Source organism: Mesorhizobium sp. M4B.F.Ca.ET.058.02.1.1, from assembly GCF_003952505.1.
Lineage (GTDB): Bacteria > Pseudomonadota > Alphaproteobacteria > Rhizobiales > Rhizobiaceae > Mesorhizobium.
In genome coordinates, this window is sequence record NZ_CP034450.1 from 5,358,051 (window position 1) to 5,402,500 (window position 44,450).

Below are 44,450 nucleotides of genomic sequence, written 5' to 3' on the forward strand. Positions count from 1 at the left end.
ACACCTGGCCGGAGCAGATCGCCAAGCCGATCGCGCGCGAGGTGCTGAACGTGCTCACCGTCAGGCGCACCGACCTGTTGACCTACGGCGTGCTGCTCGCCGCCTACTTCGCCTCGAACGGCATCGAGGCGCTGCGCACCTCGCTCAACCGCGCCTATCGGGTGTCGGAAACGCGCGGCATCATCTATCGCCGCGTCCAGAGCATCATCTTCGTGCTGATCGCCACGGCCTGTTTCCTGGCGATCAGCGTGCTCCTGGTGTTCGCTCCGCTCTTGGCGCGGTTGGCGGAGGCCCATCTCGAATGGATCAGGCCCTATATGGGCACGATCACCCTATGGCGCTACATCATCGCCTCGACGGTCATCGTCATCGGCCTGTTCGCGGTGCACTTCTGGCTGCCGGCAGGCAAGCGCCGCTTGCTGTCGATCGTGCCGGGCATCATCTTCACGCTGGCGGCCTGGCTGGCCGGCTCGACCATCTTTGCCACCTATCTCGACCATTTCTCGTCCTATGTGACGACCTATGCCGGCCTCGCCTCGATTATGATCGCGGTCGTCTTCCTCTACATCGTGTCGGCGATCTTTATCCTTGGCGGCGAGCTCAATGCCGCAATCAGCCGCTATCTCGAGGCGCGCGCCCGCATCGGTTGAGACCGTCCGGGGCTGGCCGGCCGCGCGGTCGCCAGCCCGACGCCGAGCGTGGCGATCGCCATGCCGACGATCTGCAGGAGGTTGAGATGCTCGCCGAACAGCGCCCACGCGATGACCGCGGTGACCGCCGGTACGAGGTAAAACAGCGAGGCGACCTTCGACATCTCGCCGTCGCGGATCATCACCATCAGCAGGAAGATGGCGCCGATCGACAGTACCAGCACCAGCCAGGCCAAGGCGAAGATCAACTCGCCATTGATGGTGACGGTGCGCGTCTCGAAGGCGAGCGAGGCGAGCACCATCAGCGCGGCGCCGCCGACATATTGCCACATCGTCGCGGTCACCAGGTCGCCGCCGGAGGCGAAGCGTTTCTGCCAGACGGTGCCGGCGCTCATGGCCAGCACCGAGACCAACGAAGCGGTCAGCGTCGCAGCGGTGACGCCGCCGCCAACGGCTCCAAGCTTCGGCCACAGCACGATGACGACGCCGACCAACCCGACGGCGAGGCCGATCCAATGGCGTGGCAGGATCGCCTCGCCGAGGAACTTGCCGGCAAGCACCGCCGTGATCAGTGGCTGCAGGCCGACGATCAGCGCCGAGAAGCCGGCGGGCATCCCCCTGTGGATCGCCCAGAACACGGCGCCGAGATAGACGCCATGCATCAGCAGGCCGGCAACCGCGGCGTGGCAGGCCTCCGCGCGGGAGGCTTTCCTGGAGCCGAGCACGGTCGTGAGAACGGCGAGCAGGATGGCGGCCAGGACGAAGCGCGCGGCCAGGAAGGTGAAAGGCTCTGCCCAGGGCATGGCATAGCGCGCGCCAATGAAGCCGGTCGCCCACAGGACGACGAAAGAGGCGGGGATGAACCGCTTGATGCTGTGCATGTCCGGGGGCCTGTCGCTTGGGTGAAGAGGTAACTAGCGCGATTGCTCTAATGCCGTTCAATCCGGCAATCAAAACGAAACGATTGATCCATAAGCTCACTCGAATTCAACACAGGGCGCCACGACAGCCGATAGCTGCCGTTGGATCAGGGGCATGGCGTTCAGCGCGCCATGGGCAGGCATGCTTTTGCATCTCGACACAAGCTGGCTGCTGATGACGGTTGCGACCGTCGCGGTCTTCGGCTTCTTCTTCGGCACCGCGCTCGACGCCATCATGCAGGAGGACGGTTTCGGCTCGACCGGCAACACGCTCCTGTTCACGCTTGGCTTCTTCGTCGCGATCATGGTCGCCAACGAGCACGGCATCAGCCTCAGGGACCTCAAGCTGGCGGTTGCCTGCGGCCTGGGCGGCGCCTTTACCTTCATCAGCGGCATGGCGCTGATCAAGGCAGGCCTGGCGCGCTGGTGATGGGTACGCCGATATTCAGGTGAGGCCGGCCTGCGAATGGCGGTTTCCTGCGCTTCCGGTGCTCACGTACTTGAAGTACGCTCCGCTCCGATTCTCGGAACCCGCCATTCTCGACTCGGCCTGACCTGAATCTCAGCATACCCAGTTCGAGGAATCCTAAAGGCCGACCAGCCGCCGGACATCGTCCGGCGAGGCGCCGGCCTGCCTGAGCGCGGCGAGGCCGGTATCGCCGAGGCTCTTCGACAGCTTGCGGCCGTCCGGGCCGAGGATCAACGGGTGGTGGAAATAGGCCGGCTGCGGCAGGCCGAGCAGGTCCTGCAGAAGGCGCTGAACGCCGGTCGCCAGGAACAGGTCCTGGCCGCGCACGACATGGCTGATGCCTTGCAGCGCGTCGTCGACGACCACGGCGAGGTGATAGCTCGTTGGGATGTCGCGCCTTGCCACGATCACGTCGCCCCAGTCCTGCGGCCGCGCCTCGATGCGCCGCGTGCCGCCGAGTGTGTCGTCACTGAATTCGGTCCATGACAGGTCGGCGGAAACGCACGCCATCGACTTTTCGATATCCAGCCGCCAGGCGAAGGGCAGGTTCTCGGCGATCCGTCGCTTCCGTTCCCTGATCGGCAAGGCCTTGTCCATGGCGGGATAGAGCGGCACGCCGTCGGGATCGCGCGGCCAGTCGCGGCCGCGCTTGTCGCTCCCGGCGATATGGGCCCTGATCTCGCCACGGCTCATAAAGGCGGGATAGACGAGCTCTTCCCCAATCAGCCGGTCGAGCACCGCCTGGTATTCGGCGAAGTGCTCGGACTGGCGGCGCACCGGTTGTTCCCACGCCAGCTCCAGCCATTCCAGGTCGCGATAGATGCCGGCTTCGAATTCCGGCGTGCAGCGCGTGGTGTCGATGTCCTCGATGCGCAGCAGCAGGCGGCCGCCCGCCGCCGATGCCAGTTTCTGGTTGAGCAGCGCCGAATAGGCATGGCCGAGATGCAGGTCGCCGTTCGGGCTCGGCGCGAAGCGGAATGTCAGCAGCGTCATCTCTTTGGCGGCAATCGGGTTGTGCGGCGCTTTCGCCGGTTGCTACTTTGCACGGCCATCAATTGCCACTTCGTGCGCGTCCTGGGAACAAGCAAACATGCAGCGCATCGCCAGTGTCGACGACATCGCGCGGGGCCTCGACGCGCTCTGCCGCATCGACCCGCGGCTGGAGACGGTGCGCGGCATGGCGGGCGATGTGCCGCTCAGGCTCTCCGAGCCGGGCTTCAGGAGCCTGGCCTCGATCATCGTCTCGCAGCAGGTGTCGCGCGCCAGCGCCGATGCGATCTTCGGCCGGCTGACCAGGCTGCTCGACCCGCTGACGCCGGAAGCGGTGTTGGCCGCTGGCGAGGACATTTTTCGCGAGGCCGGGCTGTCGCGGCCGAAGCAGCGCGGCCTGCTCGCCGTCGCCGGCGCCGTGGTCGAGGGGCTCGACCTGCACCGTCTCTGCCGGCTCGATGCCGATGAGGCGATCGCGGCGATGACGGCGGTGCCGGGCATCGGTCCGTGGACGGCGCAATGCTACCTGCTGTTCGCCGCCGGCCATCCCGACGTCTTCCCGGCGCGGGACGTCGCGCTGCAGAGCGCGGTCGGCCATGCGCTGGGCATCGACCCGCGTCCGCCTGAGAAAACGCTTATCCGCCTCGCCGAATCATGGAGCCCGTGGCGAGGTGTCGCGTCGCGGCTTTTCTGGGCCTATTATCGTGAAACGCGGGGGAGGGACGCCGCGCCACCGGCGTAAATCCGTAAAAAAGCCCTAAAATCATGCGTTTTTGACATTTCGGGCGCGCGACAATCCGCTTCACATCCCTGTCATGTCGGGCTTACAGTATCCGCGCCGATCGGTTACGGCGCCGTGCATCCGGTTGGATGCTCAAAAGACGCCGTAAGACTTTTGAAGTTGCGCATGATCCTTTCCGAAAATCGTTCGATTTTCGGGGTCATGCGCGGAGCCAAGGAGGTCAACGACGTGACGGTTGCCGTATCTCCGGATGGGCTTCCAGCACTGGTGCTGAACGCGGACTACCGTCCGCTCAGCTATTACCCGCTGTCGCTCTGGTCATGGCAGGATGCCATCAAGGCGGTGTTCCTCGAGAGGGTCAACATCGTCGCCGAGTACGAGCATGCCGTATCGTCGCCGACCTTCTCGATGAAGCTGCCCAGCGTCGTCAGCCTGAAGGCCTATGTGAAGCCGTCAAGGCATCCGGCCTTCACCCGCTTCAACGTCTTCCTGCGCGACCGCTTCCAATGCCAGTATTGCGGCACGCCTGACGACCTGACCTTCGACCATGTCATCCCGCGCCATCGCGGCGGCGCGACGACCTGGGAGAACGTGGTCGCCGCCTGCTCACCCTGCAACCTCAGGAAGGGCGGCATGATGCCGGCGCACGCCAAGATGTGGCCGCTGCAAAAGCCCTATCAGCCGACGGTGCACGACCTGCACAACAACGGCCGCCTGTTCCCGCCCAACCATCTGCATGAAAGCTGGATGGATTATCTGTACTGGGACGTCGAACTGGAACCGTAGAGTTCGGCAGAAATCCGCGAGCCCGGTCGTCTGCCGCAGCTTTCTGCGCTTCCGGTGCTCACGTACTTAGGTACGCTCAGTCCCGGTTCTCGAAAGCCGCGCCAGCCAATCCGGGCTGGCGAATTTCTGGACGAACTCTGCGTCGCCAGATCACGCGGTCAGTCGCGCGAAAGGGCGCTGCGGAAGGCGACGGCGGCGAGGATGAAGCTGGCGATGGCGTTCCAGCCGGCCAGCGACAGGCCGAGGATGCGCAGCGCCGCCTTGTCGCAGGAGGGCGGCACGAACTTGTCGAGCGCGTCGAGCACGCCCTTGCCGCCGGTGTCGACCGGGCCGGCGCCGGCGGTGCAGTCGGCCGGGCCCGGCCACCAAGCCCATTCGACGCCGGAGTGGTAGACGCCGAGATAGAGGCCGTAGAGCATCAAGAGGCCGCCGACGGCGAGCAGGCCTCGCGTTAGACAGGCCGGCGCCTTGAGCAGCGAGGCGATCGCCGCCAACAGCATCAGTGGCGCGCCGACGTAATAGGGCGTGCGCTGCTCCAGGCAGAGGTGACAGGGGATGTAGCCGCCAATGTACTGGAAGGCGAGCGCCGAGCCGACGGTGGCGGCCATGGCGACGGCGAGGAACAGGGCGGCGCGCGTCCGCTGGCGTCCGGTGTCGGCATTCATGGTCGCTGTCATCGAAGGTGGTCCGTTTGCGTGGTCGCTATGCGTGGGCGTATCTGACGAGGATATAGAGCAAAATAAGGGCAGCGGCGCCGGCGCCGACGATCATGCCGAGGCGCTTCTCGATGAACTCCTTGATCGATTCACCATAGCGGCGCAGCAGCCAGGCCAGCAGCAGGAAACGAGCGCCGCGCGCCACGATGGCAAGGCCGATGAAGAGCAGCAGATTGACGCCGATGACGCCCGACAGGATCGTCACCACCTTGATCGGCGGCAAATGAGCGGCGCCCGAGGTGATCAGCATCAGGATGATGAAGCCGATGCCGGACGACGTGCGCAGCGCTTCGAACTCGTCGTATTTGCCATAGAATTCGAGGATCGGCTTGGCCACCGCCTCATAGGCGTAGTGGCCGATGAACCAGCCGAAGACGCCGCCGAGCACCGAAGCGGCGGTGGCGATCAGCGCGTAGCGGTAGGCGCGCTCCGGCTTCGACAGCGCCATCGGCAGATAGAGCACGTCCGCCGGCACCAGGAACACGGAACTCTCGACGAAGGCGATGAAGGCCAGCCACCATTCGGCGGATTTGCGGGCTGCCAGCGAGAGCGTCCAGTCGTAAAGTCCGCGAAGCATCGGCTCTCCTGTGATTGCGCCGCCCTTCCTGCACTGTCCACGCATGTCGTTTTGCGCGACATGCAGCGACGCGCCGCTTGTCTAGAAAGATTTTCCGCGCCGCACAATGGCAGCACCTTCACGAAACCGAAAGGTGAAGATTGGTCGCGGGCGTGAAGCCGATCGGGAAACTCGCCAGTTGACGAACAGGCCCGCAACCGTATAGTCCGCGCCCATCCAGGCCGCCCGGCCTGAGCCCCTATGGCGGAATTGGTAGACGCGCTCGACTCAAAATCGAGTTCCGCAAGGAGTGCTGGTTCGATCCCGGCTAGGGGCACCACTTTCAATAATCAGGCAGCGGGCCTTCTGGAAACGTCCGCCGTACCGATCCGGTGATGGAGGCACGATGATGAATCGTGCGGTCAGCAAGGCCTATCGCTCCGTGAAAGCACGCGCGAAGGAATCGAGCATCGGCCGTGCGAGATACTCGAAGAAGGTGCGATTGCCGGTGTTGATGAACGCCTCGACCGGCGTTCCCGGGTAAAGCTGGTCGGCTTTCACGCCGGGCGGCAGGGCGTCGGCAATCTTAAGCCTGGCGCGGAAATAGGGTTCGCGCGTGGTCTGGTCGATCAGGCGGTCGGCGGAGATTTCGCTCACCGTCGCCGACACCTCCGGCGTCAGGCGCATGTTGAGCGCCGACAGCCTGAGCTTTGCCGGCTGGCCGACGCTCACCTGGTCGATGTCCTTCGGCCTGAGCTTGGCATCGACGTTGAGGCCCGATGCCGTCGGCAGGATCTCCATGATCTTTTCGCCCGGCGCGATCACGCTGCCCATGGAATTATAGGTCGACGACACCACGATGCCGGCGGCCGGCGCCTTGATCGTGGTGCGCCGAAGCACCGCTTCGGCCGCCCTGATGCGCTCCTTGATGTCGGCGAGGTTGGTGCGGACCTCGTCGAGCCTGGTCAGCGCTTCTTCCACGCGCTGCGTGGTCAGCCGCTCGACCTGCACCTGCGCCTCGACGATCTGGGAGTTGGCCGCGGCGAGGTTTGCCTCCAACGCGCCGGCCTGGCCGACGAGATCGGCCTCAGAGCGCAGAAGCTGCGAGTATTCGGTGCGGTTGGTGAGGCCCTTGTCCAGCAGGCTGGTCTTGATGCCGAGCTCCTTCTTCACGACATCGGCCTGCTGCTCGATGGCGAGTTTCTGGGCGTTCAGGCCCACGACCGACTCGCGGTGCATGGCGACCCGCTGCGCCATGATCGACTGTTCGGAGTGGAAGCGCGCGAGCCTGGCGTCGAATACCTTCTGCTGTTCCCGGACAAGATTTTCGAAATCCTGCTGGAACGGCGCCGGCGCTGCCTCGGTGATCGGCGCAAGCCTGTCCAGTCCGTCGCGCTCGGCTTCGAGGCGCGCCGCGCTTGCCTTGAGCGCGATCGACTGCCTGGTCAGCCGGTTGAGGTCGGCTTGCGCCGCCGTCCGGTCGAGGAGGATGAGGTCCTGGCCCTGCCGCACGCGGTCGCCCTCACGGACGAGCAGTTGCTGGATGATGCCGCCCTCGGGCTGCTGGATCAAGATGTTGCCGCCAGTGGCCGATATCGTGCCTTGCGTGATCACCGCGCCGGACAGCGGCGCGCTCATCGCCCAGTAGCCGAAGCAGCCCGCGAAGATTGCGATTGCCCCATACCCGGCCAGCGCCACACGCCGGAAGTCGGTGCGCGGATGGCCGTCGAAGGTGAGGCTCTCGGCTGTCATCGACTTACGATCCGAAGCGGGTGCCGTGTGCGCGCATCGTCTGCGCGAACGAGCCCGTCACCACGGTGCCCTGCTGTGCAGGCAGACCCTTGGCCACCGACGACTGGCGCAACACCTCGCCGCTCGGACCGAAGGCTTCGATCACGCCACCGCGCAAAAGCATCACGCGGTCGCAGGCCGCGGCGATCGATGGGCGATGCGTGATCACGATCGTCGTGACGCCGGCGGCTTTCGCAGCCGAAAGCACCGCTTCGAGCGCCATCTCGCCGCTGCCGTCGAGATGGGTGCTGGGCTCGTCCAGCACGAGGATCCGCGGATTGCCGTAGAAGGCGCGCGCCAGCCCGATCCGCTGTCGCTCGCCGCCCGACAGCGTCCTATCCGAGGGACCGACCATGGTCTGGTAGCCATCGCGCAGCGCCAGAATCAGATCATGCGCCTCGGCGCGCCTTGCCGCCTCGATGATCGCGGCGTCGTCCGCTTCAGGGTCGAAGCGGGCGACGTTGTCCGCGATCGGTCCAGGAAAGAGCTCCACCTCCTGCGCGAGATAGCCGATATGCCTGCCAAGCTGGTTTTCGTCCCAGGTCTTGACGTCGGCCCCGTCGATCCGCACCAGGCCGCCGGTCGGTCGAGCCGCGCCGACAAGCAATCGAGCGAGCGTCGATTTGCCGGCGCCGCTCGGGCCGACGATCGCCACCGCTTCGCCCGCGGCGATCGCGAAATTCAGCCGCTTGAGGATAGGCTCCGTGCCGAACGGAGCGTTCGGCGCGATGAAGAAAAGATCCTGCACGGAAATCGCGCCGGAAGGATCCGGCAGGGACAGCTTCCGCGCTTTCGCCGGATGTGCCGCAAGCGCGGTCTCCAGCCGCTTCCACGCCCGCCTGGCGTCGACGATCTGCCGCCAGGATCCGATCAGCTGGTCGAGCGGCTGCAGCGCACGCGACGAGACCAGCGAGGAGGCGAAGATCATGCCGGCCGTCATCTGCCCTTCGAGCACCAGCCATGCGCCGGCGCCGAGTATCGCGAGCTGCAGCATCATGCGCAGCGCCCGTGAGGCGCCGCTGAAGATCGCGTTGGCGCTCGCCGAGCGGTCATGCAGGACAAGCGCGTCAGCCACATGCCGTCCCCAGACCCGTGCGGCGTTCTCGACCATGCCCATGGCGCGCAGCGTGTCGGCATTGCGGGCGAAGGCTTGTTCCGCTTGGGCGGCGACGGCCGAACGCCCCGCCGACAAGGCATCGTTCCTGCCGATGGCAAGCTGGTTGGCCACCACCAGGAGAAGCAACAGCACGGCGCCGGCGAGTGTCAGCCAGAACAGGACGGGATGGATGAGATAGAGCAGAGCGAGGAAGACGGGAGCGAAGGGCAGGTCGAACAGCACTGCCACGCCGCGCGACCTGATGAAGGCGCAGGCCGAGGCAAGGTCGCGCAGCGGCGACAAGCCGCCAGCATATCTGGCGCCTAGCGCGGCGGCGAATGTCGTCGCCCCCAGCCTGCCATCGACCGTCGCCGCGACGCGCTGCGCGTAGATGGCCCGCACCGCGTCGAGGAAGCCGAGAAAGGCGAGCGCGATCACCGCGATCGCCGAAAGGTAGAGCAGCGTCTCGACGCTCGAGGACGGCAGGACGCGGTCATAGACCTGCAGCAGGTAGAGCGGGATCACTAGCAGCAGGATGTTGATCAGTAACGAGAAGATGCCGACATCGGCGATGGCGCGCCTGAACACCGGTCGCAGGCTTGACTGCCTGGTCGTGCCCGCATTCGCGCGAGGAGCATGGTCCTGAGACATGCGCACGGACGCCTAGACCGCGTGCTCGCCCGTGACGTTCAAATGGCTCTGCTGCAAATAGTCCAGCGTATAGGCGTGGATATAGTCGATCTTCATCTGAGCCGGCGTGGCGAGATGGTCCGGCGGCGCGCCGGCCTGACCGCCGATCGCGAGATCAACCAGCATGTACATGGGCTTGTTCATGTCGGATGGCGTTGCCGCCTCCGCGACCTGCACGCCGTCATAGGTCCAGACCAGCTTGTCCGGCGTCCACAGCAGGCCGTAGGTGTGAAAGCCGTCGGTGTCGGAGACATTCACCGTCGATCCGACCTTGGTGTGGGTTCCCGTCTCATTCGTGTGCGCGGTCATCAGAAGCGAGTTCGGACTTTGGCCATACATTTCCACGACGTCCAATTCCGGCGGCCACGAGCCGTCTTCCGGCAGCAGCCAGAAGGCCGGCCAGGCGCCGGTGTTTTCCGGCAGGTCGGCCCTCATTTCGAAATAGCCATAGGTCTGGGCGAAGGTGTCGTGCGTGGTCAGGATGCCGGAGGTGTATTCATAATTGTTGATAAGCGGCTTGATGTCGGCCGACGCCTGGGCCGCGGTGATGGTCAGCACGCCGTCGTCGACGCTGAATGGGTGGACCGAACTCGTCGGCGCGTAATTGGCGTCGATGTACCATTGTAGCTCGTTGTTCTGGGTGAGCGTGCTGCCGTTCGGCGCCCCCCACCAGAAGTTGGTGTCCCAGGTGCCGCCCTGGCTATTGTGAAGGCTGAGCGTGTTGAAATCGTCATTGAAGGACAGCGTCATTCCGGACTTGTCGATCGGCAGCTCGAACTGGCCGGCCGACAGCTTGTCGGCAGTGGTGTTGTTGAACACCAGCACCTCGTTCGATCCGAGATTCAGCAGAAGGTTCGCTCCGGCCTGGATCAGCTGCGCCTTGACGTCGTCGAACGACATGAAGTCGTAGCCGTTGAGACGGATGGTGTCGTCGGCGCCGAAATCGGTGATCAGGTCGCTTCCGTGGCCCTTGGTGATGATGAACGTGTCGGCGCCGCCACCGCCGATCAGTACGTCGTTGCCCAGGCCGCCGTCAAACGTCTGGCTGCCGGTACCGCCCTTGATTATGTTGTCGACCGAATTGCCGAACGCGTAACGATTGGCGCCGGTGACAACGAGGTTCTCGAAATTGTTGGGGAGCTTGTAGCTCATCCAGGTGTCGATCGTGTCGATGCCTTCGCCGGGCAGCTCGACGGCCCGGTTGATCGTCGAATAGAGATGGTAATAGTCGTCGCCCGCGCCGCCATACATGGTGACGTTGACGCTGGTGTTGCCCCAGAAAGAGTCGTTGCCGGATGTGCCGCGCAGTTCCGGCCCGGCCCCGGTTGCGGAGAACCAGTGGGTGGAAGCGCCGGTGTAGGGAAGGGGAATGCCTTTTGCGTTGACGACACTGGTCATCGGACGATCCTTCCTCGGAATGCCGGCCTGTTGGAGCCGCTCGATAGGAGTTCAAGCGACCGCTTGCGGACCAACGTTGTAGTGCAAATCATCGTTCCAACGAATCACCATATAGTACAGGGAAAAAGGTATTTTCCTCGATTATTTCTTATGAGTGAATAGAATGAGGAATCTCTAATACAATTAAAGCGCGAAGCCGGACCAATTTTACTCAATATTGCTGGAATTCTGCCAAATGTTTAGGCAAATCGCTGTGGCAGGATGCATTTTGATTTGAGGCGCTCGCCTCGTCCTGGCGAGGCAGGCCTAGCGCATGTTCCCGGTATGCCCCTGCGAGTATCGTCCGGGCAGCGGCCACACCGTCAGCCCATGAGGCTCCAGGCCGACGGGGATCCTGGTGACGGCGCCGGACGTGGTGTCGAACATGTAGACTTCGCTGTCGAAGCGGCCGGACAGCCAGAGCTGCTTCCCATCGGCGCTGATGTTGCCCATATCCGGGCTGCCGCCGCCCGGGACGGGCCACTGGGCGATGACCGAGCGGGTGGCGAAGTCGATCACCGTGACGCTGCCTGGCCCCTTGGCGCGACCCTGCTCCATCTTGTGCGAGCCGCGGTTCGAGACATAGAGCCGCCTGCCGTCGCGGCTGACGACGAAGCCATGCGCGCCGATGCCGGTGGGGACGAAGCCGATTTCGGCAAAACTGTCGCCGTCGATCAGGAAGACGCCGTCATTCATCATGTCGGCGACGTAAAAGACCTTGCCGTCGGGCGAGAGCCTTATGTCCTGCGGCATGCCCATCTTCGAGAGGTCGAGATGGCCAAGCACCTTCTGGTTCTTCAGGTCGACCTTAAGCAGCCCACCATCGCCGTATTCGCAGGTGAAGATCGCGTAGGAGCCGTCGACGGAGAAATCGGCGTGGTTGATGCCGGCGCAATCGGGCGTCAGGATGACCGACTTCAGCGCCATGGTCGCGGGGTCGCGCAGGTCGAGCTGGCGCAAAGCTTCGTCGACGATGATGGCCGAGCTGCCGTCGGGCATGAAGTACATGTTGTAGGGGTCGTCGACCGGGACCTGCCGGCTGGGCTTGCCGGTCTTCGGGTCGACCTCGGTCAGGCTGCCGTTCTTGCCCGTTCCGTTGTTGGCGACCCACAGCGTCTTGAGGTCCCAGGAGGGGACGACGTGCTGCGGCTTGCTGCCGACGCTGAACCTGTCGACCTCCTTCAGGGTCGTGGTGTCGATCACCGAGACGCTGTTCGACGACCGGTTGGGCACATAGACACGCGGCAGTGCGCCGGCCGTGGCCGGGCTGAGATGGCCGGCGGTCGTATGGCTGTAGACGTTGACGGACGGCGCGCCGCAATCCTCGAGACAAGAGCCGGCAAGGGTCCGGGCCGGCAGCAGGGCAAGCAGGAGAACCGGCGCGAGGCCGGCATGACGCAGGACGGTCCTGATCATCTGGATTGCCTTGCGATGAATGCCGACCGGATTCGGCTGCCGAAAGCCATGCGCTCGCCGTTCCTCTAGCGTCGTTTCAGCAGGCTGCGCATGCGGTTGCGCAGGATCCGGGCCATGTTGCGGGTCTCGCGGTAGAGATGCAGCTGCGAGGCCGCCTGGCGGGCGAGGCGGTCGGCGTCGGGCGACAGCCCAAGCACCAGCGTGCCCATCGGTTTGCGCTCCGTCCACAGCCGGCTCATCACCGGATGGTCGGGCACGGCGCAGGAATCGGTCACCACGATATTGGGGTCTTCGAGGTTCTGCCTGGTGACCTCGATCATCAGCAGCGTGCCCGGCGAGTAGGCCGACAGCGTCTCGTCATAGGCGGTCTTCCAGGTGTACGCGACGCCGGCCTCGACGAAGACGATCAGGCAAGCGATGGTGCGGCCGTCGAGCGTCAGCGAGTGGATGCGGCAGAGGTCGTGCTCGGCCAGCCGGTGCACGGCCTCGCGGGCGAAGGCGGCGCGGTAGCGGTCGATCGCCATGGCGGTGCGCTCGCGGCCCTTCCAGCCGGCCGCCTCAAGCGTCAGGAAGCTTTCGATAGCGTGGCGGATATCTTCCGGTCCGCGCGCCACGATGTGCTCGAGCTGGCCAAGATCGGCCAGGCGGCGCTTCAGGCGACGGAATTCGCGGTAGTGGTGCGAGCGCAGCGACGCCTTGAGGTAGTCCTCGCCGTCGGCCTCGCTTTCGAGCATCGGGCGATCCATCTTGCCGGTGGTGACCATCGTCAGGCCGCGCGTTTCGGCAAAGGCGGTCAAAAGGCTCGCCACCGGTCCGTCCAGCCTGATGTCGGGCAGCACGAAGACCCTCGGCATCTTGAGGTGCGGCCTGGACAGCATCGAGAAGAAATCCTCGATGACGCCGACCGGATCGTCGCGGTCGACCAGCGGCGTGCCGAGCGGGCCGAACGGGCTCGACCAAGTGCGCATGACGGGAACGCCAAGCGGGATGGCCGGTCGCTCGACCGAGAACGGCACCAGCAGGCGCAGCCGGTTGCGGTATTCGTCGCCGTCGCGGATCACGGCGAGCTTGACCTCGCGGTCCTCCAGCCTCGGCATGGCCGGCGCGAGGAAACGCGGATTGAAGAAGACGTTGGGCTCGACGGTGCGGGCGCAGAGATAGTCGAGTTCCTCGACCAGGTCGAAGCCGGCGGCGGCCGGATAGATGGCGAGCTTGCGCTCGGGCCTGTTGTTGGCGAGGATCTCGATATGGGCGGGGTCGGCGTCGCGCGCCAGGCCGGCCAGACCCTGCACCATGGCACCGGCCGGGCCGCCGCTGGTTTCCTCAAGCAACGGGATGGCGGCCATTAGGCGTTCCCCTTCCTGGCGGTCGCGAAGATCAACATGACGATGCCGAGCTTGCGCCAGACGGTGAAGGTGAGCGCGCTGGCCTCGAAGACCATGGCGAGGCTGGTGGCGATCGCCGCGCCCCAGAGGTGGAAGAAGGGGATCAGCACGACGTTGAGGCCGATGTTGAAGGCGAGCGTCATGGCGTAGACGGCGGCGCAGATGTTCTGGTTGCCGCTCATGGTGAGCAGGCTCTCGCACGGGCCGACGGCGGCGCGCGCCACGACGCCAAAGACGAGCAGGAACAGCAGCGGGTAGCCGGCGGTGAATTCGGGGCCGAACAGAACCAGCATCGGCTGTCCCAGCGCCAGCACCAGCAGCGCCATCAGCAGCGAGGGCCAGAAGGTCCACGACACCGTCTCACGGGCGAAGGCGGCAAGCCGATCCGGCTCGCCATGGGTGAACTGGGCATAGCGCTGGGCGACGCCGGCCTTGACGGCGAAATAGACGAAATGCACCAGCGCCAGCGTCTTCACGGTAGCGAAATAGACGGCGACGTCATCCGGATCGAGATAGGCGCCGACCATCAGCACGTCGGCGTTGGTCAGCAGGAAGAAGAAGCTCTCGACCAGGAAGATCGGCAGCGAGACCATGAACCATCGCGTGAAATGCACCTTCATCGGACCGGGCACGAGCTTGCGGTCGATGCGCGCGGTGACGCCCATGAACTGGCCGATCGTGGTGGCATAGCTGGCGGCGATCGAGGCGAAGATCGCGGTCCTGGCATCGGGCGCGTAGCCCGCCGCCAGCATCAGCGCCATGAACACCAGGATCAGCACCGGCCGCACCAGATAGGTCGGCGACAGCGCGAACAGCGCCCATGAATTCGCCCGCGCCAGCCCTTGCAGGAGATCGCCCAGCGCGATCATCGGCAGGCAGACGACGCCGAGGATGAAGGGCACGACATAGTAGTTCTCGATCCAGGGCGAGAACAGCCAGACGCCCAGCGCGCCGAGGCCGGCAATGGCCGTCGAGGCAACCAGCACGAACAGCCGGCTCGCCACGACGATGCCGCGCAGTTCGGCGAGCAGGCCGCGCTCGCGATATTCGGGGATGAAGCGGATGACGGAGGTGTGGAAGCCGAGGCAGGCGAGGTTGCCGACGATCACCATCGTCACCCAGACCAGCACGAAGATGCCGTATTCGAACGAGCCCATCCAGCGCGCCATCAGCACCTGGCTGACGAAAGCGATGACGGCGCTGATAATGCGGATGGCGAAGGCGATGAGCGACATGCGGCCGGCCTCGCCGCGCTCGTCGGCGGTGAACAGCACGGCATCGATGCGGCCAAGCAACGGGTTCACGCGCAGCGCCCAGCGCTGCGGCAATAACCGCCCGGCAGTCGTCGCCGCGGAAAAGCGCACCCCGATTATTCTCCGTTTTCCGCCTCTTTCCTGCGTTTCGATCTAGCGAAAACACATTAAGAAACGGTTGGGTGGGGAGCTTTCCTTCTCCCTGTCACTATACGGGGCGAAGGCGCCGGCAGGCGAATGAGGGGCGGCGCAGCCCTTCTAAGCATCGCGCTGCCGCGAAGCGGATTGGTTTGCAGGAGTGGGCTGAGGAGATGGCAGGCCTCAAACGCCGGCGCCGCCCCTCATCCGGCCGTTCGAGCCACCTTCTCGCCGTGAACGGCGAGAAGGAAGAGGTGTCGCTCAAGCAAACGCGCCGTGGCAGTGCTTGTATTTCTTGCCGGAGCCGCAGGGGCAGGCCTCGTTGCGGCCGATCTTGCCCCAGGTCGCCGGGTTCCGCGGATCGCGGTTCTCCGGCGCGACGATCGCATTGGATTCCTGGCGCACCAGGAGCGCCGTCTCGCCGCCCTGGAAGTCGTCCTCGCCGGTGGTGCCGTCGATGTGGCTGCCGAACATGTCGGGGGCCTCGGGCGGCGGCGCTTCAGCGGCCTGGCGGACCAGCTCAACGCGCATCAGCTGCGCGGTGACAGCCTGGCGCAGATTGCCGAGCATGCCCTGGAACAGCTCGAAGGCCTCGCCCTTGTATTCCTGCAGCGGATCGCGCTGGGCATAGCCGCGGAAGCCGACGACCGAGCGCAGATGGTCGAGATTGACGATGTGCTCGCGCCAGAGGTGGTCCAGGGTCTGCAGCACTACCGAGCGTTCGACATAGCTCATCACGTCGGGGCCGAAACGCTCGGCGCGTTCCTTGGCTGCGGCCTCCGCGGCTGCGGTGATGCGCTCGCGGATGTCGTCCTCGGCGATGCCTTCTTCCTTGGCCCACTCCTCGACCGGCAGGTCGAGGTTGAGGAATTCGGCCACCTCGGCCTTGAGCCCGGCGACATTCCACTGCTCGGCATAGGCATTTTCGGGAATGTTCTTGGCGACGATCTCTTCGATGACGCCGTCGCGCATCTCGGCGACCGTCTCCGACAGGCCTTCGCCGTCCATAAGCTCGATGCGCTGCTCGAACACCACCTTGCGCTGGTCATTGGAGACGTCGTCATACTTCAACAGGTTCTTGCGGATGTCGAAGTTGCGCGCCTCGACCTTCTTCTGCGCCTTTTCCAGCGCCTTGTTGATCCAGGGATGGATGATCGCCTCGTCTTCCTTGAGGCCGAGCTTCTGCAGCATGCCGTCCATGCGCTCGGATCCGAAGATGCGCATCAGGTCGTCCTGCAGCGACAGGAAGAACTTCGAGCGGCCGGGGTCGCCCTGGCGGCCGGAGCGGCCGCGCAGCTGATTGTCGATGCGGCGCGATTCATGGCGCTCGGTGGCGAGCACGTAGAGACCGCCGGCGGCGAGCGCCTTTTCCTTCAGGCGGGCGACGTCGTCGCGGATTGCCTTTTCCTTGGCTTCGCGCTCCGGACCTTCCGGCAGGTCACCGAGTTCTTCGGCGATGCGCATCTCGGCGTTGCCGCCGAGCTGGATGTCGGTGCCGCGGCCGGCCATGTTGGTAGCGATGGTGATGGCGCCCGGCTTGCCGGCCTGGGCGACAATGGCGGCCTCGCGCTCGTGGTGGCGGGCATTCAGCACTTCGAAATGCTTGAAGCCGTCCTTGCGCAGGCGCTCGGCCAGTTGCTCGGATTTCTCGATCGAAGTGGTGCCGACCAGGATCGGCTGGCCCTTGTCGCGCGCGTCCTTGATCTCCCTGACGATCGCCTTGTACTTCTCGTCGACGGTCCGGTAGACCTCGTCGTCCTCATCCTTGCGCACGACCGGCAGGTTGGTCGGGATCTCGGTGACCTCGAGATTGTAGATGTTGGCGAACTCCTCGGCCTCGGTCAGCGCCGTGCCGGTCATGCCGGCGAGCTTGTCGTAGAGGCGGAAATAATTCTGGAAGGTGACGGAGGCCAGCGTCTGGTTCTCAGGCTGGATCGCCACGTGCTCCTTGGCCTCGAGCGCCTGGTGCAGGCCTTCCGAATAGCGGCGGCCGGGCATCATGCGGCCGGTGAATTCGTCGATGATGACGATCTCGCCGTTGCGAACGATATAGTCCTTGTCGCGCTGGAACAGCCGATGCGCCTTGAGCGCATTGTTGACATGGTGGACGATGGCGACGTTCTCGACGTCGTAAAGCGACTCGCCCTTCAGAAGGCCTGCGTCGCGCAGCATGTTCTCGAGCTTCTCGGTGCCTTCCTCGGTGAAGATCGAGGTCTTCTGCTTCTCGTCGATCTCGTAGTCGGCCGGGTCGAGCTTGAGCATGAAGGCGTCGATGGTGTTGTACATCTCCGAACGGTCCTCGAGCGGACCGGAGATGATCAGCGGCGTGCGCGCCTCGTCGACCAGGATGGAATCGACTTCGTCGACAATGGCGTAGCTGTGACCGCGCTGCACCATCTGCGCGCGCTCATATTTCATGTTGTCGCGCAGATAGTCGAAGCCGAGCTCGTTGTTGGTGGCGTAGGTGACGTCGGCGGCGTAGGCGGTGCGACGCTCCTCGTCGGAGAGGCCGTGGACGATGACGCCGACGGTGAGGCCGAGGAACTTGTAGATGCGACCCATCCATTCGGAGTCGCGGGTGGCGAGGTAGTCGTTGACGGTGACGACGTGGACGCCCTTGCCGGCGAGCGCATTGAGATAGACGGGCAGCGTGCCGACCAGGGTCTTGCCTTCACCGGTGCGCATCTCGGCGATGCCGCCATTGTGCAGCACCATGCCGCCGATCAGCTGCACGTCGAAGGGACGCAGGCCGAGCACGCGGCGCGCGGCCTCGCGCACGGTGGCGAAGGCCGGGATCAGGAGATCATCGAGCGAGGCGCCGTTGGCGATATCCTGGCGGAACTTTTCCGTGCGGCCGCGCAGCTCGGCGTCGGAAAGCGCCCGCATCTCGTTTTCCATTGCGTTGATGGCCTCGACCCGCGGCCGGGTCGCCTTCACCCGGCGATCGTTGGAGGAGCCGAAAACCTTACGGGCGAGACCGCCGAGACTGACCATCCAATGGCCCTTTCGATAGCATTCTTATTCGTTGCGACAGGCACCGGGCGGCCCCATCAAATCCGCGTGAAACGCGGACAAACGCAAAAAGCGTCCGGAAAACGGTTCTGGACGCAAAGTCGTTGGACAGATAAGAGGGGGCTCAAACGATGTCAACGCCGCGCTGGTCCTGCGGACCGCGCCAAATTCCGCCACGATCTGGCCGATCTGAAGCCATTCAGCCCAAGCAATCCCCACCGGAGTTAATCTTGATGACCTTATTGTTCCGCCGCGCGTCGCTCGCCAGCCTTGGCCTGGCATTCGGACTGTCGGCTCTTTCGCTGTCGCCGGTGATGGCGCAGGAAGCCGCCCCGGCCCAGCCGGCTGCCCCGGCCGCAGCCGCCAAGCCGGTCGATCCGAACACCGTGGTCGCGACGATCAACGGCCAGCCGCTGACCGAGGCGGACCTTGGGCTTGCGGAAGGCGAGCTGTCGCAGCAGTTCCAGCAGCTGCCGCCGGAACAGCGCCGCGCTGCCGCCCTTTCGGCGGCCATAGAGATCCGTGTCATGGCCGCCCAGGCGGTCGCCACCGGCCTCGACAAGGATGCCGACTTCCAACGCCGCATGGCCTTCCTGCAGCAGCGGGCGCTGCATGGCGAGATGGTCGAGAAGGGCGTCGTCGCCAAGGTGACCGACGCCGAGATTCGCGCCCGCTACGACCAGGAGATCGCCAACACACCACCGGTCAACGAGGTGCATGCCCGTCACATCCTCGTGAAGACCAAGGAAGAGGCCGAGGCGATCATCAAGCAGCTCGACGGCGGCGCCGACTTCCAGAAGCTTGCCAACGAGCACACCAGCGATCCGAGCGGCAAGTCCAATGGCGGCGATCTCGGCTGGTTCGGACCGGGACAGATGGTGCCGGAGTTCGACAAGGCAGCGTTCGCGCTCGAAGTGGGCAAATACACCAAGGAGCCGGTGCAGTCGCAGTTCGGCTGGCACGTCATCAAGCTCGAGGACAAGCGGGCCAAGCAGCCGCCTGCCTTCGAGGAGGTCAAGGATCAGGCCAAGCAGGCGGTCATCCGCGACAAGTATTTCGCGCTGGTGAAGCAACTGCGCGCCGACGCCAAGGTCGAGATTCCCGACGCCAACCTGAAGAAGGCGGTCGAGACGATCGAAAGCGGCAAGTAAGCCGGCGAGATGGAAGTCATGAAAAGGGCGCCGACCGGCGCCCTTTTTTGTTTCACGCAGAGCGTTTCACCTTTTCCTGGAAACGCTGAACCGCTCTATCTCTTTGTTTTGACGCAATTCCGGACGGAACGCCGCTTCGCACTTTTCCTGGAATTGCCGCGGCAGACAGCCATAGCCAGCCGTCAACGAGTGCTGGAAATGCCCGAAATCAGATAGTGGACGGCGGCGCGCAATCTGGCCTCGTCCTCGTCGAGACGGTTGGTCAACAGATGCCGCCAGGCATAGGAGGCGATCAGGTCGGCGACGATCTCGGCATCGACGTCGGGCGCGACCTCGCCGCGCGCCTTGGCGCGCACGATCAACTGGCCGGTGTGGGCGCGGCGTCCGGCCGCGTAGCCGGCAAGGGCGGCGGCAGCCTGGCTATCCGACTGCGCCTCGGCGATTAGCGATCTGAACACATTGCCCGACGATGTAAGGCGCCAGTGCGCGAACAGGTTCTTCAGGAAGCCGACTAGGTCGTCCTCCAGACGGCCGGTGTCGGGGACGTTGACCCGCTTCTGCCGCTGGTAGACGTCGAGCAGCAGGGCGGCCTTGCTTGGCCACCAGCGATAGATGGTCGGCTTGCCGGCCCGCGCCCGGCGCGCCACCGCCTCGATCGAAAAGCCTGAATAGCCGGCCTCCGCCAGCACCGCCTCGGCGGCGTCGAGAATGGCGTCGGCGCTCTCGGGATTGCGCTTGGCGCCGATCGATTTGCGCCCGGGGCCGGGAGTCATGCTCATCCTGATCCTCCTTGGCCGGTGAGTCCGTCACCAATCATATTGGGTTGCCTGTGCAAACGAAACGCCCCGTTCCGGGTTGCGTGCCCGCGGTCCAGCTTGGAAGGCACGGCCAGGACGCCCCTTGCGTCGGCGCGCCGTATCGGGCAAACCGGCCTTCCCTTTGCGATTTCCGCCGCCCGAGGTCCCCATGTCCGCAACGATTTCGCCGCTCGCGCCGAAGAAATATCCGAAAATGCCCGCCATCGAAGGCGTGCGCATCGCCACCGCCGAGGCGGGGATCAAGTACAAGAACCGCACCGACCTTCTGGCCATGGTCTTCGATCCGGGCACCGCCGTCGCCGGCGTGTTCACCAAGTCGAAATGTCCGTCGGCGCCAGTCGATTTCTGCCGGCAGAACCTGGGCGCCGGCAAGGCGCGCGTGCTGGTCGTCAATTCCGGCAACGCCAATGCCTTCACCGGCAAGAAGGGCCGCGCTTCCACCGCGCTGACCGGCGAGGCGGCGGCCAAGGCGGCCGGATGCGCCACGAGCGAAGTGTTCCTGGCCTCCACCGGCGTCATCGGCGAGCCGCTCGACACAGCCAGGTTCAGCCATCTGCTCGCCGGGCTGGTCAATGATGGCAAGCCCGATCTGTGGACCGAGGCCGCCAAGGCCATCATGACCACGGACACCTATCCGAAGGTGGCGACGGCGACGGTGAAGCTCGGCGACGCCGACGTAACCATCAACGGCATTGCCAAGGGCGCCGGCATGATCGCGCCAGACATGGCGACGATGCTCTCCTTTATCGCCACCGACGCGCCGATCGCCGCACCGGTGCTGCAGGATCTGTTGTCGCGCGGCACGACCAAGACCTTCAACGCGGTGACCGTTGACAGCGATACCTCGACCAGCGACACGCTGCTCTTGTTCGCCACGGGTGCCGCGGCCAGGCGCGGTGCGCCGGCAATCACCGACGCGAAGGACGCTCGGCTCGGCGCGTTCCGCCGCGCGCTCGGCAAAATACTGAAAACGCTGGCGCTGCAGGTTGTGCGCGACGGCGAGGGTGCGCGCAAGCAGGTCGAAGTCACCGTCACCGGCGCCAAATCGGCCCGTTCGGCCAAGCGCATCGCGCTGTCGATCGCCAATTCGCCGCTGGTCAAGACGGCCGTCGCCGGAGAGGACGCCAATTGGGGGCGTGTCGTCATGGCGGTCGGCAAGGCCGGCGAGCCCGCCGACCGCGACCTTCTGTCGATCTGGTTCGGCGACAACAGGCTGGCGCATGAGGGCGAGCGCGATCCGGCCTATTCCGAGGAAGCGACCTCGGCCTACATGAAGCGTGACGACATCCGCATCCGCGCCGACATCGGCATCGGCCGCGGCAAGGCGACGGTGTGGACCTGCGACCTGACCAAGGAATATGTCGCCATCAATGGCGACTACAGGAGCTGACGACGTTGATGTCCAGACATCCGGCAAGCGTGCTCGCGACGGTGCGCCGCTACGAGGCTGCCGGGTTCCGCGCCTGGCCCGCCGCCGCCGTCCACTATGATGGCACATGGGTGGTGCGGCTGACGGCCGGCCACGCGGCCAAGCGGCTGAACTCGGTCAATCCGCTCGATCCCGGCGACACCCAGCACATTGCCGAGCGCATCGGCCGCGCCAGCCGGCGCTTCGAAGCATATGGCAGGCCGCTGACCTTTCGCATATCGCCACTGTCGGGCCCTGTCCTGTCAAAGCATCTCGACAGTGAAGGCTGGAGCAGCTTCGACGAATCGCTGGTGATGCGCCTGCCGCTCGCCGATGCCCAGCTCGATCCCGCCATGGACCAAATCCCGCTGAAGGACATCAGCCGCTTCATCGGCGCGCTGCTCAAGGTGAGTGGCTCGGACGTGTCGCTGAGGCCGGGCCTGTCGGAGATCATCGGCGCCATCCAGCCGGAGGCCGGGCTGTTCGCGCTCGAGGATGGCAGCGAGCCACTGGCGACGCTGATCTGCGTCCACGACGGCGATCTCGCCGGCCTGTTCGAAGTCGCCACCGACAAGGCGGCGCGCAACAGGGGCCACGGCCGAAACCTCATCCTGTCGGCGTTGAAGTGGGCGCGGCTGCGCGGCGCGCGGGAAGCCTGGCTGCAGGTGGAGGCCAGCAACGCGCCGGCGCTGTCGCTGTACCGATCGATGGGCTTCGAGGAAGTCTACCGCTACCACTATCGCCGGCCGCCCGGCGCATGAGCGAGCTCAAGCCAGCCGGCAAGCGCCTGCTTCTGGTCGCGGCCTGCGCGCTGGTCGACGCCGACGGGCGCGTGCTGCTGGCGCAGCGCCCCGAGGGAAAGCAGCTCGCTGGCTTGTGGGAATTCCCAGGCGGCAAGGTCGAGCCAGGCGAAACACCGGAAGAGTGCCTGATCCGGGAACTACATGAGGAGCTCGGCATCGAGACCGAGATCCCTTGCCTCGCACCGCTGACCTTCGCCAGCCATAGCTATGATCACTTTCACCTGTTGATGCCGCTTTTCGTCTGCCGCCGCTTCCGCGGGATTGCGCAGCCGAGGGAGGGGCAGGCGCTGAAATGGGTGCGGCCACGCCAGATGCGCGACTATCCGATGCCGCCGGCCGACGCGCCGCTGATCCAGTTCCTCATCGATCTCCTGTAGTCGGGGAATTCGGCGCTGGTTTAGCCAGCGTTAATGGATGATTTATCTCGATATGAAAAATTGCGGCGAGGCTGGTCTCGGCCTACACGCGTGGGGAGCGATTGCATGAGCCTGGACAAAGACTGGGAGTCAATCCGGCCGGACCGCGGCTTTCGCGCCGCCGATGCGGGCATGGGCGTGTTGCGCATCACGCTGCTGTTCGGTTCCGCCGCGGTGGCGCTGGCCCTGATCGCCGCGCCTTTCCTCGACAGCCACACGCGCCCGGCCCGCGATGGCATTGCCGGCGTCGACACGATGAGCACCGGTTCGATCGGCCATCGCGACACCTATACGCTGCGCCGCAGCGTGCTGCAGCCCCTGCCCAGCTCGATCTGCGTGATCCGCAGCGACGGCACGCGCAGCGGCGACTGCTGACATGGTTAACGATTTTTCCAGAACCGACCTATTTCACTGCCTGTTAAGCTTTTGCCGTTAACCTTTCTTAACGGGTCAACGCTAAGGTTCCTGGCAAGAGGGATCGATGATCATGAAAAAGCTGCTGCAACGGTTCATTCAAGACGAGACGGGCGCGACAGCCATTGAATATGGCGTGATCGTCACCGTCCTGTCGCTCGCCATCGTCGCCGGCGTCGGCCAGGTCGGCAATGCGATCGTGTGGTTGTTCAGCGATAACAACAGCAAGTTGGCCAACGCCTTCGCGCAGCACTGAGCCCCAAGGGGTCGCTGCTCAGCGGTCTTGCGGACCTTCCAGGATGGTCTTCAGCGAGACCTTGGCCGTGCCGGGCTTTAGCGGCTTTTGCTGCGATGCATCGGGCGCCCAGCCGGACATCCATACGAGCGAGAAGCTTGCCCTGATACGGCCGTCGGGATCGGAAAACCGTTCCGCGTAGATTTCGGCGGCGCGCGCGAAGAATTTCCGCGTGCCGGGCCGCCGGCTGCGATCGACGAGGGGGCTGGTCTCGCCCATGGCTCTCAGATCGGCGAGCAGGTCGAACATGGTGTCGTAACGCACCGTAACCGTCTCGACATCGGCGACCGGCAGCGCCAGGCCGGCGCGTTGAAGCAGCGCGCCGGCGTCGCGGACATCGGTGAAGGGAATGACGCGCGGGCTGGCGCCGCCGTAGAGCTCGGTCTCGGCGGCGAGCAGGCTCTCGCGCAGTTCGGAAAGCGTGCCGGCGCCGGCCAGGGCGCCGAGAAAAAGCCCGTCGGGCCGCAGCGCCCGCCGGATCTGGGCCAGCATGCCGGGAATATCGTTCATCGCCTGCAGCGACAGCAGCGACACGACAAGGTCGAGGCTTTGCGCCTCGAACGGCACAGTTTCGAGCGCCGCCACCAGCCCGGCTGCGCCTGCGAGGAAGGCAGTGTCCGCTTCGACGCGCGCTATCTCCGCCGCCTTGCCGCTTTCGGCGAGCACATCCCCTGCCGCCGGCGTCTGGCAAAACAGCGCGGCCGCCTTGCCGAAGCTGCGCTCGACCGCGCCGAGCCGGTCGGCAAGGTCATCGGCTGCCCGCCGCATCAGGAAATCGGCGCCGCCCACGGGGTGGGCCAGGGCGCGACGCTTGCGCGCCAGCCAGAGCGAGGTGTCGATGATAGGCTGCAACGGGCAGGTTCCTGTTTCCCGCTCTCTGATATAGTGGAGCGGCGACGAAACCACGTGGCCGATCCAATGCCGAAGATCAAGACCGTTGAACTCGGGACAATCGCGCGGAGGGCATTGGCCTTGCCGGCGCGCATCCTGTTTCCGCCGGTCTGCGCCGGCTGCCGGCGCCATGTCTCGCAGCCCGGGGTGCTGTGCGGCACCTGCTGGCCGAAGCTCAGGCTGCTGGAACGGCCCTGGTGCGCGGTGATGGGCACGCCGTTCACCCACGACATGGGCGAGGGCTTCCTCTGCGCCGAAGCCATTGCCGATCCGCCGCCTTTCGAGCGGGCGCGGGCGGCGGTCGTCTATTCCGGCGTCGCGCGCCAGATGGTGCAGGGCCTGAAGTACCAAGACCGTACGGATCTGGCGCCATGGATGGCGCGCTGGATGCAGCGTGCCGGAGCCGAGCTGATCGCGGAGGCTGATCTCGTCGTGCCGGTGCCGTTGCACTGGCGGCGCTTCTTCCGGCGGCAGTTCAACCAGTCGGCCGAGCTGGCGAGGGCGGTGTCGCACCTCAGCGGCCTGCCTTTCTCGGCTTCGGTTGTGAGGCGCGTGAAGCTCACCCGCCAGCAGGTCGGGCTGGAGCGGCAGGAGCGCGAGGACAATGTGCGCGCCGCCTTCCGCGTGCCGTCCGAGGCGGAGATCGAGATCGCCGGCCGCCGGGTGCTGTTGGTCGACGATGTCTATACCACCGGCGCGACCGTGAGATCGGTGGCCAAGGCACTGAAGAAGGGCGGCGCCGGCGCCGTCGACGTGCTGACCTTCGCGCGCGTTTTGCCAGGGGACTTTCGAGCCGACGAGTCCGCGACTATATAAAACGACAAATGTTGTTGTTGTCCCAGAGCGCTGCGCGCTTCCAGGTGACATGCAGGAATGCTGATCGATGATTGATGTGACGATCTATACGCGCATGATGTGTGGCTATTGCACCGCGGCCAAGCGGCTGCTCGAGCGCAAGGGCGTCGCCTACACCGAGCACGATGCCTCCTTCTCGCCGGAACTGCGCCAGGAAATGATTTCCCGGGCGCATGGCCGCTCTACATTTCCGCAGATTTTCATCGGCGACACGCATGTCGGCGGCTCCGACGACCTCCACGAGCTGGAGGCCGAGGGCCGGCTCGATGCGCTGCTCGCCGACGGTTCGAGGGGTTGATCATGGGTGGTTTCAAGGCAGCGGCGGTGCAGATGCGTTCGGGCACCAGCCCCGAGCGCAACGCGGTCGATCTGGAGCGTCTGGTGCGCGAGGCGGCAGGCCTGGGCGCCACCTATGTGCAGACCCCCGAGATGACCGGCGCGCTGGTGCGCGACAAGGAGGCGCGGGCCGCTTCCTTCACCTCAGAGGACAAGGACATCATCGTTTCGACCGCCCGGAAGCTGGCGAAGGAGCTCGGCATCTTCCTGCATATAGGCTCGACCGCCATCCTGCGCGCCGACGGCAAGCTGGCCAACCGCGCGTTGCTGTTCGCGCCCGATGGCACCACCATCGCCAGCTACGACAAGATCCACATGTTCGACGTCGACCTCGACAATGGCGAGAGCTGGCGCGAATCCGCCGCCTACGAGCCGGGCACCGAGGCCGTCATCGCCGAGATCGACGGTGCCAGGCTCGGCTTTGCCGTCTGCTACGACCTGCGCTTCCCGCAGCTGTTCCGCGCCGAGGCGCTGGCCGGCGCCAATGTGCTTTCGGTGCCCGCCGCCTTCACCCGGCAGACCGGCGAAGCACACTGGCACGTGCTGCTTCGGGCTCGCGCCATCGAGAACGGCGCCTATGTGGTTGCGGCCGCGCAAGGGGGCCTGCACGAGGACGGCCGCGAGACTTTTGGCCACTCGCTGATCGTCGACCCGTGGGGCCGCATCGTGGCGGAAGCCGCCCATGAGGAGCCCGGCGTGATCGTCGCCGAGATCGATCCAGCGCAGTCGCTCGCCGCGCGCAGGAAGATCCCCAATCTGAAGAACGCGCGCGAGTTCGCCGTCAATGCCGGCGAGGCGCCGCGTCTCAGGGGTGCAGCTTCTTGATCCGTTTTTCCCTGATCTGCGAGCACGAACACGAATTCGAGGCGTGGTTCCGCAGCAATGACGATTTCGGCACGCAGAAGAAGCGTGGCTTGGTCGATTGCCCGAGCTGCGGCTCGCACAAGGTTGACAAGGCGCTGATGGCGCCGGCCGTCTCGACCGGGCGCAAACAGGAAAAGATCGCGCTCGCCATGGGCGAGGCGCAGAAGCAGGCATTGGCGCAGTTGAAGGCGCTCGCCGAGAAGGTGCGCGAGAACGCCGACTATGTCGGCGACAAGTTCGCCGAGGAAGCGCGCAAGATCCATTTCGGCGAGACCGATCCGCGCGGCATCTATGGCGAGGCGACGCCGGAGGAAGCGAAGAGCCTGGCCGAGGACGGCGTCGAGTTCACGCCAATCCCGACCTTTCCGGACGACCGGAACTGAGCATCCAGCCAGGCTAGCCCAAGCTTTCGATCAGCTTCCCGAGCAATCTCGCGAGCGTCTCCCGCTCCTCGCGCGTCAGTCCGGCGAGGATGTCATGTTCGTTGGCGACATGGGCGACGAGTGCCTCATCGGTCACGGCCAGGCCCTTTTCGGTGAGCGCAACGACAACCCCGCGCCGGTCGCTGGGGTGCGGCGCGCGCATGATCAAACCGGCCTTTTCCAGCCGGTCGAGGCGGGCGGTCATGGCGCCGGAAGTCACCATCGTCGCCTCGTAGAGATCGGTCGGCGTCAGCGCGTAGGGCTTGCCGGACCGGCGCAGGGTCGCCAGCACGTCGAACTCGCCTTGCTGCAATCCGAAGCGGGCAAACAGCGGCGCCAGCCGCTCGCGCGAGATCAGCGAGGCGGCTTCGTTCAGCCGTCCGATCACGGCCATAGGCGAGACGTCCAGGTCTGGCCGTTCCCTTTGCCACTGCTCGATCGCCCTTGCCGCCCGATCCATCTATCTCACCGAAAAGTATCTTGACATAAAGAATCTCTGCACTATGTTATCGCAAAACACAATAGCGGCCAAGCGCCGCGATTGAACTACGGGACCATCTGATGAAATTTCTCTGGGACTCGGCTGCCGGCCTGCTGGTCGTCACCGGCAGCCTGCTCGGCCTGACGCTGCCGTTCGGCAAGCTGGCGACGGCGGCCGGTGTGCCGGCCATGGTCTGGGCCTTCGTCATCTCGCTCGGCGCCGGCGGCGTGCTGTTGCTGGCGCTTCTTTTGCGCGGCGAGCGTATTCGGCTGACGGCACACAGGCTGCGCTATTTCTTCATCACCGCGGCAGTGTCCTATGCCTTCCCCAATTTGTTGATGTTCTCGGCCATTCCGCATCTCGGCGCCGGTTACACCGGCATCATGTTCACGCTGTCGCCGGTCGTCACGCTGGTGTTCTCGATCCTACTCGGCGTCAGGCGGCCGAATCTGCTCGGTGTCGTCGGCATCGCCGTCGGCTTCGTCGGTGCGGTGATGGTAGCGGTCACGCGCGGCGAGGCCGGCCAGCCGGCCGAGTTCTTCTGGGTGGCGGTCGGGCTGCTGATCCCGGTCAGCCTCGCCGCCGGCAATATCTACCGCACCGTCGACTGGCCCGAAGAGACCGGTCCGATCGAGCTTGCCGTCGGCAGCCATCTGGCCTCGGCCACGCTGCTGCTGGCAGGCATTCTGGCCTTGCTGGGCAAGAGCGCATTTGTCCCGCTCAGCGGCGTGCCGCTGGTGGTCGCCGGCCAGGTGGCGTCGGCCTCGGCGATGTTTGCCTTCTTCTTCCGCCTGCAGGCGGTCGGCGGCCCGGTCTATCTCAGCCAGATCGGCTACGTCGCGGCTGCTGTCGGCCTGTTCGCCGGCACGATCTTCCTTGGCGAGCACTACCAGTTGCTGACCTGGATGGGTGCGATGATCATCACCGCTGGCGTGTTCATCACCACCAGGGCGCAGAGCCAGACCAGTGCCAGGCTGCAGGGTCAGGCAGCGTGAGCTCCGAGATCGATGCCGAGGAGATCGCTCAGACCGATCCCTTTTCGGCCAGCACCATGTAGTTGACGTCCATGTCCTTCGACCGCTGCCAGCGGTCGGCCAGCGGATGGTAGACGACGCCGGTGCGGTCGATGATGGTCAGGCCGGCAGCACCAAGCGCCTTTTCCAGTTCTTCCGGCCGCACCAACTTGCCGAACTGGTGTGTGCCGCGCGGCAGCCAGCGCAGCACATATTCGGCGCCGATGATGGCAAGGCCGAGCGCCTTCAGCGTGCGGTTGATGGTGGCGACGAACATGATGCCGCCGGGCTTGACCATCTGGCCGCATTTGGCGACGAACAGGTCGATGTCGGCGACGTGCTCCACCACTTCCATGTTGAGGATGACGTCGAATGTCTCGCCGGCGTCGGCGAGGTCCTCCGCCGTCGTGGCGCGGTAGTCGACACTGACGCCGACCTCGGCCGCATGCAGCTTTGCCACCTCGATGTTGGTGACGGAAGCGTCGGCGCCGACCACTTCGGCGCCGAGCCTGGCCATCGGCTCGCACAAAAGCCCGCCGCCGCAGCCGATGTCGAGAAAACGCAGGCCCTCGAACGGCCGCGCCGCGCGCGGATCGCGGCCAAAGCGTGCCGCCACCTGGTCGCGGATGTAGGCAAGCCGGACCGGATTGAACTTGTGCAGCGGCCTGAATTTGCCGTTCGGGTTCCACCATTCAGCGGCAAGCGCGGAGAAGCGTTCCACTTCTCCGGCATCGATCGTCGACCGTCGGGGTTCTGACATGGGGCGGGTCTCCTCGAACGCTAGGAAGTCGGTTGCCGGGCCGCGAATGTCAAGGCGGCTTTTCTCGACAGCTGCCATACCGATGCGCGGCGGCGCATCTGGTGACGCCGGCCACATCCTTCAGTCGCGGCAGCTTGGCCGTCGGTCGGCAGGCGCGACGGCGGGTCAACTGGCGAGCGCGACCGCCAGGTGCTTCATGTCGACGCTGGCGGGATCGATGGCACGCATGGCGTCGCAATCGCCGATCTCCGCCATGATCCGGCCGGCGGCGGCAAGCGCCTGCTCGCGGCTTTGCCAGCGCACCAGATCGACCCAGCCGCCGTTGTCCTGCCTGGCCAGGCAGCGGCTGAGGAAACCGGGCTGCCGCGTCAGCCAGTCGCTGAGCAGGCCGTTGCCGGCGACAAAGCCCGCTTCGGTTCCGGGCTTCAACCGGAAGGTGACGATTTCCAGGGTCTCGGCCATCTATCCTCCTCGTTGTCGGGCTTCCAGGTTCATCTATCGCATGACCTGGTGCTCAAATCTGTCAGCAACCCCGATATTTTCAATGCGAATCGTTGTTGCGCGCCATGCTTGCGAAATCCTGATCATTTGGCTAAGGAGGCCGCGCATTCAGCACCCGGCCTTGGCCGGCGTGTTTTTTCGGCTCCACGGCCCAGCATCCAGTCAAAGGCATTTCGTTTCCATGGCGCGCATCGTGATGAAATTCGGCGGAACGTCCGTCGCCGACATCGCCCGCATCCGCAACGTGGCGCGCCATGTCAAACGCGAGGTCGACGCCGGCCATGAGGTCGCCGTCGTGGTCTCGGCGATGGCCGGCAAGACCAATGAACTGGTCGGCTGGACGCGCGAGGCCTCGCCGATGCACGACGCGCGCGAATATGACGCCGTGGTCGCCTCCGGCGAGCAGGTCACGGCCGGCCTGCTGGCGATCACGCTGCAGAACATGGGCGTGCACGCCCGCTCATGGCAGGGCTGGCAGATCCCGATCAAGACCGACAACGCGCATGGCGCGGCGCGCATCCTCGACATCGACGGCGCCTTCCTGATCAAGCGCTTCGGCGAGGGCCAGGTCGCCGTCATCGCCGGCTTCCAGGGCATCGGGCCGGACAACCGCATCGCGACGCTGGGCCGCGGCGGCTCCGACACGAGTGCCGTGGCCATCGCGGCGGCGGTCAAGGCCGACCGCTGCGACATCTACACCGATGTCGACGGCGTCTACACCACCGATCCGCGCATCGAGCCGAAGGCGCGGCGGCTGGCCAAGATTTCCTTCGAGGAAATGCTCGAAATGGCCTCGCTCGGCGCCAAGGTGCTGCAGGTGCGCTCGGTCGAGCTTGCCATGGTGCACAGGGTGCGTACCTTCGTGCGGTCGTCCTTCGACGATCCCGACGCGCCCGGAATGGGGGATTTGCTCAATCCGCCCGGAACGCTTATTTGCGACGAGGAAGAGATCGTGGAACAGCAGGTCGTCACCGGAATTGCCTACGCCAAGGACGAGGCGCAGATTTCGCTGCGCCGCGTCGGCGATCGCCCCGGCGTTGCCGCCGGCATCTTCGGGCCGCTGGCCGAAGCCAACATCAATGTCGACATGATCGTCCAGAACATCTCCGAGGACGGCAAGTTCACCGACATGACCTTCACGGTGCCGTCGGGCGACGTCGACAAGGCGCTTGCGGTGCTGGAGCGTCTAAAAGCCGATGTCGGCTATGACGTGGTGCAGTCGGAAGCCGGCATGTCGAAGGTGTCGGTCATCGGCATCGGCATGCGCAGCCACGCGGGTGTCGCCGCCACCGCCTTCAAGGCGCTGGCCGACAAGGCGATCAATATCCGCGCCATCACCACTTCCGAGATCAAGATTTCGATACTGATCGACGGTCCGTATACCGAATTGGCGGTTCGCACTTTGCATTCCGTCTACGGTCTGGATAAGCAATAGCAAGACTGAATCAGTTGTTGCGTGAGTGCCGGGCGCGGCGGAAACTGCGCCGGCAAGGACTCTATTGGAGAAGAAGCCGCGATGCGTGATACGGCCAGTGGCCCGCGCGTTCTGCTGAAGCGGCTCCGCGAGCTCATGCAGGAGCCGCTGGAGCCGCAGGAGCGGCTCGACCGCATCGTGCGCGACATCGCCTCCAACATGGTCGCCGAGGTGTGCTCGCTCTATGTGCTGCGCGCTGATTCGGTTCTCGAGCTCTACGCCACCGAAGGTCTCAATCCGAACGCCGTCCACCTGGCGCAGTTGCGGCTCGGCCAGGGTCTCGTCGGCACCATCGCCGCCAGCGCACGGCCGCTCAACCTCTCCAACGCGCAGGAGCATCCGGCCTTCGCCTACCTGCCGGAGACCGGCGAAGAGATCTACAACTCCTTCCTCGGCGTGCCAGTGCTCAGGGCAGGGCGGACGCTTGGCGTGCTCGTGGTGCAGAACAAGACCATGCGCCACTACCGCGACGATGAAGTCGAGGCTCTGGAAACGACGGCAATGGTCATCGCCGAGATGATCGCCACCGGCGATCTCGCCAGGCTGACCCGCCCGGGCCTGGAGCTCGACCTGCGCCGCCCCGTCAGCTTCACCGGCCTTTCCTTCAACGAAGGCGTCGGGCTCGGCCATGTCGTGCTGCACGAACCGCGCATCGTCGTCACTAATTTGTTCAACGAGGACAGCGAGGAGGAAGTCCGCCGGCTGCAGACCTCGCTCGGCTCGCTCAGGCTCTCCATCGATGACATGCTGGAGCGCCGCGAGGTCGCCTTCGAGGGCGAACACCGCGAGGTGCTCGAAGCCTATCGCATGTTCGCCAACGACAGCGGCTGGGTGCGCCGGCTGGAGGAGGCGATCCGCAACGGCCTGACGGCGGAAGCGGCGGTGGAGAAGGTGCAGAGCGACATGCGCGCCCGCATGCTGCACATGACCGACCCCTATCTGCGCGAGCGGATGAGTGATTTCGATGACCTTGCCAACCGCCTGCTGCGCCAACTGATGGGGCGCGGGCCGGAGGATGTCGCGGCGTCGCTGCCGAAGGATGCCATCCTCGTCGCCCGCTCGATGGGCGCGGCCGAACTGCTCGACTACCCCAGGGACAAGCTGCGCGGCGTCGTGCTGGAGGACGGGGCCGCGACCAGCCACGTCGTCATCGTGGCGCGAGCCATGGGCATTCCCGTCGCCGGACAGATGAAGGGCGCCGTTTCCATGGCGGAAAACGGCGACGCCATCATCGTCGACGGCGAGGAGGGCACGATCCACCTCAGGCCGCAGCCCGACCTCGAAGCCGCCTATGCCGAGAAGGTGCGCTTCCGCGCGCGGCGGCAGGAGGTCTATCGCGAGCTGCGCAAGAAGCCGTCGGTGACCAAGGACGGTGTTGCTGTCGATCTGCTGATGAATGCCGGGCTTGCTGTCGACCTGCCGCAGCTTGCCGAGTCGGGCGCGGCCGGAATCGGCTTGTTCCGCACCGAGCTGCAGTTCATGGTCGCCTCGACCTTTCCGCGCGCCGAGGCGCAGGAGCGGCTCTATCGCGACGTGCTCGATGCCGCGCGCGGCAAGCCGGTGACCTTTCGCACCATCGACATCGGCGGCGACAAGGTGCTGCCTTACTTCAAGGGGGCGTTGCAGGAGGAGAACCCGGCGCTCGGCTGGCGGGCGATCCGGCTCACCCTCGACCGCCCGGGTCTGCTCAGGACGCAGATCCGTGCCTTGCTCAAGGCCTGCGGCGGCCGAGAGCTCAAGCTGATGCTGCCGATGGTGACGGAGCTCGGCGAGATCGCGCAGGCGCGCGAGATCATCGACCGAGAGGTCAGGCACCTGTCGCGCTTTGCACACCATCTGCCGACCAGCTTGAAGCTCGGCGCCATGCTGGAAGTGCCGTCGCTGCTGTTTCAGCTAGACGAACTGATGAAGGCGGTGGACTTCGTCTCGGTCGGCTCCAACGACCTGTTCCAGTTCGTCATGGCGGTCGATCGCGGCAACACGCAATTGTCGGACCGCTTCGACACGCTGTCGGCGCCGTTCCTGCGGGTTCTGAAGACGATCGCCGACGCCGGCGTGCGCAACCACACGCCGGTGACGCTGTGCGGCGAACTGGCCGGAAAACCCATATCCGCAATGGCGCTGATCGGCCTCGGCTATCGCTCGATCTCGATGTCGCCGGCTTCGATCGGCCCGGTCAAGGCGATGCTGACCGAATTGCCGCTGGACGAATTGCAAGCCTTCTTCGCCGACAATCTGATGGCGCCGGCGCAGGGGCTGCCGATGCGCGCCCTGCTGCAAGCCTTTGCCGACGACCGCTCGATTCCGCTCTAGATTCACGTGAGGGCGGTCTGCAAATGTCGATTTTCTGCGCTTCCGGTGCTCATGTACCTAAATGTACATTCCGCTCCGGTTCTCCAAATTCGCCATTTTCGACTCGCCCTGATGTGAATTCGATCGAAGTTCCAAGCCCATGATCAACCTGCCGCGCGACCGCATGGATCAAGTCGTGAAGCGTTTCGAGATGCTCGAAGCGCAGATGTCGGCCGGGCCGACTGCGGACGCCTATGTCCGGATGGCCTCGGAATACGCCGACATCCAGGAGATGGTAGCCAAGATCCGGGCGCTGCGCGCAGCCGAGCAGGAACAGGCCGACCTCGAGGCGATGCTCGCCGACAAGGGCACCGATGCCGAGATGCGGGCGCTCGCCGAGGCCGACCTTCCGCAAGTCGAGGACCGCATCGAGACGTTGCGGAAAGACATCCAGATCCTGCTCCTGCCCAAGGATGCCGCCGACGACAAGAACGCCATTCTGGAAATCCGCGCCGGCACCGGCGGCGACGAGGCGGCGTTGTTCGCCGGCGACCTGTTTCGCATGTATGAGCGCTACGCCGCCTCGCGCGGCTGGCGCTTCGAAGTGGTCTCCGCAAGCGACGGCGAGGTCGGCGGCTACAAGGAAATCATCGCCTCGGTGTCGGGCAAAGGCGTGTTCGCGCATCTGAAATTCGAGTCCGGCGTGCACCGGGTGCAGCGCGTGCCGGCGACCGAGGCTGGCGGGCGCATCCACACCTCGGCGGCGACCGTCGCCGTGCTGCCGGAAGCGGAGGAGGTCGACATCGAGATCCGGGCCGAAGACATCCGCATCGACACGATGCGCGCATCGGGTTCCGGCGGCCAGCACGTCAACACCACCGATTCGGCGGTGCGCATCACCCATTTGCCGACCGGCATCATGGTGGTGCAGGCGGAAAAGTCACAGCACCAGAACCGGGCGCGCGCCATGCAGATCCTGCGGGCGCGGCTCTATGACCTCGAACGCAGCAGGGCGGACGAGGAGCGCTCGGAATCGCGCAAGTCGCAGGTTGGCTCGGGCGACCGCTCGGAGCGCATCCGCACCTACAACTTCCCGCAAGGCCGCCTCACCGACCACCGCATCAACCTCACTCTCTACAAGCTCGACCGGGTGATGATGGGCGAGCTCGACGAGGTCGTCGACGCGCTGATCTCCGACCACCAGTCGAAACTGCTCGCCGACATTGGCCTCGATGGCTGACATTTTGCCCGGCACGCTCGGGCCGCTGCTGCGGGAGGCGCGGCAACGTCTGGCCGCCGCCGGCGTGGCCGATCCGACGCTGGATGCCAGGCTGCTCGTCGAGCATTTTTCCGGAACGACCCGCACCCAGGCCATCGCCGAGCCGGCGCGAACCGTGCCGGCGGAGGCGATTGTGGCCATCGATGCGGCCCTGCGACGGCGCGTCGCAGGCGAGCCGGTGCACCGAATCCTCGGGTTTCGCGAGTTCTACGGACTGAGGCTATGGCTCTCGCCGGAGACGCTGGAGCCGCGCCCCGACACCGAGACGTTGGTCGAGGCGATCCTGCCCTTCGCCAAGGCAACGGCGGAGCGGCAAGGCGAATGCCGTATCCTCGATCTCGGCACCGGTAGTGGCGCCATCGCGCTGGCGCTGCTTAGCGCCGTTCCCGGCGCTGTCGCGACCGGTGTCGACATAGCCGCGGGTGCGCTGGCCACAGCCATGCGCAATGCCCGTGACCTGGGGCTCGCCGACCGGTTCGAAACGCTTGAATCCAACTGGTTTGCAAAAGTTTCCGGCAGCTACCATGTAATTGCCGCAAACCCTCCCTATATACCTCGGCAAGACATAGGAAATCTGCAGGACGAGGTCCGCGGTTTCGATCCGCATCTGGCGCTTGACGGCGGCGCGGACGGTCTGGACCCCTACAGGATCATAGCCGCTGAGGCGGCGGGCTTTCTGGAAACCGAAGGCTTGGTCGTGGTCGAGATCGGCCACACGCAGCGAATCGAAGTGGCGGACATCTTCACGGCAGCCGGCTATCGGTTGGCCGATAAGTTTCGCGACCTCGGCGGTAACGACAGGGCTCTGGTGTTCGAACGCGCAAAGCCCTGATGCAGTGCGAAAAAGGGCTTGGCAATGCCCGGGAATGCAGCTAGGGTCAAAGTAGCCGGATGAGACGAAGCAGGCAGTGCTCTTAGCGATTCGGTTTTCCTTGGAAATAGCTGCCTTCTTGCGCGATCGACGCCAATGCTTCGTGCGGGAATCGTCCGGCAAGTGATGTAACCGGAACAGGATGGCACGTGGCGCCAACGCAATTGATGCGGGCGAACGCCGGTGAAGAAACGAAACGGCTGGCTGCATGAGCGCCTCCGTTCGCGAAGAGTTTTCAAAAATTTCACACTGAAGAGAGTCGAATGAGGCCACAACAGCAGAACAGGCGCATGCGCGGTCGCAATAACAATGGCGGCGGCGGTGGCAACAACAACAACCGCAAGGGCCCCAATCCCCTGACGCGCAACTACGAGAGCAACGGCCCGGATGTGAAGATCCGCGGATCGGCTCAGCAGATCGCCGAAAAATACGCCGCACTCGCCCGTGACGCGCAAAGCTCCGGCGACCGGGTGATGGCGGAAAACTATCTTCAGCACGCCGAACACTACAATCGCATCATTGCCGCCGCGCAGGCGCAGATGCCGATCCAGAACGTCCAGCAGAATCGCGACGATTTCGATGACGACGCGGACGAGGATCGCGACGAGTTCGACACTGTCGGCAACAGCAATGCCGGCGAAGCTCCGGCCGCGGCCGCCAACCAAGGTGCCGGCCCGCAGCCGGTGATCGAGGGCGAGCTGGCCTTCAATCAGGACAATGGAAACGGCCGCGACAATGGCCAACGCGATGGCCATGGCCGCGACAATGGCGGGCGCCACCGCGACCGACGCCAAAATGGCGGCTACGGCCAGAACGGCCAGCGCGGCGATTATGGCCAGCGCGGCGAGCATAGCGGCCAGCGCTTCGACCAGAACCGCCGCAACGAGGCGCCGGCGCTGCCGGAAGCCGCCGCCCAGGCGGAGCCGACCGTGGCCGAGCAGGCGCCCCTGTTCGACAGTTTTTCGCCGGCGGCCCTCGCGGCCCAGGCAGAGCGCAACGAAGCGGCCGCCGACAATGGCGGCTCGCGCCGTCCGCGCCGTCCACGCCGTTCGCGCGGCAATGCCGACGAAGCCAATGCCGACCAGACGGATAGCCAGGCCGAAGCCGGCAGCGGCGATGCGGGCACCGAAGGGGTGAACGCGGCGCCTGCCGAAGCCAGTGCCGCGCCGTCCGAAGACAATCTGGCCCCGGCCGAAGGCGCGGCCAACGACCCGGTCATTGCCGACGTCAACAACTGATCGAGTCCTGTCTTCAGGTCCATCAACGGCGGGGAGAAATCTCCGCCGTTTTCGTTTCCGCATGCCTGGAATTTTATCCTTTGACCGATATCAAGGCGTCTTGAGAGGCTGGGAGCTACGCACCATATCTCGCGTGAACAGGGATCCGGCTCGAATGGGCGGGTCCGTCACCGTAATCAGATCCGGTGCCGCAAAGCGGGCCGGTGATGGAAGGAGACAGATATGAATCTTGAAAAATATTCCGAGCGCGTGCGCGGCTTCATCCAGTCCGCCCAGACCATGGCACTCTCGCGCAATCACCAGCAATTCACCCCCGAACATATGCTGAAGGTGCTCGTCGATGACGACGAGGGCCTGGCCGCATCGCTGATCGAGCGCGCCGGCGGCAATGTCCGCGACATCAAGCTGGGCGTCGAGGCCGCACTCGAGGCCATGCCCAAAGTGGAAGGCGGCAATGGCCAGCTCTACCTGGCGCAGCCCTTGGCCAAGGTGTTCTCGACCGCCGAGGAGCTGGCCAAGAAGGCCGGCGACAGCTTCGTCACCGTCGAACGCCTGCTGCAGGCTCTGGCCATGGAGAAGTCGGCCAAGACCGCCGACATCCTCTCCAAGGCCGGCGTGACCGCGCAGGCGCTGAACCAGGTCATCAATGATGTCCGCAAGGGTCGCACCGCCGATTCGGCCAACGCCGAGCAGGGCTATGACGCGTTGAAGAAATACGCGCGCGACCTCACGGCCGACGCGCGCGCCGGCAAGCTCGATCCGGTCATCGGCCGCGACGACGAGATCCGCCGCACCATCCAGGTGCTGTCGCGCCGCACCAAGAACAACCCGGTGCTGATCGGCGAGCCGGGCGTCGGCAAGACGGCGATCGCCGAGGGCCTGGCGCTGCGCATCGTCAATGGCGACGTGCCGGAATCGCTGAAGGACAAGCAGCTGATGGCGCTCGACATGGGTGCGCTGATCGCCGGCGCCAAATATCGTGGCGAGTTCGAGGAGCGGCTGAAAGCCGTGCTCAACGAGGTGACGGCCGCCGCCGGCAACATCATCCTGTTCATCGACGAGATGCACACGCTGGTCGGCGCCGGCAAGGCGGACGGCGCCATGGACGCGTCCAACCTTCTGAAGCCGGCGCTGGCGCGCGGCGAGCTGCACTGCGTCGGCGCGACCACGCTCGACGAGTACCGCAAGCATGTCGAGAAAGACGCGGCGCTTGCCCGCCGCTTCCAGCCGGTGTTCGTCAACGAGCCGACGGTGGAGGACACCGTCTCTATCCTGCGCGGCCTCAAGGAGAAGTACGAACAGCATCATAAGGTGCGCATCTCCGATTCGGCGCTGGTCTCCGCGGCGACGCTTTCCAACCGCTACATCGCCGACCGCTTCCTGCCGGACAAGGCGATCGACCTTGTCGACGAGGCCGCCTCGCGGCTGAGGATGCAGGTCGATTCGAAGCCGGAAGCGCTGGACGAGGTCGACCGCCGCATCATGCAGCTCAAGATCGAGCGCGAGGCGCTCAAGGTCGAGAAGGACGAGGCCTCGAAGGACCGGCTCGCCAGGCTGGAAAAGGAGCTTGCCGGGCTGGAGGAGGAGTCCACCGAGCTCACCTCGAAATGGCAGGCCGAGAAGCAGAAGCTCGGGCTCGCCGCCGACCTCAAGAAGCAGCTTGACGAGGCGCGCAACGAACTGGCCATCGCCCAGCGCAAGGGCGAGTTCCAGCGCGCCGGCGAGCTTGCCTATGGCAAGATCCCGGAGCTGGAGAAGAAGCTGAAGGAGGCCGAGGCGCAGGACGGCAAGGCCGGCATGGTCGAGGAGGTGGTCACGCCCGACCACGTCGCCCATATCGTGTCGCGCTGGACCGGCATTCCGGTCGACAAGATGCTGGAAGGCGAGCGCGAGAAGCTGCTGCGCATGGAAGACGAGATCGGCAAGCGGGTCGTCGGCCAGGGCGAGGCGGTGCAGGCCGTCTCCAAGGCGGTGCGCCGCGCCCGCGCCGGACTGCAGGATCCGAACCGGCCGATAGGCTCGTTCATGTTCCTCGGCCCGACCGGCGTCGGCAAGACCGAGCTCACCAAGGCGCTGGCCAATTTCCTGTTCGACGACGAAAACGCTTTGGTGCGCATCGACATGTCGGAGTTCATGGAGAAGCATTCGGTCGCCCGGCTGATCGGCGCGCCTCCCGGCTATGTCGGCTATGAGGAGGGTGGCGCGCTGACCGAAGCGGTGCGGCGGCGGCCCTATCAGGTCGTGCTGTTCGATGAAATCGAGAAGGCGCATCCGGACGTGTTCAACGTGCTCCTGCAGGTGCTTGACGACGGCCGCCTGACCGATGGCCAGGGCCGCACAGTCGACTTCCGCAACACGCTGATCATCATGACCTCCAATCTCGGCGCCGAATATCTGGTCAACCTCGGCGAGGACCAGGATGTCGATGCTGTGCGAGACGAGGTGATGAGCGTGGTGAGGGCCTCCTTCCGGCCGGAGTTCCTCAACCGCGTCGACGAGGTGATCCTGTTCCACCGGCTGCGCCGGCTGGATATGGACCGCATCGTCGAGATCCAACTCAAGCGGCTGGAGAACCTGCTCACCGACCGCAAGATCGCGCTATCGCTGGATCACGACGCGATCGAGTGGCTGGCGGCCAAGGGCTACGACCCGGCCTATGGCGCGCGGCCGCTGAAGCGGGTGATGCAGAAGGAGCTGCAGGATCCGCTGGCGGAGAAGATCCTGCTCGGCGAGATCCTCGACGGCTCGACTGTCAAGGTCACCGCCGGTTCCGACCGGCTGAACTTCCGCTCGAAGCCGACGGTCGTGGCGACCGAGGCGGCGGCCTGAACCGCCTTGCCTACCCAAAGCGGCGGAGCCTGAATGGGCTTCGCCGCTTTTTCTTGAGACGCGGACGCCCATGACGCTCGACGACTACAACAGCTTCTGCGCCTCGCTGCCCCGGACGACGCATGTCGTCCAGTGGGGCGGCGCCCATGTCTGGAAGGTCGGTGGCAAGGTGTTTGCCATTGGCGGCTGGGACGAGGGCAAACAGCTCTTCGTCACCTTCAAATGTTCCGACATCGCCTATGACGTGCTGAAGGAGCAGCCAGGCTGCCGGCCCGCGCCCTATCTTGCCTCGCGCGGCATGAAATGGATCCAGCGCCAGACAAGCCAGAGCATGGATGATGCGGCGCTGAAGGACTATCTCGGCGAAAGCCACCGCCTGGTCGTCCTCAAGCTGACGAGACAGACACGCAGGGAATTGGGCCTGTAGCAGCCGGGTGTTCGCCATCTTCATGCCCGGTTCATGTTGGAACCTTAAGCTCGGTAAATGGTTTGCTGGCGAAGGGCTCGCCACAAAGGGACATGCCGCGCGGCGGCAATTACGGACCGGAGAGTTGGCCACAATGTTGCGCACGATCGTCTGCCTTTCGGCTGTTGTCGCCGGATTGGTGTCTTCCGGCGCGTTCGCGGCGCCGAGTGGCGACGGCGCGGAAAGGGAGGCCCGCGCTCCCGGCGGCATCCTTCTCGCCCAGGACGGCAACATCGACGTCTATTACGACGCCAGGGGAAACCGCGTCATAGTCGATGCCGATACCGGCAAGGTCATCGCTATCCAGCCGCCGAACACTAGGCTCGATCGCAGGGCGCTGCGCCGGCAGCTGCGGATGCAGGAGCTCGGCCGCGCGCCGGTCGAGGATGACGACCGCTACTATCTCGACGATCCCGAAGACATGGCCCGCTTCCGCCGCAGGCAGCTGGACGAGGAAGGCAGGGTGATTCCGCCGCCGGCCGACGAATACGATCCCTATGGCGACAATTCCGTGGATGCCTTTCCGCCGGTGCCGGACGATGAAGGCAACACCGCCACCTACCCGGAGGCGCCGAAGCCGAATACCGTCAAGCGCCAACCGCTGAACGAGGCGTCGATCGACCCCGCGCAGCCGGATCAGGATACGCAGGCTTCCCTGCCGCCGGACACCGGTGGCAAGGCCACGGTCGACCCGTCGCTGTCGCTCGGCGCGCGCCAGGATGTGGCGGCGCTGCAGGTGCTGCTCGATCGCGCCGGCGCGTCGCCGGGCGTGATCGACGGGCGATTCGGCTCCAATGTCGACAAGGCGCTGGCCGCCTACAACGAGATCACGGGCAGCAATCTGCGCTCGACCGACGCCGTCGGCATCCAGTCGGCGCTGGCACAGTCGGGCGGCGATGCGTTCGCCTCCTACACGATCACGCCCGAGGACGCGGCCGGTCCCTACGTCGCGTCGATCCCAGAAGACTACAGCCAGAAGGCCCAGCTCGACCGCATGGGCTACACCTCCGTCACCGAAGCGCTGGCCGAGCGTTTCCATATGGATGAGAACTATCTGAAGTCGATCAATCAGGGCCTCGATTTCAACCGCCCCGGCACGATCATCAAGGTCGCCAATTTCGGCAGGCTGGTATCGACGCCGGTTGCCCGCATCGTCGCCGACAAGGGCAAGAAGGAAGTCTTCGCCTATGACGCGGCCGGCAAGCTGGTTGCCGCCTATCCGGCCACCATCGGCTCGGCCGACACGCCGTCGCCATCGGGCATCCACACCGTGTCGCGTATCGCGCTCGATCCGAACTACACCTACAACCCGAGCATCAATTTCAAGCAGGGCCAGAACGACAAGATCCTGACCATCCCGCCGGGACCGAACGGCCCGGTTGGTTCGGTGTGGATTGCGCTGGACAAGCCGACCTACGGCATCCACGGCACCCCCGATCCCTCCAAGATCGGCAAGACCGAAAGCCATGGCTGCGTGCGCCTGACGAACTGGGATGCGCGGGAGCTCGCCAAGATCGTGTCGCCCGGCGTCACCGTGGAATTCGTCGGCGGATCTTCAGCCGATGACATTGCGCAGCAATGAGCCTCGGAGCGCGGCTGCATAGATCAGCTGCACAAGCAGGATGAAGCCGACGCTGAGCAACGGGCTAAATAGGCACAGCGCCGCGCCGACCGCCCACGGGAACTGCGCCTTGACGATTCGCAGGTAGACCGTGCGTGTCGTGTCCGCGTCGACGTCCTAGGCGATGAAGCCGTTCTTTTCCGCGTACCACCAGCTGGCGAGCAGCGTGACGCCGAGCATAAGAAGGTTCAGCCTAGGCGATCACCGCGATCCTGAACTCGAGGAAGTCGGCCAGAAGGTCGGTCGAGAACGGCAAGAGTGCGATGAAGGCGAGAAAGCACAGGTTCAACGTCGCGAGCCGCCGGTCTGATTTGGCGATCAGCCTATGCTGCGCCTGCTGGGCGAACCAGAAGATGGTCAACGTCAGGAAGCTCAGCGCATAGGTCAGGAAACGTGGCGCCAGCGCCGCGATCGCCGCCGGCAACTCGCCCTCGGAATGGACCGCTTCGTGCGGCGGCACTCTCGAGAACGATCAGAGTCAGCACGATGGCGAAGACTGCCGATGACACGCCCGCGTGCCTCCGCCGACGGTTCGAGTGGCCGCTTCATGCGTCTCCCTCTGTTTCGATGCTGGTGAAACCTAGCACGGCGTCAGCCGTTTGCACCTAAAGCGCGTCGCGCTGAAACGGATTCAGCCGACGCGGTTTGCGGCTTTGTTTTCATGCATGTCGCTTCCCAGGGCCGCGCACGTTTTGGCTGACATGCATTGGTCGGAGTGGCCCGCCATGCGGCCAGGCCGATCTGGTTTCACAACCGCAAGCTTCTGGCTGGTTGTTGCGGGTGCCATAGGAGGTCTAAGCAGGCTCCATGAAATCTCCAGGCGAAGCTGCCGCCATTTCCCCGACCGGCTCGATCGCGAACGGCACGTTCTGCCCGCGGACGCGGCGCCGGTACGTGCTGATCGCGGCGATCCTGGCATCCGCGCTCGGCTTCATCGACGGCTCGGTCCTGGCCATCGCGATGCCGGCGCTGCGGGAAAATCTCGGCGCCAGCCTGGCCGAGGTGCAATGGATTTCCAACGCCTATGCGCTGACGCTATCGGCGCTGATCCTGGCGGGCGGTGCTGCCGGCGACCGGTTCGGCCTCAGGCGCGCGTTCGTGACCGGTATTGCGTTGTTCATCGCCACGTCGCTGGCCTGCGCGCTGGCGCCCAATGCCGGCGTGCTGGTCGCCTTCCGCGCCATCCAGGGCGTCGGCGCCGCCATCATGGTGCCGGGCAGCCTCGCCATCATCGCCAAGGCCTATCCGAAGAAGGAGCGCGGCCGGGCGATCGGCATCTGGGCCGCGGCCTCGGCGCTGACGACCGCGCTCGGTCCGGTGCTGGGCGGCCTCGTCCTGTCCACCTTCGGCAATGGTATCTGGCGGGCGATCTTCGCCATCAACCTGCCGCTGGGCCTCATCTCGATCTATCTTCTCCTGGCCAAGGTGCCGGCCGATGAGCCGACGGAAGAGCGCAGCCTCGACCTCGGCGGCGCCGGACTCGCCACGCTGGCGTTCGGATTGCTGGCCTATGGCCTGACCTCGATGAGCGCCGAGGGCGGCGGACAAATGTCCGGGCCGAGCATCGCAGCCGGCCTGGCGCTGCTTGTCGTGTTCGTTTTCTTCGAGCGCCGACAGCGCGAGCCGATGATCGACCTGTCGCTGTTTGGGATCGGCGCGTTCGCCGGAGCCAATCTTGCGACCTTCTTCCTCTATTTCGCACTGTCGGCCAATCTGTTCTATCTGCCGATGCTGCTGATTGCCCGCTGGGGGCTGAGCACGGCCGAGGTCGGCTTCATTTTCCTGCCACTGTCGGCATCGATCGCGCTGCTGTCGGGACCCGTTGGCCAGTGGTCGGATCGGATCGGGCCGAGATTCCCGATCGCCGCCGGCAGTCTGGTCGTCGCGTTTGCCTTTGCCGGGCTCGCGCTGCTCACCCATGCCGGCATCCACAATTTCTGGACCGGGACGTTTCCGCTGATGGCACTGATGGGGCTCGGCATGGCGCTGGTCGTGTCGCCGCTGTCGACCGCGGTCATGACGGCGGTCGAGGACAAGGACACCGGCGCCGCCTCGGGGATAAACAATGCCGTCTCGCGCATCGGCGGCCTGATCGCGGTGGCGGCGATGGGCTCGCTGGCGGCCTGGGTCTACGGGCTGAGCACCGGCGCCGCGCCCGGCATTCCAGGTTTCGGACAACAGGCGCCAGCGGGGCTCGCGCCGGATCTCGACGCAGCACGGCTCGCCGCCAGCGACGTGGCTTTCGCGGCCGTCGCCGCCGTCACCACGCTGCTCTGCCTGCTTGCGGCCGTCATCGCCTGGATGACCGTTTCCGGCCAGGCGCTGCCGTGGCCGCGCAGCGCGGATGAATCACCGGCTGATTCGTCACGAAACTGATTCGTCGCGGGCGATATGCGATTCGCTCGCGAACCTATCCTTCGACCTTGGCGCTGGCGACCTTGAGCGAATTGTTGTCTTCCTGCTTGAGCAGGTCGTCGATGCGGTCGCGCTCGCGCTTGAAGGCAACCAGGTCGTCGCCTTTCAGCACCTTGCCGACCGGCAGGCGAACGCGCATCGGGTCGACCTTGGTGCCGTTGACGATCAGCTCATAGTGCAGATGCGGGCCGGTGGCGAGGCCGGTCTGACCAAGATAGCCGATGACCTGGCCCTGGCGGACGTGAACGCCCGGCTCGATGCCTCTGGCAAAAGCGGTCTGGTGATTGTAGGAAGTCTCGTAGCCGTTGGCGTGGCGGATGATGATCTGCTTGCCGTACCCGCCGGCCCAGCCGGCCTTCTCGATGACACCGTTGCCGGCGGCAATGATCGGCGTGCCGATCGGGGCGGCCCAGTCGACGCCGGTATGCATGCGGACATAGCCGAGGATCGGATGCCGGCGCGCGCCGAAGCCGGAGCGGAATTTCCCCGC

General features: G+C 65.2%; 42 protein-coding genes and 1 tRNA gene (2 of these 43 cut by a window edge). 25 read left to right on the plus strand and 18 right to left on the minus strand.

Features of this window, described 5'->3' with window-relative positions; translation table 11 throughout:
• A protein-coding gene (locus tag EJ073_RS26030; protein ID WP_126058119.1) for a YihY/virulence factor BrkB family protein crosses the window boundary here: on the plus strand, window positions 1-650 show its 3' portion. Its footprint begins 202 nt before the window's first position; 650 of the gene's 852 nt are visible here — the last part of the coding sequence; its start codon lies off the left edge, out of view; its stop codon occupies window positions 648-650.
• Here EJ073_RS26030 and EJ073_RS26035 read toward each other — a convergent pair.
• Entirely contained in the window at window positions 620-1,531 is a 912-nt protein-coding gene (locus EJ073_RS26035; RefSeq protein WP_126058120.1) for a DMT family transporter, read from the minus strand. The genes EJ073_RS26030 and EJ073_RS26035 overlap by 31 nt on opposite strands.
• Before the next feature lie 154 nt (window positions 1,532-1,685).
• Here EJ073_RS26035 and EJ073_RS26040 point away from each other — a divergent pair, with 154 nt between their 5' ends.
• Window positions 1,686-2,000, plus strand: a complete 315-nt coding sequence (locus EJ073_RS26040; RefSeq protein WP_245455368.1) for a hypothetical protein — start codon at window positions 1,686-1,688, stop codon at window positions 1,998-2,000.
• Window positions 2,001-2,156: 156 nt separating this feature from the next.
• On the opposite strand, the gene gluQRS is transcribed toward EJ073_RS26040, so the two are convergent.
• Complete coding sequence (gene gluQRS / locus EJ073_RS26045) at window positions 2,157-3,032, minus strand: tRNA glutamyl-Q(34) synthetase GluQRS (RefSeq protein ID WP_126058121.1); 876 nt, start codon at window positions 3,030-3,032, stop codon at window positions 2,157-2,159.
• Between the two features lie 97 nt (window positions 3,033-3,129).
• On the opposite strand from gluQRS, the gene EJ073_RS26050 reads away from it, so the two are divergent.
• Together EJ073_RS26050 and EJ073_RS26055 are read left to right on the plus strand one after the other, a co-directional pair.
• Window positions 3,130-3,771 (plus strand): DNA-3-methyladenine glycosylase, encoded by a 642-nt coding sequence (locus tag EJ073_RS26050; protein ID WP_126058122.1) that lies wholly within the window; start codon window positions 3,130-3,132, stop codon window positions 3,769-3,771.
• Between the two features lie 228 nt (window positions 3,772-3,999).
• Entirely contained in the window at window positions 4,000-4,557 is a 558-nt protein-coding gene (locus EJ073_RS26055; protein WP_023677956.1) for an HNH endonuclease, read from the plus strand.
• A gap of 158 nt (window positions 4,558-4,715) precedes the next feature.
• On the opposite strand, the gene EJ073_RS26060 is transcribed toward EJ073_RS26055, so the two are convergent.
• Entirely contained in the window at window positions 4,716-5,234 is a 519-nt protein-coding gene (locus EJ073_RS26060; RefSeq protein ID WP_126058123.1) for a disulfide bond formation protein B, read from the minus strand.
• Window positions 5,235-5,259: 25 nt separating this feature from the next.
• A complete protein-coding gene (locus EJ073_RS26065; RefSeq protein WP_126058124.1) occupies window positions 5,260-5,850 on the minus strand; it encodes a YqaA family protein in 591 nt (196 codons plus the stop codon).
• 234 nt (window positions 5,851-6,084) lie between these two features.
• Here EJ073_RS26065 and EJ073_RS26070 point away from each other — a divergent pair.
• Window positions 6,085-6,169, plus strand: a tRNA-Leu gene (locus tag EJ073_RS26070).
• 92 nt (window positions 6,170-6,261) lie between these two features.
• On the opposite strand, the gene EJ073_RS26075 is transcribed toward EJ073_RS26070, so the two are convergent.
• The 7 genes from EJ073_RS26075 to secA all read right to left on the minus strand — a co-directional run bounded on the left by EJ073_RS26075 (window position 6,262) and on the right by secA (window position 18,029).
• Window positions 6,262-7,581, minus strand: coding sequence for an HlyD family type I secretion periplasmic adaptor subunit (locus EJ073_RS26075; protein ID WP_126058125.1), 1,320 nt, complete (start codon window positions 7,579-7,581; stop codon window positions 6,262-6,264).
• Window positions 7,582-7,585: 4 nt separating this feature from the next.
• Window positions 7,586-9,367, minus strand: a complete 1,782-nt coding sequence (locus EJ073_RS26080) for a type I secretion system permease/ATPase (protein WP_126058126.1) — start codon at window positions 9,365-9,367, stop codon at window positions 7,586-7,588.
• 12 nt (window positions 9,368-9,379) lie between these two features.
• Entirely contained in the window at window positions 9,380-10,804 is a 1,425-nt protein-coding gene (locus EJ073_RS26085; RefSeq protein ID WP_126058127.1) for a family 16 glycosylhydrolase, read from the minus strand.
• A 306-nt stretch (window positions 10,805-11,110) separates the two neighbouring features.
• On the minus strand, window positions 11,111-12,259 hold the full coding sequence (locus EJ073_RS26090) for a YncE family protein (protein ID WP_126058128.1): 1,149 nt from the start codon (window positions 12,257-12,259) through the stop codon (window positions 11,111-11,113).
• Window positions 12,260-12,324: 65 nt separating this feature from the next.
• Window positions 12,325-13,605, minus strand: a complete 1,281-nt coding sequence (locus EJ073_RS26095) for a GNAT family N-acetyltransferase (RefSeq protein WP_126058129.1) — start codon at window positions 13,603-13,605, stop codon at window positions 12,325-12,327.
• Window positions 13,605-15,008, minus strand: a complete 1,404-nt coding sequence (locus EJ073_RS26100; RefSeq protein ID WP_126058130.1) for a lipopolysaccharide biosynthesis protein — start codon at window positions 15,006-15,008, stop codon at window positions 13,605-13,607. Before EJ073_RS26100 ends, EJ073_RS26095 begins: the two co-directional genes overlap by 1 nt.
• A gap of 288 nt (window positions 15,009-15,296) precedes the next feature.
• Window positions 15,297-18,029, minus strand: coding sequence for a preprotein translocase subunit SecA (gene secA / locus EJ073_RS26105; RefSeq protein ID WP_126058131.1), 2,733 nt, complete (start codon window positions 18,027-18,029; stop codon window positions 15,297-15,299).
• Between the two features lie 251 nt (window positions 18,030-18,280).
• Between secA and EJ073_RS26110 the strand changes: the two genes are divergently transcribed.
• Window positions 18,281-19,198 carry a peptidylprolyl isomerase gene (locus EJ073_RS26110; protein ID WP_126058132.1) on the plus strand — a complete coding sequence of 306 codons (918 nt, stop codon included), beginning with the start codon at window positions 18,281-18,283 and terminating at the stop codon, window positions 19,196-19,198.
• 182 nt (window positions 19,199-19,380) lie between these two features.
• Here EJ073_RS26110 and EJ073_RS26115 read toward each other — a convergent pair whose 3' ends face one another.
• Window positions 19,381-19,977, minus strand: coding sequence for a TetR/AcrR family transcriptional regulator (locus EJ073_RS26115; protein ID WP_126058133.1), 597 nt, complete (start codon window positions 19,975-19,977; stop codon window positions 19,381-19,383).
• A gap of 187 nt (window positions 19,978-20,164) precedes the next feature.
• On the opposite strand from EJ073_RS26115, the gene argJ reads away from it, so the two are divergent.
• From argJ to EJ073_RS26140, 5 genes are all read left to right on the plus strand, one after another.
• Window positions 20,165-21,406: a bifunctional glutamate N-acetyltransferase/amino-acid acetyltransferase ArgJ gene (gene argJ / locus EJ073_RS26120; RefSeq protein WP_126058134.1), complete on the plus strand. Its 1,242-nt coding sequence runs from the start codon at window positions 20,165-20,167 to the stop codon at window positions 21,404-21,406.
• Between the two features lie 8 nt (window positions 21,407-21,414).
• Window positions 21,415-22,185 carry a GNAT family N-acetyltransferase gene (locus EJ073_RS26125; RefSeq protein WP_245455370.1) on the plus strand — a complete coding sequence of 257 codons (771 nt, stop codon included), beginning with the start codon at window positions 21,415-21,417 and terminating at the stop codon, window positions 22,183-22,185.
• Entirely contained in the window at window positions 22,182-22,604 is a 423-nt protein-coding gene (locus tag EJ073_RS26130) for a (deoxy)nucleoside triphosphate pyrophosphohydrolase (protein ID WP_126058135.1), read from the plus strand. The genes EJ073_RS26125 and EJ073_RS26130 overlap by 4 nt, the downstream gene beginning before the upstream one ends.
• Before the next feature lie 105 nt (window positions 22,605-22,709).
• On the plus strand, window positions 22,710-23,018 hold the full coding sequence (locus EJ073_RS26135; protein WP_126058136.1) for a hypothetical protein: 309 nt from the start codon (window positions 22,710-22,712) through the stop codon (window positions 23,016-23,018).
• 112 nt (window positions 23,019-23,130) lie between these two features.
• On the plus strand, window positions 23,131-23,313 hold the full coding sequence (locus EJ073_RS26140) for a Flp family type IVb pilin (RefSeq protein WP_126058137.1): 183 nt from the start codon (window positions 23,131-23,133) through the stop codon (window positions 23,311-23,313).
• Window positions 23,314-23,331: 18 nt separating this feature from the next.
• Here the strand turns inward: EJ073_RS26140 and EJ073_RS26145 are convergent, their stop codons facing one another.
• Window positions 23,332-24,204 (minus strand): methyltransferase domain-containing protein, encoded by an 873-nt coding sequence (locus EJ073_RS26145; RefSeq protein WP_126058138.1) that lies wholly within the window; start codon window positions 24,202-24,204, stop codon window positions 23,332-23,334.
• A gap of 54 nt (window positions 24,205-24,258) precedes the next feature.
• Between EJ073_RS26145 and EJ073_RS26150 the strand changes: the two genes are divergently transcribed.
• From EJ073_RS26150 to EJ073_RS26165, 4 genes are all read left to right on the plus strand, one after another.
• A complete protein-coding gene (locus EJ073_RS26150) occupies window positions 24,259-25,059 on the plus strand; it encodes a ComF family protein (RefSeq protein WP_126058139.1) in 801 nt (266 codons plus the stop codon).
• 67 nt (window positions 25,060-25,126) lie between these two features.
• Window positions 25,127-25,396 carry a glutaredoxin 3 gene (gene grxC, locus EJ073_RS26155; RefSeq protein WP_126058140.1) on the plus strand — a complete coding sequence of 90 codons (270 nt, stop codon included), beginning with the start codon at window positions 25,127-25,129 and terminating at the stop codon, window positions 25,394-25,396.
• Window positions 25,397-25,398: 2 nt separating this feature from the next.
• Window positions 25,399-26,259 (plus strand): carbon-nitrogen hydrolase family protein, encoded by an 861-nt coding sequence (locus EJ073_RS26160; RefSeq protein ID WP_126058141.1) that lies wholly within the window; start codon window positions 25,399-25,401, stop codon window positions 26,257-26,259.
• A complete protein-coding gene (locus tag EJ073_RS26165) occupies window positions 26,256-26,681 on the plus strand; it encodes a DUF1178 family protein (RefSeq protein ID WP_126058142.1) in 426 nt (141 codons plus the stop codon). The genes EJ073_RS26160 and EJ073_RS26165 overlap by 4 nt, the downstream gene beginning before the upstream one ends.
• A gap of 13 nt (window positions 26,682-26,694) precedes the next feature.
• On the opposite strand, the gene EJ073_RS26170 is transcribed toward EJ073_RS26165, so the two are convergent.
• On the minus strand, window positions 26,695-27,180 hold the full coding sequence (locus EJ073_RS26170) for a MarR family transcriptional regulator (RefSeq protein ID WP_126058143.1): 486 nt from the start codon (window positions 27,178-27,180) through the stop codon (window positions 26,695-26,697).
• A 101-nt stretch (window positions 27,181-27,281) separates the two neighbouring features.
• On the opposite strand from EJ073_RS26170, the gene EJ073_RS26175 reads away from it, so the two are divergent.
• Window positions 27,282-28,196 carry a DMT family transporter gene (locus EJ073_RS26175; RefSeq protein WP_126058144.1) on the plus strand — a complete coding sequence of 305 codons (915 nt, stop codon included), beginning with the start codon at window positions 27,282-27,284 and terminating at the stop codon, window positions 28,194-28,196.
• 28 nt (window positions 28,197-28,224) lie between these two features.
• On the opposite strand, the gene ubiG is transcribed toward EJ073_RS26175, so the two are convergent.
• Both ubiG and EJ073_RS26185 read right to left on the minus strand, forming a co-directional pair.
• Complete coding sequence (gene ubiG / locus EJ073_RS26180; protein WP_126058145.1) at window positions 28,225-28,974, minus strand: bifunctional 2-polyprenyl-6-hydroxyphenol methylase/3-demethylubiquinol 3-O-methyltransferase UbiG; 750 nt, start codon at window positions 28,972-28,974, stop codon at window positions 28,225-28,227.
• A 165-nt stretch (window positions 28,975-29,139) separates the two neighbouring features.
• Complete coding sequence (locus EJ073_RS26185) at window positions 29,140-29,436, minus strand: hypothetical protein (protein ID WP_126058146.1); 297 nt, start codon at window positions 29,434-29,436, stop codon at window positions 29,140-29,142.
• Between the two features lie 220 nt (window positions 29,437-29,656).
• On the opposite strand from EJ073_RS26185, the gene EJ073_RS26190 reads away from it, so the two are divergent.
• The 8 genes from EJ073_RS26190 to EJ073_RS26225 all read left to right on the plus strand — a co-directional run bounded on the left by EJ073_RS26190 (window position 29,657) and on the right by EJ073_RS26225 (window position 41,506).
• Window positions 29,657-30,910, plus strand: a complete 1,254-nt coding sequence (locus EJ073_RS26190; RefSeq protein WP_126058147.1) for an aspartate kinase — start codon at window positions 29,657-29,659, stop codon at window positions 30,908-30,910.
• An 81-nt stretch (window positions 30,911-30,991) separates the two neighbouring features.
• Entirely contained in the window at window positions 30,992-33,262 is a 2,271-nt protein-coding gene (gene ptsP, locus EJ073_RS26195) for a phosphoenolpyruvate--protein phosphotransferase (protein WP_126058148.1), read from the plus strand.
• 139 nt (window positions 33,263-33,401) lie between these two features.
• Window positions 33,402-34,481 (plus strand): peptide chain release factor 1, encoded by a 1,080-nt coding sequence (gene prfA / locus EJ073_RS26200; RefSeq protein ID WP_126058149.1) that lies wholly within the window; start codon window positions 33,402-33,404, stop codon window positions 34,479-34,481.
• Entirely contained in the window at window positions 34,474-35,352 is an 879-nt protein-coding gene (prmC, locus tag EJ073_RS26205) for a peptide chain release factor N(5)-glutamine methyltransferase (RefSeq protein WP_126058150.1), read from the plus strand. The genes prfA and prmC overlap by 8 nt, the downstream gene beginning before the upstream one ends.
• Before the next feature lie 329 nt (window positions 35,353-35,681).
• A complete protein-coding gene (locus EJ073_RS26210) occupies window positions 35,682-36,629 on the plus strand; it encodes a DUF4167 domain-containing protein (RefSeq protein WP_245455372.1) in 948 nt (315 codons plus the stop codon).
• A 222-nt stretch (window positions 36,630-36,851) separates the two neighbouring features.
• On the plus strand, window positions 36,852-39,458 hold the full coding sequence (gene clpB, locus EJ073_RS26215) for an ATP-dependent chaperone ClpB (RefSeq protein ID WP_126058152.1): 2,607 nt from the start codon (window positions 36,852-36,854) through the stop codon (window positions 39,456-39,458).
• A 70-nt stretch (window positions 39,459-39,528) separates the two neighbouring features.
• Complete coding sequence (locus EJ073_RS26220; RefSeq protein ID WP_126058153.1) at window positions 39,529-39,885, plus strand: MmcQ/YjbR family DNA-binding protein; 357 nt, start codon at window positions 39,529-39,531, stop codon at window positions 39,883-39,885.
• A gap of 133 nt (window positions 39,886-40,018) precedes the next feature.
• Window positions 40,019-41,506, plus strand: coding sequence for a L,D-transpeptidase family protein (locus EJ073_RS26225; RefSeq protein WP_126058154.1), 1,488 nt, complete (start codon window positions 40,019-40,021; stop codon window positions 41,504-41,506).
• A gap of 232 nt (window positions 41,507-41,738) precedes the next feature.
• On the opposite strand, the gene EJ073_RS32590 is transcribed toward EJ073_RS26225, so the two are convergent.
• Window positions 41,739-42,005, minus strand: a complete 267-nt coding sequence (locus EJ073_RS32590; protein WP_245455374.1) for a TMEM175 family protein — start codon at window positions 42,003-42,005, stop codon at window positions 41,739-41,741.
• A gap of 347 nt (window positions 42,006-42,352) precedes the next feature.
• Between EJ073_RS32590 and EJ073_RS26235 the strand changes: the two genes are divergently transcribed.
• Window positions 42,353-43,921, plus strand: coding sequence for an MFS transporter (locus EJ073_RS26235; protein ID WP_126058155.1), 1,569 nt, complete (start codon window positions 42,353-42,355; stop codon window positions 43,919-43,921).
• 34 nt (window positions 43,922-43,955) lie between these two features.
• Here EJ073_RS26235 and EJ073_RS26240 read toward each other — a convergent pair whose 3' ends face one another.
• Window positions 43,956-44,450: the 3' end of a M23 family metallopeptidase gene (locus EJ073_RS26240; protein WP_189347352.1), read on the minus strand. Its footprint extends 1,467 nt past the window's final position; 495 of the gene's 1,962 nt are visible here — the last part of the coding sequence; the start codon falls outside the window, past its right edge — the gene reads right to left on this strand; it ends in the stop codon at window positions 43,956-43,958.

Coding starts and splice junctions, on each gene's coding strand:
- EJ073_RS26035 (WP_126058120.1), bottom strand. CDS start 1,531: ATGCACAGCATCAAGCGGTTCATCCCCGCCTCTTTCGTCGTCCTGTGG.
- EJ073_RS26135 (WP_126058136.1), top strand. CDS start 22,710: ATGAGCCTGGACAAAGACTGGGAGTCAATCCGGCCGGACCGCGGCTTT.
- ubiG (WP_126058145.1), bottom strand. CDS start 28,974: ATGTCAGAACCCCGACGGTCGACGATCGATGCCGGAGAAGTGGAACGC.
- EJ073_RS26160 (WP_126058141.1), top strand. CDS start 25,399: ATGGGTGGTTTCAAGGCAGCGGCGGTGCAGATGCGTTCGGGCACCAGC.
- EJ073_RS26225 (WP_126058154.1), top strand. CDS start 40,019: ATGTTGCGCACGATCGTCTGCCTTTCGGCTGTTGTCGCCGGATTGGTG.
- EJ073_RS26040 (WP_245455368.1), top strand. CDS start 1,686: ATGGCGTTCAGCGCGCCATGGGCAGGCATGCTTTTGCATCTCGACACA.
- EJ073_RS26175 (WP_126058144.1), top strand. CDS start 27,282: ATGAAATTTCTCTGGGACTCGGCTGCCGGCCTGCTGGTCGTCACCGGC.
- EJ073_RS26190 (WP_126058147.1), top strand. CDS start 29,657: ATGGCGCGCATCGTGATGAAATTCGGCGGAACGTCCGTCGCCGACATC.
- prfA (WP_126058149.1), top strand. CDS start 33,402: ATGATCAACCTGCCGCGCGACCGCATGGATCAAGTCGTGAAGCGTTTC.
- EJ073_RS26095 (WP_126058129.1), bottom strand. CDS start 13,605: ATGGCCGCCATCCCGTTGCTTGAGGAAACCAGCGGCGGCCCGGCCGGT.
- EJ073_RS26170 (WP_126058143.1), bottom strand. CDS start 27,180: ATGGATCGGGCGGCAAGGGCGATCGAGCAGTGGCAAAGGGAACGGCCA.
- EJ073_RS26090 (WP_126058128.1), bottom strand. CDS start 12,259: ATGATCAGGACCGTCCTGCGTCATGCCGGCCTCGCGCCGGTTCTCCTG.
- argJ (WP_126058134.1), top strand. CDS start 20,165: ATGTCCGCAACGATTTCGCCGCTCGCGCCGAAGAAATATCCGAAAATG.
- EJ073_RS26210 (WP_245455372.1), top strand. CDS start 35,682: ATGCGCGGTCGCAATAACAATGGCGGCGGCGGTGGCAACAACAACAAC.
- EJ073_RS26080 (WP_126058126.1), bottom strand. CDS start 9,367: ATGTCTCAGGACCATGCTCCTCGCGCGAATGCGGGCACGACCAGGCAG.
- ptsP (WP_126058148.1), top strand. CDS start 30,992: ATGCGTGATACGGCCAGTGGCCCGCGCGTTCTGCTGAAGCGGCTCCGC.
- clpB (WP_126058152.1), top strand. CDS start 36,852: ATGAATCTTGAAAAATATTCCGAGCGCGTGCGCGGCTTCATCCAGTCC.
- EJ073_RS26125 (WP_245455370.1), top strand. CDS start 21,415: ATGTCCAGACATCCGGCAAGCGTGCTCGCGACGGTGCGCCGCTACGAG.
- secA (WP_126058131.1), bottom strand. CDS start 18,029: ATGGTCAGTCTCGGCGGTCTCGCCCGTAAGGTTTTCGGCTCCTCCAAC.
- EJ073_RS26185 (WP_126058146.1), bottom strand. CDS start 29,436: ATGGCCGAGACCCTGGAAATCGTCACCTTCCGGTTGAAGCCCGGAACC.
- EJ073_RS26050 (WP_126058122.1), top strand. CDS start 3,130: ATGCAGCGCATCGCCAGTGTCGACGACATCGCGCGGGGCCTCGACGCG.
- grxC (WP_126058140.1), top strand. CDS start 25,127: ATGATTGATGTGACGATCTATACGCGCATGATGTGTGGCTATTGCACC.
- EJ073_RS26065 (WP_126058124.1), bottom strand. CDS start 5,850: ATGCTTCGCGGACTTTACGACTGGACGCTCTCGCTGGCAGCCCGCAAA.
- EJ073_RS26085 (WP_126058127.1), bottom strand. CDS start 10,804: ATGACCAGTGTCGTCAACGCAAAAGGCATTCCCCTTCCCTACACCGGC.
- EJ073_RS26140 (WP_126058137.1), top strand. CDS start 23,131: ATGAAAAAGCTGCTGCAACGGTTCATTCAAGACGAGACGGGCGCGACA.
- EJ073_RS26075 (WP_126058125.1), bottom strand. CDS start 7,581: ATGACAGCCGAGAGCCTCACCTTCGACGGCCATCCGCGCACCGACTTC.
- prmC (WP_126058150.1), top strand. CDS start 34,474: ATGGCTGACATTTTGCCCGGCACGCTCGGGCCGCTGCTGCGGGAGGCG.
- EJ073_RS26115 (WP_126058133.1), bottom strand. CDS start 19,977: ATGAGCATGACTCCCGGCCCCGGGCGCAAATCGATCGGCGCCAAGCGC.
- EJ073_RS26110 (WP_126058132.1), top strand. CDS start 18,281: ATGACCTTATTGTTCCGCCGCGCGTCGCTCGCCAGCCTTGGCCTGGCA.
- gluQRS (WP_126058121.1), bottom strand. CDS start 3,032: ATGACGCTGCTGACATTCCGCTTCGCGCCGAGCCCGAACGGCGACCTG.
- EJ073_RS26235 (WP_126058155.1), top strand. CDS start 42,353: ATGAAATCTCCAGGCGAAGCTGCCGCCATTTCCCCGACCGGCTCGATC.
- EJ073_RS26220 (WP_126058153.1), top strand. CDS start 39,529: ATGACGCTCGACGACTACAACAGCTTCTGCGCCTCGCTGCCCCGGACG.
- EJ073_RS26060 (WP_126058123.1), bottom strand. CDS start 5,234: ATGACAGCGACCATGAATGCCGACACCGGACGCCAGCGGACGCGCGCC.
- EJ073_RS26130 (WP_126058135.1), top strand. CDS start 22,182: ATGAGCGAGCTCAAGCCAGCCGGCAAGCGCCTGCTTCTGGTCGCGGCC.